The organism is Streptomyces sp. WMMB 714 (genome assembly GCF_900090125.1).
GTDB classification, from domain to species: domain Bacteria; phylum Actinomycetota; class Actinomycetes; order Streptomycetales; family Streptomycetaceae; genus Streptomyces; species Streptomyces daqingensis.
The window spans coordinates 115,344-171,958 of sequence record NZ_FMHJ01000003.1; the positions used below are offsets into that span (position 1 = coordinate 115,344).

The following is a 56,615-nucleotide window of genomic DNA, read 5'->3' on the forward strand; positions in this document are numbered from 1 at the left end:
GGCGCGGCGTCGCCGGCGGCCGTACCGGTGCCGGTGCGGGACGCGGGCGGCCCGGCGGGCAGCGCGCGGTGGTCCGCGTCGACGTCCTCGACGGCCGCCCACAGCAGGTTCAGCAGGGAGTCGCTCATGGCCGAGACCGTCCCGGCGTCGAAGAGCGCCGTGCTGTACTCCACGGCGACTTCGAGCTCTTCGAGGTCCGGCCGCTCCGCGACGACCATCGTGATGTCGAACTTGGCGGTGCCGGGCGGGAGTCCGGGGAAGAGGGGCGTCTCGTCCGCTTCGCCGTCCGGGCGCCCCGGGTTGAAGGTCGTCTCGCCGAAGGAGAAGTTCGGCGGCAGCGTCTGGTGGACGTACATGACGTCGAAGATGGGGTTCCTGCTGGGGTCGCGGTCCGGCGCGACCTCCCGCACGACCTTGTCGAACGGGATCTCCTGGTGCTCCATCCCGCCCAGTACCACGGCCCGGACGCGGCGCAGCAGTTCGCGGAAGCCGGCCTCACCGGACAGGTCGGTGCGCAGGGCGATGGTGTTGTTGAAGAAGCCCAGCAGGCCCCACAGTTCGGGCCGGCTGCGGCCGATGGTCGGCGTGCCGACGACGATGTCCTGCTGCCCCGACCAGCGGGAGAGCAGCACGTTGAGCCCGGTGAGGATCACCATGAAGAGCGTGGCCGTCTCCTCGCTGCCCACGGCGCGGAGCCGGGCGACGAGTTCGGCCGGAACGGTGAAGCCGTACGTCGCCCCCGCGTAGTCCATGCGGGCCGGACGCGGACGGTCGGTGGGCAGCTCCAGCGCCGGCGGATCGGCCAGCTGCTCGCGCCAGTAGTCGAGTTCGCCGTCGAGCAGCGAGCCCTCCATCAGGTCGCGCTGCCACCGGGCGTAGTCGCTGTACTGGACGGGCAGGGGTTCGGGGCGGTGCACGCGTCCCTCGCAGCGGGCCTCGTAGAACTGGAGGAGTTCGCCCATGAGGATCTGCGGCGCCCAGCCGTCGTTCACGCCGTGGTGCATCGTCCAGCAGAACAGGTGGTCGCCGGGGCCGATGCGTACGACGGTGACGCGCACCAGAGGATCTTCGGCGACGTCGAAGACCCAGTGGGTCTCGGCCTGGACGGCCGCGCGTGCAGCCTGCTCGGGGTCCGGCTCGTCCGAGACGTCCAGCACCCGGAAGAAGTCGCCCAGTTCGGGACGGACGACGAGCTGCGGACGGCCGTCGACCTCCGCGAAGTTCGACCGCAGGGCCTGGTGCCGCTGCGCCAGGTCCTCCCAGGCCAGCCGCAGCGCCTCCAGATCGGGTTCGCCGCGCAGCCGCGAGGCGCCGGGAAGGTTGTACAGGGTGGTGCTCGGGTCGAGCTGGTGGTGGAACCACATGCGCTCCTGCCCGTAGGAGAGCGTCGGCTCCTGGTTCGGGCGGATGGGCGGCAGCCTGTGCGCGTCCCCGGCCGGTGGACGCGGCCGCCCGCCCTCGGAGGTCCCCGGCGAGCCGTCCTGCCCGTCCCCGGCGTCCTGGTGCGCCGGGCCGGAGTGCGCCGCGGGCTCCCCCGGGGAGGCAGGGGCGGGCATGCGCTCGGTGATGGCGGCGGCGAGGTCCGAGACCAGCGGGTGCGCGTAGACGTCGATCAGCTTGATCGAGGCGCCGAACTCCGTGAGCACCCGCTCGATGAGCTGCAGCGCGATGACGGAGTTGCCGCCGATGGAGAAGTAGTCGGCGTCGGCGGCCACTTCGTCGGCGTAGAGCAGTTCGGCCAGCGTGCCGCGCAGCCAGGGCAGCACGGCCTCCGGACCGCCGTCCCGCTCGTCCCGGGGCGCTTCGGCGGGCGCGACGGGGGTGGCGGGCGTTGCGGGCGCGACGGGGGTGGCGGACATGGAGGACGTGGACGGCGTTGCGGGCGTTGCGGCGGAGGCCGGAGCGGCCGTCGTCCGGCCGGGCCCGGGCTCCGGGCGGGCGGGCGTCTCACGTGGCTGTTCGGGCTCCGGGCGTCGCCCGGCGGCCGGAGTGCGGGCCGGCGGGCCGGAGTTCGGCGCGGGCGCGGCCTCACCCCCGGAGGGCGGCGCCGCGGGGGCAGGGGCGGAGGCGGGGGCAGGGGCTGCCGGCGGTGCGGCGGGCGGCTGTTCCGTGGCCGGTGCGGGTGCGGGCGCCTGTGCGGGTGCGGGTGGGGCGGCCGGGGGCGCGGCGGCGGTCTGCGCCGCCGGGGGCGCGTCGAAGCGGATGATGTCGTCCAGCGGACGCGCCCAGCACCGCACCCCGTTGAACGGGTGCCCGGGCAGCGGCAGCCTGCGGGGAGCGCGGCCCTCGCCGCCCCTGAGCGCCGGCCAGCCCAGGTCCAGCTGCGCCTCGTAGAGCCGGCCGAGCGTCTCCAGGGCGCTGCCATGGGAGTCCCCGAGAGTGAGCACCTGCGCGCCGGGACGGCCGGCGAGCTGCCCGGACAGCAGGTCGCTGATCTCTCCGCGCGCCGCCAGCTCGACGAACACCACGGGCCCTGCGGCCAGTTGCTCCTCGACGGCGGCGTGCAGCCGGTCGGCGCGCACGGGGCCGCCGAAGACGTCCTGGCTCGCTCCCCCTGCCTGACCCGCGTCCTTGGCCCGCTCCAGCGCGCGGGTGTCCCCGGCGGAGAGCTTGCCCTGCAGATGGCGTACGGCGTAACGGGAGACGCCGGAGCTCATCAGGCCGCCGACGGGCACTCCCGCCCTCTTCAGCCAGGCGTGCGCGGCGAGTTGGGCACGTACGCGGGACAACAGGCCGTCCGGCAGCGGCAGCCGGGCGGGCAGCTCGGCGCCCTCGCCCGCCGGTGCGCCCTCGGCGTCGCCCGAGAGCAGCAGGACGACGCGGGGCGCCGCGGGGGAGGAGCCTCCGCCGGAGAATCCTCCGCCGGTTCCCGGCCGCTGCGCTCCGAGCCTCTTCCAGGTGGCGTGGGCGGCGAGCTTCAGCGCCAGCTCGGAGGACGTGCGCGCCACCAGGCCCATGCGGTACCGGTGGTGGTCCCTGCCCTCGTTGAGCGTCATCGCGACGTCCGCCAACTCCATGGCCCCGTCCCTCAGTTCGAGGGAGAGACGTTCGCAGAGCGCGACGAGGTCGCTCTCGCTGCGCGCGGAGAGGCCGACGAGCAGCGGCCGCTGCCGCCTCCCCCCGGCGGACTCCGCCTCCCCCGTACCCTCCGGCGCGGCGGGAGCGGGCGGCTGCTCGACGACGCAGTGCGCGTTGATGCCGCCCAGGCTGAAGGAGCTGACACCGGCACGGCGCAGTGAGGACTGCCAGGGGCGGGCGGAGGTGACCACGTCGAGCCGCGCCGCCTCCAGGTCGACGTCCTCGCCGGGGCGGGTGAAGTGCAGGGTCGGGTAGAGCTCCGCGTCCCGCACGCTGAGGATCGTCTTGACGAGCCCCGCGACCCCGGCGGCGTGGTCGAGGTGGCCGAGGTTGGTCTTCACCGAGCCGATGGGCAGGAGGTCTCCGCCGCCGCCGCGGGCGAGTGCCAGCCCTTCCACTTCCACCGCGTCGCCGAGCTTCGTGCCGGAGCCGTGCGCCTCGATGTATCCGGCCGTGGCGATGTCCGCACCGGCGCGCCGCCACGCCTTGCGGACCACCTCGGCCTGCGACTTGGCGCTGGGGGTGGCGATCGTCGCCGAGTGCCGGCCGTTGTGCACGACCGCGCTGCCGCGGATGACGGCGTGGATGTGGGCGCCCTCGGCGAGGGCCCTCTCCAGCGTGGTGAGCAGCAGGACGGCTCCGCCCTCGCCGCCGGCCGCGCCGTCCGCCGCCTCGTCGAAGGCACGGCACTTTGCCGTCGGGGAGGCGATGCCGGGGAAAGCGCCGACGGTCGCCGCGGGCGGGACGACGTGCTTCAGGCTCACCCCGCCGGCGACGGCGAAGTCGGCGTCCCCGTCGCGCAGTTCACGTGACGCCTGGTGGACGGCGACGAGGGACCCGTTGCAGCCGGTGTCGACCCCGTAGCAGGGGCCGGTGAGCCCGAACAGGTGCGAGACGCGGGCGGGGAGCCCGCACGGGATGTTCCCGATCATGCTGAGCGTGCCGTACTCGCGGACCAGCGGCTGGTAGCCGTTGCTGGGCGAGCTGAAGACCACCGCTGTGCGGGAGTCCCGCATCGCGGAGGCGGCGTAGCCCGCGTTCTCCAGTGCCTCGCGGGTGAGTTGAAGGGCCAGCCGGTGCTGCGGGTCCGTCACCTCCGCCTCGCGCCGCGAGAGGCCGAAGAACTCGTGGTCGAACAGGTCGATCCGGTCCAGGTAACCCTGGTGCGGGTACTCCGCGTCCGGGTCGAGGCACGTGGCCTCCACGCGCTCGCGGGGTATCGGACGCACCGAGTCCCGTCCGGCGCGCAGGTTCTCGCGGAACTCGTCCAGGCTGTCGGCCTGCGGGAACCGGGTGGATATCCCGATCACCGCGATGCCCGCGGGCTCCCGTGACGCGTCCGCCCCGCCGAGGCCGGCCCCACCGATGCTGCTCATATCGCCTTCCCGTTCATGCGCTCCGCCCTCACCGGCTGCCGTCGCCTCACAACTCGTAGGCCGCGGGGATGTCTTCGCCCGGTCCGTCGTCCTCGCCGTCCGGGCGGTGCCCCAGCCGGCCGGTGATCGCTTCCGCCTGCGCGTGGACGGTCGTCAGGTCGAACAGCTCTCCCACGCGCAGCACCCCGGGCCAGGCGGCGTCGAGTTGCTTGTGCAGATCGATGACCCGCAGCGAACTGCCGCCCACCGCGAAGAAGTTGTCGTCCAGGCCGGACTCGCCGTGGCCGAGTACCGCGGCCCAGATCTCCGCGACGCGGCCCACCGTGCCGGCACCGCCCGGCCCGCCCGCACCGCTCTCATCTGCGGCACCGCCGCCGTCCCCCGTGCCGCTCGTGCCCGTCTCTCCGGCGAAGGACGGCAGCAGCTCCCGCAGCGCCGCCCGGTCGGCCTTGCCGCTGGAGTTGAGCGGCATGCTCTCCAGCGTGCGGAAGTGGACAGGGACGGCCTGCTCCACCAGGAACTCCCAGCAGTGCGCCCGCAGATCGGACCAGGCGGGCATGTCGCCGCCGGGCGAGACGGGGGTGAGGAAGGCGGCCAGCCGGGGCTCGCCGGACGCGGTCCCGCAGACCACGACGGCCTGGCCGACGGCCGGGTGGCGCTCCAACGCGGCCTCCACCTCGCCCAGTTCGATGCGCGCGCCGCGGATCTTGACCTGCTGGTCGCTCCTGCCGTGGTAGTGCAGCGACCCGGACTCCCCCACGTGCGCGATGTCGCCGGTCCTGTACATGCGTGCACCGGGCGGTCCGAAGGGGTCCGCGACGAACCTCTCCGCCGTCCTGCCGGGCTGCCCCGCGTAGCCGAGCGCCACGAACGGGCCCCCGATGTACAGCTCGCCCCGCACGCCGGGCGCCACTTCGCGGAGCCGGCCGTCCAGCACCCGCGCCTCGACGCCGCGCCAGGGCCGTCCGATCGGGATGCGGGACCACGACGGGTCCAGTCCGTGCTCGACGGTGCAGGAGATCGTCGTCTCCGTGGGACCGTACTCGTTGACCAGCACCGCCCGGGGAAGGCGTTCCGTGTGGTCCCGTACGAGGTCGGGAGTGCACGCCTCGCCCGCGACGACGACCAGCCGCAGGGACTCCGGCAGCAGCCTGCTCTCCTTCAGGAGGGCGCGGTAGTAGGACGGCACGACGATGAGGTGCGTCGCGCCGTACTCCCCTGCCAGACGGGCCAGTTCGTGGACCTGCTTGAGCTGCTTCTCGTCGGGGAGCACGAGCGTGTGGCCGTTGCAGAACGCCCAGAACATGCCGCCGAGCATCCCGTCGAAGGACGCCCGCATGGCCATCACGCAGACGGAGTGGTCCTCGCCGTAGACCTCCGCCCTCGGCTCGATGGAGGCGGCGAGCGAACCCCGGCTGACCATCACGCCCTTGGGGGTGCCGGTCGAACCGGAGGTGCAGACGATGTAGGCCGGGGTCTCGGGGGGCGGTTCGGCGTGCCCGCCTTCCCGCCCCGCCTCCTCCGCCGTTGCGGCGGCTGTGCCGGCTGTGCCGGCGCCGCCGGATGCGAGGAGCCCGCGTACGTCCAGCCCCGCGACGTCGAGGCGTTCCGGGACGTCGGGCAGCCCCTCCAGCGCGGAGTCCGGGCCCGAGACCACCACCACCGCGCAGTCGGTGTCCGCCAGCAGGGCGCGGAGCCGGCTCGGCGGCTGGTCCGGTTCGACCACCGCCCACGCCGCGCCGATGCGCAGCGCGGCGAGCATCGCCGTGACGGCGAGCGCGTTCTGTTCGAGCCTGATGCACACCACGCGGCCCGCGCTCGCGCCGCGTTCACGCAGCCTCCGTGCGAACACGGCGGACGCCGCGTCGAGTTCGGCGTACGTCAGCTCCGTACCGCCGACGGCCAGGGCCGTCGCCCCCGGGGTCCGGGCGGCCTGCCTCCGGAACAGCTCTTGGACGGACGGCCGTTCCGCCGTACGGTCCTGCCCCGCGGCCGTCTCCGCCGCCTTGCCCGCAGTCTCGTGCGCCACGCTGCTCCCGGCCTCCTCAGTCCGTTCCGGTGACGACGCGGACGTGGCCCTGCTTCGCGGGGGCCGGCCTGTCCGGATCGAAGGCGAGCACGAGCGGGTCCTCGGTGCCGGGCACCGGGGTGTAGCCGGCGAACCGGAGCGTGACCAGCATGTTCCTGTTGGCCTCGGTGGGCACGAAGTGCGCCACGGGCCGCCGTCCGCCCGCGACGGCCTCCCGCACGAGGTGGTCGAGGAGAACGGTGCCCACGCCGCGGGAGGCGACCCGGCACGACATCAGCATCAGCCGCAGCACGGACTCGTCCGGCGTGAGCTCGGTGACGGCCAGTCCGATGATCCCGTAGTCCCCGAACCTGTCACGCAGCGCGGCCACCTGCACCCTGTGGCCGGGCGAGGCCGTCAGCTCGCGCAGCTCCGCGGCGTCGTAGGTGAGTCCGGAGGTGTTCAGCTGATGTGTGCGGACGGTCAGTTCGCTGGCCCTGACGAGGTCGTCCCCGGTCGCGTCGCGGACCGTCATGACGAGGCCGAGCGATGCGAGGAAGCCCTGCCTGTCGTCCCCGAACTCCTCTTCCGCGACCTGCCGCTTGCGCTCGGTGCGGTAGAGGTGCCTGCGCCGTCCCGCCTCCTCGGTGACGAACTCCGGCTGGAACTCGGGGAGATCGGGCAGCCCGCCCGCCTGGCCGGCCGCGTAGCAGCGGACCATGGGCAGTACGGACGCGACCTCCGCCCGCTCGACGGGGTCGTTGTCGATGAACGCGACGGTGTCGGCACCGATGTTGAGCCCCTCGGCGATCCTGCGCACCGCCGCGGACTTGGAGCCCCAGCCGACCTGGACGTCGCAGAACCACTCCTCCAGGCCCCGCTCGTCGAGGTGGCGCGAGGTGACCGCGTACTCGCCCCGGCTGGCGGCGGCGTGCAGGATCCCCCTTTCGTCCAGCGCCCGCAGCGTCTTGAGGACCGCGGGGAACGGCTCGGGATCGTCGTTCTCCAGCACGACCCCGTCCCACACCGTGTCGTCCAGGTCCCACACCAGGCACTTGACCACGGGTGCGGGCGCCGGAACCTGCCCCGTCCCAGGGCTCTTCCCGCCGCCGGCCCCCTCCGGGACGGCCTCCCGCCCGCCCGTCACGACGCCTCCGCCTGACGGGCGCCCGTCCCGGGAAGCGGTGTCCCGGAGCGGCGCAACAGCTGCTCCGCGATGTGCTGTTCGGCCACTTGCTGAGCTCCTTCGATGATCTCCATGACCTTCGCGTCCCGGAAGTGACGCCCGGCCCGGCTGTCCGGCTCGCATCCGGCCGAGCCGAGGACCTGCACCGCGTCCCTGCTCGCGGAGGCGGCCGCCGCGGCCGCCGCGTACTTGGCGACGATGGTCTCCGTCACCGCTCCCGGCGCCGCTTCGGCACGGAACCGCGCGGCGCGCAGGGCCAGTTCGCGCGCACCGGCCGTCTCGACCGCGGCCCGTGCGAGGAGGGAGCGGACGGCCTGATGGCCGGCGAGGACCGCTTCGCCCTGCACGCGGGCGGCGGCGTGCGCGGCGGCGTCCGCCACGCACGCCTCCGCCATGCCGACGCAGCCCCACGCCACGGTGAAGCGCCCGTGGTCCAGCGCGGCGGCGGCGACGTGCGAGAGTCCCAGCCCGGCAGGCGCGACGAGGTTGCCGCGCGGCACGCGCACCGCGTCCATGCCGACGTGTGCGATCTGCGCGGCCCGCATGCCGAGTTGGCCGCCGACCGGCTCCCGGCTCACCCCGTCGCGATCCGTCTCGACGAGCACGGCGGACGGCCTGCCCCGGTCCTTGCCGAGCACCAGGAGCACCTGGGCGTCCTGCCCGAAGGTGATCCACTTCTTGCGGCCCGTGACGGTGACGTGCTCACCATCCCCCGCGTCCTCGATGCGTGTGCCCACCTCGGCGAGGGCGCTGCCCGCGGCGTCCTCCGTGGCCGCGAAGCCCGCGATCAGCTCGCCGCTCGCCAACTGCGGCAGCCAGCGGGCGCGTTGCTCTCGCGTGCCCCACCGGTTCAACGCGGCGGCGACCATGCTCTGCACGGTGACCAGGCCGCGCAGCGCGCTGCAGACACCGCCCAAGTGCGCGCAGATCTCGCCGAGTTCGACGGGTGACGCGTCCAGGCCGCCGTAGCGCCCGGGCAGGTCCGGTGCCAGCAGCCCGGCGGCGGCCACCTCCTTGCGGGCCGCGGCGGGCAGCGCCCCTTCGCGGTCCCACCGCGCGGCGTGCGGGGCCACGTCCGCCGCGAGCCTCGCCGCGGCGGCCACCGTCGACGCCGCGACCGCCGGGCCGGCGGCTCCGGCGGCTTCCGCGCTCCCTCTGCCGCCTTCGCTCCCGCCCGGCGCGCCAGCTCCCCCGTTCACTGGGTCTCGGTGAACTCTGGCGACCCCGTCTTGCGCAGCACGAAGCGGGTGATGCGGTTCGCCGTGCGGAAGCTGTCGAGGTCGAGGTCCTCGACCTCGACGGTGAGGGAGAAGCGGCTCTCGACGAACGTCACCAGCTCCAGCGCGAAGAGCGAGTCCGCGAGGCCGAGTGCGAAGTAGTCGTCGTCGGGCTGTACGGGCTTGCGGAGCGCGGCGGTGAGGAACTCCGTGACCTGCCGCGTGATCTCCTCGCGGGCCGCGCCTCCGGCCGCCCCGTCCCCGGCCCCGCTCTGGGCCGCTTCCCTGATGTCGCCGTCGCTCACGATGCCGTCTCCTGAGGTCCTATCTCGGCCAGCAGCACGCTCCACGCAGCCACCGGGCTCACATTGATCAGCACGGCGTGGTCGCCCTCCACGAGCTCCTTGCGCTCGATCGCCGTGTACAGGTTGAGGAAGACGTCGTTGGGGCCCAGGTGCCCGTACTGCCGCAGGTTGTCCCTGCACACGGACATCAGCTCGATCCCGAGCGACTCCTCGCTGAACGTGAAGCCCGCCATGGACAGGTTCTGGCTGACGTAGCCCCGCACGTCCCCGGGCTTGAGGCCGTGACTCTCCAGCAGCCCGCCGATCAGCCCCGAGACCCGGCTGCGGGTCTCCATCGCGAGCCGGAAGGAGTAGGCCGACAGGTCCTTGCACTCCTCGCGCCACTGCCCGGTGGGCAGGTCGCGGTACTTCACGTGGAAGAGGTCCCAGTAGTCCCCGTTGGTCTCCTGCGCCATGCCGAGCAGCCGGACCGGACCGGTGCGGGAGAGCAGGAGCGCCTGCCCGCCGTCCCCGTTGACGGTGACGGGGTGCCGGTAGCGTCCGGCGGCCGCGGGCTTGCTGCCGTGCACGACGAGGACGTCCCCGAAGGCGGGGTCGGCGCACATCAGCCCCCGGGCGGCAAGCAGCGCCGGCGTGATCGAGACGCATCCGAGGCCGCCCACGGTGAAGGTGACCGCCCGGTCCGCCCCCAGGCTGTGCTGGAGCTTCGTCGCCTCGGAGCTGAGCAGCGTCTCGGGGGCACGGGACTCCACGACGATCAGCGCGCCCAGGTCACGGGCGTCGACCCCCTCCTTGCCCAGCGCTTCGCGTGCGGCGCGCTCGGCGAGGTCCGAGGAGCTCAGGCCGTCGTCCGCGCGTACGGACTCGACGCCCAGCGCGAGGCACGTGCCCCGCTCCGCCTCGTCCATCGAGGCGAATTCGGGCAGGTCCGGCACGGCGACGGACTGTCCGGGCATGTGCCAGGCGGCGCTCCTCACCGCGACGGGAAATGCGCCGTTCTCCTCGACTCGAGGCGTCACGAACCCTCCCCCATTTCTGGTGTGCGCCGGATGCTACAGCGCGCTCACGGCAGGGGAGAAGGGAATCGGAATTGGCGTTCCGGAACACCGCCGAAGCGCCGTGCAAACATGACAGTTATCACGAGTCCGCCGTTATATATGAACCGGAAGCGGTGACGGCGGCGGATCGTTTGAACCCTTTTGCCGGACTGGTCGCGACGGGGCGGAATCCACCCGCGGAGAGCCGATCGGAACAGTTCATTCTGCTTTCCCGCGGTAACACCGGAATCCACCCCCGGACCCGGGGGCGCACCCACGGACTCCCTTCCCGCTACCGGCGGGTCACAAGCAGAACGGCGAGTGGCCCCGGAAACGTCCCTGGTGGAACGCTTCCGGGGCCACTCGCCGCAGGCGGCGGAGGCCGCGCGGTCCGGCGCGCAGCCCGGCCGGAGGTCCGGCCGCTAGCGCGACTCCTCGACGAGGCTCGCGGGCCGCATGTCCGTCCAGTGCTCCTCGATGTGGTCGAGGCATGCCTGACGTGAGTCCTCTCCGAAGGCGATGGTCCAGCCCTCCGGAACCTCCGCGAACGACGGCCACAGGGAATTCTGCTTCTCGTCGTTCACGAGCACGTAAAAGGAGCCGTCCTCGTCGTCGAATGGATTGCTCATGGGAACCCTTTCGCTCGCGCGTGAGCGGAAAGCCTCTCCCCCGCCCTGAGCGGGCATACTCCCGTACCGCCATGACGCCCGCAAGTATTCGGAGAAGAATTGCGCCCGCTCCGGGCGAAGCGGCGCCCGGCCCCCGGAAATCGGGCGGAACGGGCGGCGCACCGCCCCTGCGGCCGGTGGCCCGCGGGCCTCCTGCCCCCACCCGCCGGGCCATCGGCGCGCTCGCAGGGCCCGGACGAGCGTGCACGACGGGCGGACCGCCGGGACGGGAGAGAAAATGGAGGCATCTGCACACCGGGGAATTGGCAGGAGCCAGTGACGAGACCGGACATCGATTACGCGGCCCTGTTCGCAGCGACGCCGAGTCCCTACCTCGTCCTGCGACCCGACCTGGTGATCGTGGACGTGAACCGGGCCTACCTGCGCGCCACGGGGCGCACCCGCGAGGACCTGCTCGGCCGCTACATCTTCGACGCGTTCCCGGCCAACCCCGCGGACCCGGAGTCCAACGGGGTCGAGAACCTGCACGCCTCCCTGCGCCGGGTCCTCGAGTCGGGCCGGGCCGACACCATGGCGCTCCAGAAGTACGACATCCCCGTGGTATCCCGGCCGGGCGCACCTTCGAGGAGCGCTGGTGGTCGCCCGTCAACACGCCCGTACGCGGCAGGGACGGCGACGTCGCGTGGATCATCCACCGCGTCGAGGACGTGACGGGGTTCGTCAAGGCCCGGCGGCCCCTGGCACCGCCGGAGGAGAGCCTCCATACGCAGAACGCGGAGGCCGAACTCTTCGTACGCGCCCAGGAACTGCAGGTGCTCAACGAGGAGCTGCGGCAGGCCAACGCGCGGGAGAGCCGCGTCGCCCTCACCCTCCAGGAGGCGATGCTCCACTCCCCCGACCTGCCCCGGCCCGGTGTCGCCGTCCGGTACCTGCCGGCCGTGGGCACGCTCAACGTGTGCGGCGACTGGTACGACGTGACGGACACCCCCAAGGGCGGCTTCACCGCGGCCGTCGGGGACGTCGTCGGCCACGGGCTGGAGGCCGCCGCCGTCATGGGCATGCTGCGCAGCGCGCTCAGCGCGGCCATGCGCGCCACCAACGGCCCGGCACAGGCGCTGCAGGTGCTGGGGCTGTACGCGAGCTCCGTCGCGGGGGCCATGTCCGCCACGGCGGTCAAGGTCAAGATCGACACGAACGAGCAGGTCATCACCTACAGCAGCGCCGGGCACCTCCCCCCGGTGCTGCTCCACCCCGCCGGCGACGCCGAGCTCCTCGACGAGGCCACGGACCCGCCCCTGGCGACGCGCTCCGAGCACAGGGCCCGGCCCGAGGCGCGGGTCGCGTACCGGCACGGGGACTGCCTCGTGCTCTACACGGACGGACTCATCGAACGCCGCGACGAGGACATCGACGACAGCATCGCCCGTCTGACCGCCGCCCTCGCCGCCTGCGCCGGGCTCGACGCGGAACGGCTGGCCGACAGCCTGCTCGCCCGGCTCGGCGTCAGCGAGGGAGCTGCCGACGACATCGCCCTGGTGGTCATCAGCCTCTGACGTGCGGCGGCCCGGCCAGCCGCACCGGGACGCACTGCACCCGCGCCCGCGCGCCAGGGCCCCGGCACCGCAGGCGCACGCCCTCGCCCCTCACCCCGGCGGCCGGTCCTTGACCGACGCCGGACCGCCCAGGGGGAGGCCGATCAGCGCCTCCGCCTCACCCGGCGCGTACGGGGACGCACCGTGCCACTCCACCACCATCACCGTCGCATCGTCGCTGAGCCTCCCGCGGTGGTACTCCAGGTGGTGCCGGGTCAGGCGGCGCAGCGTCTCCGGCACCGGCAGCCCGTCGGCGTGGTGGCGGATGAGGAAGTCGGTGAACCGGTCGAGGCCGAACTCCTGGCCCTCCGGGTTGCGTGCCTCCGTGATCCCGTCCGTGTAGAGCAGCAGGCGGTCCCCCGGCTCCAGCTGCTCGCGGCACAGCCCGGCGGCGCCCAGGTCCTGGCCCATCGGCGGCCCGGGCACGCACTCCAGGGGGACGGCGAACCGCCCTCCCCTGATCACGACCGGCGGGTAGTGGCCGCGGCTGAGCCAGGTGAGCTCGCCGGTGCCGATGTCGAGGTCGGCCAGGATGCCGGTGGCGTAGCTGCCGTAGTCGAACTGCTCGATGAGCGCCTTCTCCACCCCCTCGGCGGTCTCGAAGAGCGTGCTCCCCTGCCGCCGGGCGTTGCGGCAGGCGGCCACCGCGAGGTTCGCGGTCAGGCCGGCCGCCGTGTCGTGGCCCATGGCGTCGAAGATGCACAGGTGCGCGACCTCTTCCGAGACCGCGTAGTCGAAGGCGTCCCCGCTGACCTCGTACGCCGGCTCCATCAGCGCGCTGATCACGACCCTGTCGGTGGCGAACGTACGCGGCGGCATCAGGCGCCACTCCATCTCGGCGGAGACGTTCATCCGCCTGCGCCGCACGAGCCGGGCGTACGCGTCGCTGGCGGCGCGCTTCGTGACCAGCAGAAGGGCGACGAGTGAGGCCAGCTCCCGCATGTCCTGCATGGCGGCCTCGTCGTCCTCCGAGCTCGTGACCCGCATCAGCCCCACCCGTTCGGCGCCGTTCAGCACCGGCACCCACCACTGGTCCCGCTTCGCCGACGTCGGAAGGATCACGCCCAGCTGGAAGGCGCGTCCCGGCGCCGTGCCGTCGACCTGCAGCTCGGCCGGCAGGTCCCCGGTCACCCGGCCGCCGTCCGCGCCCCTGCCCGTCAGCAGGGAGAGCACGGCTTCCTGGAGGTCCGCGACGTAGATCAGGACCTGGGGCCAGCCGCGCTCCGCGGCGTGGCGGCCGACGAGGGACGGAAGCCCGGCGAGCGTGGCGAAGTGGCTGCCGGAGACGATGCCCCCGAGCATCCGGGCCCGGGCGGGCGGCATGGCCATGGCACACCCTCCTTCGACCGCGGGCATCGGACTCCGGATACCCGCACACCACCGGGGCAGTCCTGTGCGCTGCGGAAATGCCCCGGGTTCCGCGTCCTTCCCTCTCCTTCTCCCTTCCAGGGTGCGCCCCGCCGGACGGGCCCGCCGAGCACCGGCGGCGGCCCCGTGTGCACCCGGAGCCCGGCGGCCCATACGCTGCTGAGCGCGCCGCTGTCGTACCCGCGAAGGAGATCCACCGTGCTCGTGCTGCTGCCGCCGTCCGAGGGGAAGGCCGAGGGACGCGACGGGGACCCCCTGCGGCTCGGGTCGCTCTCCCTTCCCGGACTGGAGGACGCCCGGAGGCGCGTGCTCGACGAACTGGTCACGCTGTGCGGCGCGGACGAGGAGAAGGCACGTGAAGTCCTGGGCCTGAGCGAGGGGTTGCGCGGGGAGGTCGCCAAGAACGCCCGGCTGTACGGCGCGCCCGCCCGTCCGGCTGCCGAGATCTACACCGGTGTGCTCTACGACGCCCTGGGGCAGGCGACGCTGGGCCCCGCCGCCCGCCGGCGCGCGGAGAGCTCGCTGCTGATCTTCTCCGGACTGTGGGGAGCCGTGGGGCTCGACGACCGCATCCCCTCCTACCGTTGCTCCGGGAACGTGCGGCTCCCCGGGCTCGGGCCCCTGGGCGCCTACTGGCGCGGCCCCCTCTCGGCGGTGCTCCCCGAAGCCGCGGGCGACGGACTCGTGCTGGACCTGCGCTCCACGGCCTACGCGCAGATGTGGAAGCCCGCGGGCGGACCGGCCGAACGCACCGTCTCCGTACGGGTGCTGCAGTCGAAGATCGTGGACGGCGTCGAGAAGCGGTCCGTCGTCAGCCACTTCAACAAGGCGACGAAGGGCCGGATCGTCCGCGCCCTCCTGGAGGACGGCGCGGACCCGGGCACCCCGGAAGAGCTCGCGGAGGCGCTGCGCGGCCTGGGCTACGAGGTGGAGCGCTCCGCGGAGCCGCGGAAGGGGAGACCGCGCACTCTGGACGTCGTCGTCTCGGAGCTCTGACCACCCCTTTGCAGGGGGCGCAACGGGCGTTGCACGGAGAACACGGCCGAGGAGAGGATGCAGGCATGGTGTCCTCCGCGTCCTCCTCACCCGCCGGGTCCGCCGGGCCCCCGGGGCAGCTCCCGGTCCTCGACCTCGCCCCCGTCATCCCCGTCGTCGTCCTGGACGACGCGGCGGACGCGGTACCGCTCGCCCGCGCCCTGGTCGCCGGCGGGCTGCCCGTCATCGAGGTCACGCTCCGCACGGACGCCGCGCCCGAGGCGATCCGCGCCATCGCGGAGCAGGTGCCGGAGGCGGTCGTCGGCGCCGGGACGGTCCTCACGCCGGAGCACGCGGACCGCGCGGTGGCCGCGGGTGCGCGCTTCCTCGTCAGCCCGGGCTGGACGGACCGGCTGCTGGAGGCGATGCGCGGCCACGGAGTCCCCGTCCTGCCGGGCGTCTCCACGGCCTCCGAAGTGCTCGCGCTGCTGGAGCGCGGGGTGACGGAGATGAAGTTCTTCCCGGCCGAGGCGTCCGGCGGCACCGGCTACCTCAAGTCGCTCGCCTCTCCGCTTCCGGCGGCGCGTTTCTGCCCCACGGGCGGTATCGACGAGGCGAAGGCAGCCCGGTACCTCGCACTGCCCAACGTCGGCTGCGTGGGCGGCACGTGGATGCTGCCCGCCGAGGCGCTGGCGGCCAAGGACTGGTCCCGGGTGCAGCGCCTCGCCGAGGGGGCCGCCGGGCTGCGCCGCTGAGGCGCCCGCAAGCACCTCAGCGGCCTTCGGGGATCCGGCGCCGTCAGGCGGGTTCCGCCTCCGCCCCGGGCCGTGCCGCCGCGGCGGCCGGCTGCCGGGCCCGCGCCCGCTTGTGCAGTACGGCGATCGAGGCCAGCGCGACGAGCGCCAGCAGCATGATGTAGCCGGAGACCGCCATCGACGTGCCGCTGACCTCCAGCAGCAGCACCATCATGAACGGCGCCAGCCCGCCGCCGACCACGGCCGCGAACTGGTAGCCCAGCGAGGCACCGGTGTACCGCATCTCGGCCGTGAACAGCTCCGCGAAGAGAGCCGCCTGAGGCCCGTACATGATGCTGAGGAAGCAGCTGGTGACGAAGGTGCCGAGGCCCAGCAGCCACAGCGACCTGGTGTCGATGAGCAGGAACATCGGCACGGCCCACAGGAAGATCCCCAGCGCTCCGGCCGTGTAGACGGGCAGCCGGCCCAGACGGTCCGAGACCGCCGCCGAGGCCGGTATCAGCACGAGCTGGGTGAGGCTGACCAGCAGGGAGACCGTCAGCACGGAACCGCGCTCCATGTGCAGGTCGCGCGTCGTGTAGTCCAGGACGCCGGTGATGATGATGTAGAAGGTGGCCGTGTTGACGGCGAAGGAGCCCCCGGCGAGCAGCACGGTTCCCAAGTGCTCCCTGAGGACGGTGCGCAGAGGCGAACGGTCCGTGGCCTTCTCCCCGCCGGACTTCAGCGCCTCCTTCCGCTCCCTCTCCGCACGCTCACGCTCGGCGAGCGCCCGCTCGGCCTCGCGGAACTCCGGCGTCTCCTCGACGCGGGTGTGGATGTACCAGGCGAGGAGCAGCACGAGCACGCCCACTCCGAAGGGCAGTCGCCAGCCCCACGCGCCGAACGCGGCGTCGTCGGTGAGCGCCTCGGTGAGCAGGAACGCCACGTTGGCCGTCACCACCCCGATGGGCACACCGAGTTGGACGAGGCTGCCGTACAGGCCGCGCTTCCCCTCGGGCGCGTACTCGGTGGCCATGAGCATCGCACCGCCCCACTGCGCCCCGACGGCCACGCCCTGCAGGACGCGCAGCAGCACGAGCGCTATGGGAGCCGCGACGCCAATCTGGTCGTAGCCCGGCAGCAGCGCGATGGCGGTGGTGGCGACGCCCATGACGGTCAGCGCCATGACGAGCATGGGCTTCCTGCCCCGCTTGTCCCCGAGCTGACCGGCGATGATGCCGCCGATGGGGCGGGCCAGGAAGCCGACGGCGAACGTCGCGAAGGAGGAGAGGACTTCGGCCACGGGACTGCTGGAGGGGAAGAACTTGCCGCCGAGCACGAGCGCGGCAGCGATGCCGAAGATGAAGTAGTCGTACCACTCCACGGCCGAGGCCGCCGCTGCCGCGGCGGCCACCTTACGGCGGTTGTTCTGACGCGGGGGCTGCGGGGGTCCGGGCGGGGTCGCCGGGGAGCCGGATGAGGCCGTATCCATTGCTTCACACTCCGGTGGGTTGGATGCGGTGGGGAGGCGTCGGTGAGGGGGGGGCGGCCGCATTCCGGGTGAACGTACCGACCAGACGGTAGGTGGTCAACAGACCCTGCAGGGAAGAAGCGCGGCACCCCCGGAACCGGCCCTGGCGCACGCGTCGCCGCGCGGGGAACGCAGCACGCGGGCACGGAAAAAGCCGGGGGCGGCGGCACGGTGCTGCTCACTCCGTGCCGCCGCCCCCGGCGGCGCATGACTCGTGGTGGCCCTCAGCTCAGCGCAGATGCCCCGTGTCGTTCAGCAGACGCAGCGACGCGGTGCCGTCCGCGTAGTAGTCCACCGACGACAGGGACGCCGCCGACAGCTCCATGCGGAAGAGCGACTCCGGCGGAGCGCCCAGCGCGAGCCTCGCCAGGATCTTCACCGGCGTGACGTGCGTGACGACCAGCACCTTCCGGCCCGCGTACCGGGCCAGCAGCTTGTCGCGAGCCACCGCCACGCGGCGCGTGACCTCGTCGAAGCTCTCCCCGCCCCCCGTCGGACGGACCCCGGTCGAACCCAGCCACGCCTCCAGGTCGTCGGGGTAGCGCTCACGCACCTCGGCGAAGCTGAGGCCCTCCCACGCGCCGAAGTCCGTCTCGCGGATGCCCTCTTCGATGCGGACGTCCAGCCCGGTGCGCTTCGCGACGGCCGCCGCCGTCTCGCGGCAGCGGCGCAGTGGGGAGCTGACAACGGCCTGCAGGGTGCCCCGTTCGGCGAGCGCCCCCGCGACCGCGGCGGCCTGGCGCCGCCCCGCCCCGGAGAGTTCGGGGTCCGTACCGCCGCTGCCGGAGAAACGCTTGCTCGGCGTCAGCGGGGTCTCGCCGTGGCGCAGCAGGACGAGCGTCGTCGGCGGCCCGAGGTCCGGGCCCCAGCCGCTGGACGGCGCGGACTCGGCGGCGCCCTCCTCCGCGGGCGCCGACGCCCCGGCCGAGGGGACACCGGCGGCGGGGGCGTCGTCAGGGACGGCGGAACCGGCGGCGTCGAGTTCGGCGGTGGACTCGCCGGCCGACCACCGCTCGCCCCGCTTCCCCGCGTCCATCGCCTCGTTGGCGAGCCGGTCGGCGTGCTTGTTCTTCGCCCGCGGGATCCACTCGTAGCGGATCACGGACCCGGGCGGGAAGACCGCCTTCGCCTCCGCCGCCAGCGGCTGCATGTCAGGGTGCTTGATCTTCCAGCGGCCCGACATCTGCTCGACGACCAGCTTGGAGTCCATCCGCACCAGCACCTCGGCGGCCGGGGCCAGTTCGTGCGCCGCCCGCAGCCCCGCGATCAACCCGCGGTACTCCGCGACGTTGTTGGTCGCGACGCCGATGTACTCCGCTGTCTCGCGCAGGACTTGACCGCTGCCCGCGTCCCGCACGACCGCGCCGTACCCCGCGGGGCCCGGGTTGCCGCGCGAGCCGCCGTCCGCCTCGACGACGAGCGTGAGCCCGGCCCCGGCGCTCCGTCCCGCCGTCACAGGCCGGACTCGGGCGTACGGACGAGCACGCGGCGGCAGTTCTCGCACCGCAGGACCTCGTCCTCCGCTGCGCCGCGCACGTCGTTGAGCTCCGTGATGTTCAGCTCCAGCCGGCAGCCCTCGCACCGGCGCTGGAAGAGACGGGCGGCGCCGACGCCCCCCTGCTGCTCGCGGATCTTCTCGTACAGCTTCAGCAGGTCCCCGGGAACGGTCCCGGCGACCACGTCGCGCTCCTTGCGCACCGTCGCGGACTCGGCGTCGATGCCCTCCACCGCCGCGTCGCGCCGGGAGACGGCGTCCTCCACCTTCGCCTGCACCGCTTCCACGCGCTGCGCGAGTTCCGCGGCGCGCTCCTGCGCGGCCTCATGGCGCTCCATCACCTCGAGGACGATGTCCTCAAGGTCCCCCTGCCGCTTGGCCAGGGACGCGATCTCGCTCTGCAGGCTCTCCAGGTCCTTGGGGTTGGTGACGGAGCCCGAGTCCAGCCGCTTCTGGTCGCGGGCGGCGCGCTGGCGCACCTGGTCGACGTCGCCTTCGGCCTTCGCCTGCTCGCGCGCGGTGTCGCTCTCCTCGGTACGGGAGGCGACGAGCAGGTCGCGGAGCTGGGCGAGGTCGGCCTCCAGGGTCTGGATCTCCTCGTGCTCGGGCATGCTCTTGCGCTTGTGCGCGAGCTGCGCGAGGCGCGTGTCCAGCGCCTGGACATCGAGCAGCCGGATCTGGTCGGCGGGCGCGGCTTTCAGTTGGGGGCTCCCGGGGTGAGTTCGTCGGAGTCGCCCCGGCCAGCGCCAGGGCGGGCAGGGGCGGCTGCGGATTCGGTGGGCGCGGCGCCGGAGGCCGCGTGGGCGGTCCAGGGGTCGGTCACGGCGTGGGAGACGTGCGTGCGCAGGCCCCAGCCGTACCGGTCGGAGATCTCGTCGAGCTGGGCGGCGGCCTGCTCGCACCAGGGCCACTCCGTGGCGAAGTGGGCGGCGTCCAGCAGCGCGAGGGGCGAGTGCTCCCGCGCCTCGGAGGCGGGGTGGTGGCGCAGGTCGGCCGTCAGGTAGGCGTCGACACCGGCCGCCCGCACCTCCGCGAAGAGGCCGTCGCCCGATCCGCCGCACACGGCGATCGTGCGGACCGTGCGGTCCGGTTCGCCGGCGGAGCGGATGCCCTGCGCCGTGACGGGCAGCCGCTCGGCGGCCCAGACGGTCAGCTCCGACAGCCGCATGGGGCGCGGCAGTTCGCAGACGCGGCCGAGCCCGCGGCGGCCCGCGCCGTCCGACGGGTCGGGCACGAGCGGGCCCAGCACCCGCAGGTCCAGGGCCCCGGCGAGCGCGTCGGAGACGCCCGGGTCCGCGGTGTCGGCGTTGGTGTGGGCGACGTGCAGCGCGACGCCGTTGCGGATGAGCGTGTGGACGACGCGGCCCTTGAAGGTGTCCGCCGCGACCGTGGTCGTCCCCCGCAGGTACAGCGGGTGGTGCGTGACGAGGAGTTGGGCACCCAGCTCCACGGCTTCGTCGGCGACCTCCTGCACGGGGTCGACCGCGAAGAGGACCCGCTCCACCCGCGCACCGGGAGCACCCACGTCGCCGCAGACCGTGCCGACCGCGTCCCACTGCTCGGCCCGCTCGCGCGGCCACAGGGCGTCGAGCGCGGCGATGACTTCGGAGAGTTCGGGCACGGGGAAAGGCTACCTTCCAGGCAGGACCGGTATCCGGCCACCGTACGACGGCCCCCGGGACGGGCCCGCGAGGCGGACGCCGGGGCCTCCACGGCTCCCCTTCCCCGGGACGCGCCGCTCGCTACGCCCCACTTCGTACCCCCTTGTCCACCGTGCCGCTTGCACACGCCGGTTGCCTCGCGCAGGCAATTCGCACATCGGCCACTCATCCGCGTGAAGCGTGCGAACTCGCATTGTTCGGACGGGGATACGGCACCTAGCTTCCTCACTGGAGGTGATCGACCCATGACTGCCTGTGCCTCGGAGGGCATCGCGGCGGACAGCCGGACGGCAAGGCACTCCACTTTCACGATCGCGGCCGACGGCGCCTACGCGGCACGGCTCAACGCGTCGGCGGAGGGCGGCTGGTATCCCGAGCGCTGGACCCTGGACGGCCCGGAGCCCTACGCGGTGCCGCTCCCCGGCGACCGCCCGGAGGAGGCCGGCAGCCAGGTGCTGCCCCTGTCCGACGGAAGGGTCCTGATCGCCCGGCGGGAGGCGGGGCGCTACTCGCTGGCGCTGCTCTATCCGACCGGTCCCGCCACGGGTGAACTCCGCCTGGGGGCCGTCGAATCCGAACGCCTCGCGCTGCTGCCCCCCGCGCCCTGCGGGAGGCGTGCGTACGCGCTGACCCCGGGCGAGCGCACCACCGGCGTCTGGCTCGTGGCCGGGGGCGGCGAGGGAGGTCCGAGGCTCCTCGCCGAGGTGCCCGGGCGCTGCTCGGGCGGAGCCTGGCTGGACCGCGAGGGGAGGCTCCTCGCGGTGGACCGCACGGACACCACGGGCACGGGGCGCACGAAGACCGTCGCGGTCGACTTCGCCCGGCACGGCGAGGTCACCCCGCTGCTGCAGATCACGGACGACAGCGACGACCGCCTGCTGCTCGCCGACATCGACAGCGGGCTGCTGATCGTACGGTCGAACGCCCCCGGGGAGGCGCGGCTGGGCTGGGGAGTGCTCGGCAGCCACCGCCCCGTGCGGTTCCCCGAATCGCTGCACCCCGAGGACGCACTGCTCACCCCGTTCGCCGTCCAGCCGGGGCAGATGCTGCTCCCGGAGAGCTGCGCCGTGGCGCTGCACGGGCAGACGACCGGGGCGCGGGCCGGCGGTGCCTGGCTCGGCGTATGGCGCCCCATGCAGAAGGAGCTGCGCAGGTTCCGTGCGCCCGGCGGCTGGCTGCCGGGAAAGGGCGTGTGGACGCGCGAGGGCGAACTTCGGCTTCCCTGCGCCACGGCGCACGTGCCGTGCGGGCTCGCGCGGCTGAGGATGCGCGGCCGCAATCCGGCAGACGACGCGAGGCCCACCGTCGCGGGCACCGGGACCGGCACCGGGACGGGGCCGGGCGGGACTTCCGAGCCGGGTGCGGAGCCGGGCGCCGAGCCGTCCACAGCTCTCCAAGGCCGGGGCGGTGCCCTCCAAGGCGGGGGCGGGGAGCGGGAGTCGACCTCGCGGCCGGGCCTCGGCGAAGAGCCTCCGGCCGACGCCGGCACGGGCCCCGGAACCGGCGGGCGCGCCGGAGCCGAAGCGGAAGCCGGGACCGGCGCGGGCGCCGCCTCCGAGGCTCAGCCCGTGGCCGCCCCGGACGGTGCCGTCCAGCCGGTCTCGCCCCCGGCCTCGACGCCGGTACCGCCCCCCGCTGTCCAGCGGTACGAGGGCGGCGCCGAGCCGCAGCCGGACGCGCGACGGACCCCGGGGCAGGGGCAGCCCTCCGGCACCGGACTGCATGCGGGCCCTCCCGCCCCCGAGGAGAGCGGCGCGGAGAGCGCGGAACGTGCCGTCGGCCCGGCAACGGGCCCGCCCCCGCCGCGGCTCCCCCTGGAGAGCGCGCCGTTCCGCCAGGGTCCGCCGGTCCGGCAGGAGACACCGGAGACGGCGGCACCCAACCCTCCGGGCTCCACCGGCGTTCCGTGCCCGCCCGCGGTGGAGTATGCCCCCGCGTCCGAGGGCCGTTCGCCCGCTCCGGGTGCGCCGTCCGGGCAGCCGGACCGGCAGCGCAGGCCCCTCGGCCACCCCCGCAGGCCCGTACCGCTGCAGGACGCGCCGCTGCCGACGTCACTGCCCCTGCCGGGGGAGTCGGTCCCTACGCATACGGCGTGAGCGGCAGGTCCCGGCCGGGACCGGTGCACGACGAGCGTGGCAGGCGGGACGCCCCCGTACCGAACCCCCGAAGCGAGCGTGCGGCCGCAGAAGCGTTCCGTCGCCGGGAGACGTCTCAGGAGTGCTCGACCACCGCGTCCGTCAGCACGGGAGCCTCGTTCCGCTCGACGGCGGTGACGGCCAACTGCACGCTGCCGGCGCCTCGTCCGGCGCCGCCCTCGCTCTGCGTCCACATGCTCACGCGCAGCGTCTCCCCCGGGTAGACGACCCCGGAGAAGCGAGTGCTGTAGCTCTTCACGCGCGACACGTCGCCGTCGAGCACCGTGTCGACGACGGCCTTGAGCACCATCCCGTACGAGCAGAGCCCGTGCAGGATGGGGCGCTCGAAGCCCGCGAGCCGGGCGAACTCCGGATCGGCGTGGAGCGGATTCCAGTCCCCCGACAGGCGGTAGAGCAGGGCCTGTTCCTCGCGGATGCCGCGGCGCACTTCCCGGTCGGGGCTGCGTTCGGGCACCTCGGTACGCGGAGACGGTCCGCGCTCGCCCCCGAACCCGCCCTCCCCGCGGACGAACAGCTGGGACTCCGACGTCCACAACGGGCCGTCCCCGTCCGCGGTTTCGGAACGCAGCACGATGACCGCGGCCTTGCCCTTGTCGTACACGGCGGCCACCGACGACGTCTGCTCCGCGCTGCCCTCGACGGGTATCGGCCGGTGCGTCCGCACCGTCTGGGCGCCGTGCAGCACCGACGTCGCGTCCACGTCGATGCCCGGTGCCGACAGCCCTGCCATGACTCCGAGGCCGCCGCCGGCCACGGTGGCGAAACTGGGCAGCACGTGCAGGCGGCTCTCCAGGGTGTAGCGCAGCTCGCCCGGCTCGGTCGCCGGTACGCCCGCGCCGAGCCCCAGATGGTAGAGCTGAACGTCCTTGTGTCCCCAGCTGATCCGGGTGCTGCTCGGCTCTGCGGACACGGCCCGTTCGACGTCGATGGGCATCGCTTCTCGGCTCCTTCGGCATGTCCGCACCCGCCGTCCTCGCGGACCGGCTGTACGGCTCTGTTCCAGTGCGGATCGCTCCGGGCACCCGCACGACCCCGCCGGAAGCGTACGGCTGCGGCCCCGGCCGGAATCCGGCCCGCCCCCCGGAAGGGACGGGCCGTGCTCGGAGCTGCCGCGCGCGCGGGCGGCGAGATCGGCACCAGCATTCCGCATTCGGCGCGCATCCGGAACAACGGCTCGGGCGGCCGGGACGGCCGCACCGCCGGGATCACGGCAGGCGCCCCCAACCGCACGTCTCCCGCTCGGAACCGGTGAACGGCCCTCTCCGAATCGGCGAACCGGCCCGCGGCCCACGCCACTTCCGCACTCCGGCGGCGTCCGGCCCGGCCCCCGTGACCAGCTGGCCACCCGCCGCCCTCAGCCCCCAGCCCTCAGCCCTCAGCCCTTGTCGGCGTGCCCGGCCGCGGGCTGCTCCTCGTCCTTCCGCTGCCGCCCGCGGTCCCCCGGACCGCCCTGCCCCGCACCGGGCTCCCCCCGCTCCTCGGGCTCGCGCTCCGGCCGGGGCATCGCGAAGAGCACCAGCAGCGCGCAGAGCACGAGGATGCCGGTGGCGGTACGGAAGGCGAGGCCGTACCCGGACGCCAGCGCCTCCGGGGTTCCGGCTCCCTGGATGCGGGCGGTCGCGACCGTCGACAGCGCGGCGAGACCGAGCGAACCGCCCATCGTGCGCGAGGTGTTGGCCAGCCCGGACACCAGCCCGGCGTCCCCGGGGGGCGCCTGGGACATGGCCGCGGAGGCCAGCGGCGTCGTCGCCATGCCCGCGCCGAGGGCCATCGTCACACCGGGCCCGGTGACCGTCCCGAGGAAGCCGCCGCCGGCGTGCATGCCGCTCTGCCACAGGGTTCCGGCCCCCGCGAGCAGCACCCCGGCGAGTGCCACGTTCCGCGCGCCGATCCGCGTCATCAGGTACGGGGCGGTCTTGGCGCCGACGACGATGCTGAGCGACTGCGGCACGAACCCGAGCCCGGCCTGCAGGGGCGAGTAGTGCAGCACGTTCTGCATGTACAGGGACATGAAGTACCACATGCAGAACATCGCTCCGCCGCAGACGAACATCGCCGCGTTCGCCGCCGATACGGCACGCCGCCGGAAGAGCCGCAGCGGCATGAGCGGCGCCGCGGTACGCGCCTCCACCGCGAGGAACGCCCCGAGGAGGACCAGCCCGGCGGCCAGCGGAACGAGGGCGTCCGCCGAGGACCAGCCCGCGGACTCCGTCCGCACGATGCCCCAGGCCAGCGCGCCGAGTCCCGCGGTGGCGAGGACGGCGCCCGGCACGTCGAGCCGCCGCGGAGCCGAGGGGTCCCGGGCCTCCGTCAGCCACAGGGAGGCGGCGACCAGCACGAGGGCACCGGCGGGCACGTTGATCAGCAGCACCCAGCGCCACGACAGGACGTCCGTGAGCACGCCGCCCACGAAACCGCCGGCCGCTCCGCCTCCGGCACCGACGGCGCCCCAGGTGGCGATGGCGCGGGTGCGGGCGCGGCCCTGCGGAAAGGAGGTGGAGAGGATCGTCAGCGTCGCCGGGGCGAGCACCGCCGCGCCCGTGCCCTGCAGCCCGCGCGCGGCCAGGAGCTGCCACGGCTCCTGTGCGAGACCGCCCAGGAGGCTGGCGACGGTGAACAGCGCGAGCCCCAGCAGGAAGACGCGCTTCCGGCCGAAGATGTCCGCGGCCCGTCCGCCCAGCAGCATGAAGCCGGCGAAGGTGAGCGTGTAACCGTTGACCACCCATTGCAGACCGGCCGCGTCCATACCGAGACCGGTGCGCATGGACGGCAGGGCGACGTTGACCACCGAGACGTCCAGGACCACGAGGAACTGGCCGACGCACGCCGCGAGCACGACGATCCACATGCGGGCGGGCCGTGTCTCCGTACCGCCGCCGCTCGGGGCGCTGCCGTCGTCGGGGTCGCCGGAGCGGTCGCCCGGCCGGGGTTGGGCGGAGGAGGACATGGTGGCCATGCTCGCACCCGGCCGTCGCACCGCCCAGCGGGTATGCGGCGTACGGGAGAGTGCCCGGTCAGCGGCCCGGCCGGACGCCCGCACCGGCCCCGGTGCCGCCCTCCCTCCGGGGAGGGGAGCCGCTGACGGCCTGGTCATCGGAGCCGGCGGTGGAAGAGCCGGCGGTGCCGTCAGCGGGCTCCCACAGCGGATGCTCGCGCCGGGCCCAGGCGCGGTCCGCCCTGCCCGTGCGCATCGCCCTGCGGGCCTCAGGGCGCGCGGCGGCCATCGCGACGTGCGCCGCCAGGACGACGCCGACGGCCAGCGCGAGCCAGTCGTGCACGAACGTGGCGCTCGTACGCCAGACCAGCGGCGCCAGCCCGGTGAACCACATCAGAAGGCCGGTACCGGTCATCACCAGCACGGCTCCGGCGATCCAGGCGGCGAACACCTTCTGCCCGGCGTTGAACTTGCCCGCCTCCCACTGCTCCCAGCGGCCCGGATGCGGACGCCGGGCGCGCAGCGCGGCGCGGAGCCACCGCCTGTCGTGCGGTCCGAAGCGGTTGAGGCGGCGCAGGTCGGCACGGAGCGGGCGGGAGGCCAGCCCCAGCAGAAGCGGCACGGGCAGCGCCAGCCCCGACCACTCGTGGACGGTCACCACCAGGGCACGGCGGCCCACGAGTTCGGCCAGCCCCGGCACGTACAGGCACAGCGCCGAGCCGACGCACAGCGCCATGAGCACCGCCGTGGCGTGGTGGCACCAGCGCACGGCGCGCGTGAAGCGCAGCACGGTGCCGGACGGCCGGGGGCGGCCCGGGCCGGCGGAGGGCGGGCCCGCGGCGTCCGGCTCCGCGCGGACCGGGCCCGGGTGTTCAGGCTGCTGTCGGAGCATCGTCACGTCCGTTCGACTTCCCCACCCAGGCGTCGACGTCGTAGCCGCGCTTCTCCCAGTAACCGGGCCGCACGTCGCGAGTGACGGTGATGCCGGAGAGCCACTTCGCCGACTTGTAGAAGTACATGGGCGCGACGTACAGCCGCACCGGCCCGCCGTGCGCGTGGCTGAGCGGCTTGTCCCGCATGCGCAGCGCGACGAGGACGTCGTCGCGCATGGCCTGCTTCAGGGTGAGGCTCTCGCTGTACACGCCGTCGAAGCAGGTGAAGCGGACGGCTCCCGCTCCGGGGCGTACGCCGGCCGCTTCGAGGAGCCGCGAGAGGCGCACCCCCTCGAAGGGCGTCCGCGGCACGCGCCAGCCCGTCACGCACTGCACGTCGCGCACCATGCGCTGCTGCGGGAGGTCGCGCAGTTCGGCGAGGCTGTACCGGCCGGGCCGTTCGACGAGGCCGCCGACCGTGAGGGCGTAGTCGCCGCTGCCCTTGCGGGGGACGGACGAGGCCACCGAGTAGTAGCGGAAGCCGCCGCCGTTGGGCAGCAGCCCGCTCACCCCCGTCGGGTCCTTGCCGGAGACGGCGCCCAGGACGCTCTCCATGCCGCGTTGCAGCTGAGGGGCGGCCACGAGCCCGGCCGCGCCGAGGCCGAGCATGCCGAACACCACCCTCCGGCCAACGGGGGAACCCTGGCCGTCGGCTGGGGAGTTGTGCGGGGTCGGTGTGTCCACGTGAGTGATTCGAGCATCGCGCGGGCAGGACGCGCCAGCTTTGTTGCGCATGCGTCAGAGTTCCGTCATCTTCCTGGCAAGGGATCCTTCCGTCTGCAAGTGAGCGGTCAACGGCGGCGGACAGGCCGGAGTGCGGCGTAGATCGTCTGGGCGACGAGCGCCACGACGTCCATCGGCGACAGCAGCGATGACGGCGTGCGTCATCAGGTCCGTCCGTCCGCCGGGCATGGCTGCACCGGAGGCAACCACATGAACGCGCAGACCGGGCAGAACCCCGGCATCTCTGCCGCGGTCGTCGTTCAAGGCGGGCGTGTGCTGATGGTGCGCCGCCGCGTCGAGGAGGGCGTTCTCTCGTGGCAGTTCCCGGCGGGCGGGACAGAGGCTGGCGAGTCGCCGGAGGAGGCGGCGGTGCGGGAGACCGCGGAGGAGACCGGGTTGACGGTCGAGTCGGTGAAGGTGCTCGGTGACCGGGTGCACCCGCAGACGGGCCGGCGGATGCACTACACGGCCTGTTCAGTCGTCTCGGGTGAAGCGCACGTCGCGGACGCCGACGAGCTCGACATGGTGTGTTGGGTGGAGCATCGGGAGATCCCCGACTTCGTACCGTACGGGCTGTTCGGCCCGGTGCAGGACTATCTCGACGAGGTGCTGCCTCGGGCGGTCGTGCCCGAGTAGGCCCGTAACCGTCACATGCCGAGGTCCCGCCGTACCGCACCCGGCGGGGCCTCTCGCATGTCCGGCGCTACGTCGTCGTGCCACGCCGGCGGCTGCTCACCAGCTGCCGCCTTCCTCGACGGAGACGACTGAGGCCTTTGGTGTGACCCCGGGGGCGGTACTGAAGATGCTTGGGGTGTAGCTGACTTGGTCTCCGTCGATGGTGGCGGTGTCGATGACCGGTGCCGTCTCAGGTCCGGTGATCTTGTAGGTGAGGTCGAACGTCCTGGTGTCGTCGAGCGGCAAGGCCCCGTTGTAGGCGACGTCCGGCTCGACGGTGTAGTTGCAGCCCGCGGACCCGAAGCACGCCTTCGACTTGACCTTCAGCGTGACCTTGAAGTCCTTCGCCTTCGGTTCACTGATGACCGGCTCGGGTTCCGGCGTGTACTCCAGGTCTTCCTCGTCCCAGTCGGCCGGGGTGTCGTTGAGGGTGGAGTCGTCGGTGTCGTTGTAGCCGGGCGTCGCCTCGGCCTTGGGCGGCTCGTGGCCTCCGGCTGCTCCGCAGCCGGCGAGTGTGAGCGCGGCGACGGCGGCAAGTGCGGCTGCGGTTCGGGTGCGCATGGGTTTCCCCCTCGGGACGTGGTGGGGGGTGTCTGGATTGTGGCGTAAGTCCGACCTGTTCGGTAGTGGCGCGGAGCCGATTCGGGGCGGGCGAGGGCCAGTTGCGGAAGGCAGCGACGAGGCCGCGGAGAGGGTGGGGCAGCATGGGCGGCGACGTCGCGCCGCCGGAGGATCCAGATGACGCAGGCCAGAAGGGCGCCGGAGCCCGCAGCACCGGAAGCCGCCGCACCCGGGCCCGAAGCAGCGGAGCCCGCCGCACGGCCCGCTGCCGCCGCACTCGCCGCCTTCGAAGCCGCCAAGGGGTTCATGCCGGCCGACGAGGGCCTCGCCCTGTACGGCGCGGCGGTACGGGCGGCACGTCTGGGTCTGCCGCTGCTGGAGATCGGCACGTACTGCGGACGCTCCACCGTGCTGCTCGCGGACGCCGCCCGCGCGGCGGACGTCACCGTGGTCACCGTCGACCACCACCGGGGCAGCGAGGAGCAGCAGCCCGGGTGGGAGTACCACGACCCGGAGGTCGTCGACCCGCACAGCGGGCTGATGGACACGCTGCCCGTCTTCCGCCGGACGCTGTTCCAGGCGGGCCTCGAGGAGCACGTCGTGGCGGTGGTGGGCCGCTCCCCGCGCGTCGCGGCCGTGTGGGGCGGCGAGTTGGGGATGGTGTTCGTCGACGGCGGCCACACCGACGAGCACGCCACGGCCGACTACGAGGGCTGGGCACCGCACATCGCGCGGGACGGCCTGCTCGTCATCCACGACGTCTTCCCCGACCCCGCCGACGGGGGCAGGGCGCCGTACCGGATCTACCGCCGTGCGCTGGCCTCCGGTGCCTTCGAGGAGGTCTCGGTGACGGGCTCGCTGCGCGTTCTGCGGCGTACCGGCCCGGGAATCTGACGGAGCCCGTAGCATCCCTGACGTGCATGAGGGAAGTCCGCCACCGAACGAGCAGCCGCCGGAGCCCCGTCGGGCTCCCCGGCCAGGAGCCGCGCGGGGCCGGGCGAGGCATGCCGCCACGGTCGTGGCCGTGCTGCTGCCGGCCTCCTTCGCGGCGTGGCTGATCATGCAGGCCGCAGACGCCGGCGCGGGTTCGGGAGAGGGTGAGGCGGCGCCCACGCTGCTGCCGCCGCCCGCGTCGTCGGAGAAGGACTCGCAGGCTTCGGACGGGCGTCCGTCCGGCGACGGCGGTGAGGCGGCGCGCCCGTCCCGGCCGGAGCGGAAGCCCCTCGCGGGCAGGACCGTCGTGATCGACCCCGGCCACAACCCGCGCAACCGCGACCACGCGGCGGAGATCAACCGCACCGTCGGCATCGGCACCTCCCGCAAGGCGTGCGACACCACCGGCACCGCGACCGAATCCGGTTACGCGGAGGCCGAGTTCACCCTCGATCTCGCCCGCCGGGTCCGCAACGGCCTGGAGGAGCGGGGCGCCACGGTGAAGCTGACGCACGACGGCGACCGCGCGTGGGGCCCGTGCGTCGACGCCCGCGCGAAGGCGGGCAACGAGGCGGACGCCGACGCGGCCGTCTCGCTGCACGCCGACGGCGCGCCCGCGCGTGAGCGGGGCTTCCACGTGATCCTTCCCGCGTCCGTCGACGAAGGGGCCGCCGACACCAGCGCCATCGCCGGGCCCTCGCGCGTCCTGGGACGTGAACTGGTCGCCGCCTTCCGCAAGTCCACCGACGAGGAGCCCGCCCGCTACATCGGCGACGGCAAGGGCATCGACACCCGCGGCGACCTGGGCGGCCTCAACCTCAGCCGGGTCCCGAAGGTCTTCCTGGAGTGCGGGAACATGCGCAACGCCGAGGACGCGAAGAACCTCACCGACGGCGAGTGGCGTGACCGTGCGGCACGCGGAGTCGCCGAGGGCGTCGCGGAGTTCCTCGAGGGAAGGCCCAAGTCCTGAAGGCACGCGCGCCGGACCTCTCCGGGCGGCCGGGCGGCCCGGCGCCGCAACCGCCGCCCCGGTGCGTACGTCCGCGCCGCGCGGGGAGGCGGGGGGCCTCGCGGAACCCGCCTCGCGACGGGTCCCGTACGGAACCTTCCGAGCGGTCCCGTACGGAGCCGTTCGCGCGTCCCCGTCCGGAAGGCGACCCGCCCTGCCGGGCGCCCGGCCCGTCCGTACGATGGGGTGCTACCCGGCCCGGAACAAGACCTCTTGAAACCTACTAAGGACCCCACGTGAACATCCGCTCGCTCACACGAGGCGATGGCGCGGTGATCGGGGCAGCGGTGCTGCTGCTGATCGCTTCCTTCCTTCCGTTCTTCGATCTCGATCGTGACTGCCCCATCGACTCCTGCAGCGTCTCCGCCTGGTCCCGGGCCACACTGCCGATGCTGCCGAGCGTGCACCTGCTCGGGCTCATCGCCGCGGCGCTGTTCGTCGCGGCCCGGCTGCTGCCGGAGGGCCGCAAGCTCCTCGGGATCGCGCTGGACCAGTGGGGCCTGGTACTGAGCCTGGTGGTGGCGTGGGCCGGCGTGTGGTCGCTGGTGTCGGTGATGCTGCCCGTGCTGGACCAGCCGGACGGGGCGGCGGACCCCAACGAGAACTGGGCGCTGGGCGTCGGCGCGTACCTGACGCTGCTCTTCTCGCTGCTCCTCGCCGCGGCGGCGGTCGCCGGCTCGCTGGTCCCGGCGATGAAGGCCCAGCTGCTCCCGGCACCCAAGCCCAAGCCCACCCCGTACGGCGGGCAGCCGGGCGGCTACGGGTATCCGGGTCAGCCCGGCCAGCAGGGTCCGTACGGCGGGCAGCCGCAGGGCGGTTACGGCTACCCGGGCGGGCCCCAGCCGGGTCAGCCCCAGCCGGGCGGCCCGCAGCCGGGGCAGCCCGGGCAGCCGCAGCAGGGTGGTGGTCCGGCGGCAGGCGGAGGAGCCCCGGACCCGAACTTCCAGCCGTTCTGGTTCGCCGTGCCCGTCACGCGTCCGCTCTTCGGCGAGGACGGCGGGCAGCAGCCCGTGGCCGAACTCGCCCCGGGTACGTGGTACTTGGCAGTCGACCAGCGCGGCCAGGCGCTCGTCGCGCAGACGCAGGACGGCCGCAGGGGCGTCCTGCAGGACACCTCGGGCATCCAGCGCGGCTGAGCCGCGCGGCGGCGTCCCGGTCCACGGACGGCGAGGGCCCTCTCCCCGGAGTTCCGGGGAGAGGGCCCTCGCCGCTGTCGTGTCAGCAGCAGTCCGGCGGCAGCCCGGCGGGGAGGCGTTCACCGCCGAAGACCTGGACGGTGGGCTCGTCCCCGCCCAACGCGGCGACGGCCAGCAGCAGCGAGCCGGCCGTCCACGTCGTCAGCTCCTCCGGCCAGAGGGCGTCGTCCTCGAAGACGTAGCCCGTCCAGTAGAGACCGTCCTCGGCGCGCAGGTGCTGCACCCACTTCAGTATCTGCAGCGCCCGGTCCGACTCCCCCATCGCCCAGAGGGCCAGGGCCAGTTCGGCGCTCTCGCCGCCCGTGACCCAGGGGTTGGGCAGCACGCACCGCACGCCCAGGCCGGGCACGACGAACCGGTCCCACCCCTCGTCGATGCGGGCCCTGGCCTCGTCGCCCCGCAGCACCCCGCCGAGGACGGGGTAGTACCAGTCCATCGAGTAGCGGGACTTGTCGAGGAACCGCTCCGGGTGGCAGCGCACGGCATGCCCGAGCAGCCCCAGGGCCAGCTCCCAGTCGGGCTGGCTCTCCTCGCGGTGCTCGGCGAGCGCGAGCGCGCAGCGCAGCGCCTGGTGCACGGAGGCGGAGCCGGTGAGGAGGGCGTCGGTGACGGGCGTGCCGTCGGGCTCCCTCTTCCACCCGATCTGACCGCCGGGCTGCTGGAGCCGCAGCACGAACTCCATCGCGGACGCGACGGCGGGCCACATGCGCTCCAGGAAGGCCTCGTCCCCGGTGGAGAGGTAGTGGTGCCAGACGCCGACGGCGATGTACGCGCAGAAGTTGGTCTCGCGTGCCCGGTCGGTGGGCCGGGAGGCGTCCCCGTCGGCGTAGGCGGCGTACCAGGAGCCGTCGGGGAGCTGGTGTTCCGCGAGCCAGCGGTAGGCGGCGTCGGCGCGTTCGTGTTCGCCGGCCGTGTCGAGGGCCATGGCCGCCTCGACGTGGTCCCAGGGGTCGAGGTGGCCGCCGCGGAACCACGGGATCGCCCCGTCCGCGCGCTGGACCGCCAGCAGCCCTCCGACGGTCTGACCGGCCTGCGCGGCGGTCAGCACGCCGTCCAGTACGAGTCGTTCGGTGCGCTCCGGGCTCGTCACGCCTTCCCCTGCTCCGTGGCGGCGGACACTCCGGCGGGGGCGGCGGCTGCCGCGTCCGGTACGTCGGCGGGCAGGTGCGGCTTCGTCGCGTACGCCACGAAGCTCTTGCCGATGAGCGGGTCGAGCGCCCGCTCCGCCAGCCGCGTGGCCAGCGGCTTCTTCATGATGTCCCAGACGAGCAGCTTGTGGTAGGCGCGCACCGGCAGCGCCGCCTCGTCGCCGTCGCGCTCCACTCCGAAGGCGCACTTGAGCCACCAGTACGGCGAGTGCAGCCCGTGCGCGTGGTGCGTTCCGTACGGGCGCAGCCCCGACTCCCGCATCTTCCGCAGCAGTTCGTCGGCGCGGTAGATGCGGATGTGACCGCCCTCGACCTCGTGGTACGCGTCGCTGAGGGCCCAGCAGACCTTCTCCGGCCCGTAGCGCGGCACGGTCACCGCGATCCGGCCGCCCGGTCGCAGCACGCGGACCATCTCGGCCAGCACGCCCTTGTCGTCGGGGATGTGCTCCATGACCTCGGAGATGATCACGACGTCGAAGCTGTCGTCCGGGAACGGCAGCGCCAGCGCGTCCCCCTCCATGGCGGTGGCGCTCGCGCCCGCGGGTGCCTCCCCCGCCTCCGCCATGGCGGCGAACCAGGAGGCGACCTCGCGAATCTCCTCCGCGTTGCGGTCGAGGGCGACGACGCGTGCTCCGCGCCGGTAGCACTCGAAGGCGTGCCGCCCGGCGCCGCAGCCGAGGTCGAGTACGCGGTCTCCGGGTGCGAGCGGGAAGCGGGAGAAGTCGACGGTCAGCACTGTGTCTGCCTCTGCTTTCGGCGAGTTGGCGGAGAGGACGGGGGCGGTCGCACGGCCGGCGGGCGGGCGGCCGCAGGCCGTGGGGGAGGGCTCAGCGCGGCACGCTCAGCACCGGCCCGTCCCGGTGCGCGGCGGCGCGGGGGCGTCCGGCGACGGCGGCGCGGTAGTGCGCCACCGTGCCCCGGGCGGCCTGCTCCCAGGTGAAGCGGCTCAGCACCCGTTCGCGCCCGGCGGTCCCCAGCCGGACGCGGAGCGCGGGGTCGCCCATCAGGCGGCCCAGCGCGGCGGCCAGTGCGCCCGCGTCGCCGGGCGGCACGGCCAGGCACGTGTCGCCGTCGTCGCCGGCGACCTCCGGCAGGGCGCCGCCCGTGGTGGCGACCAGGGGGGTGCCCGTCGCCATCGCCTCCACCGCGGGCAGCGAGAAACCCTCGTACAGCGAGGGCACGCAGGCGACTTGGGCCGTGCGGACCAGGCCGGCGAGCTCGGCGTCGCTGATGCCCTTGACGAACTCCACGGCGTGCTGGAGTCCGTAGCGCCGCATCGCGTCCGCCACGGGCCCCGCCGCGGGGCGCTTGCCGACGACGACGAGGTGGGCGTCCTCGACTTCCGTACGCAGCTTGGCGAGTGCCTCCACCAGATGCACGAGGCCCTTGAGGGGCACGTCCGCGCTGGAGGTGGTCACGATCCGTCCGGGCACCTCGGGGACCGCCGGGTCGGGCGAGAACAGCTCCGTGTCGGCGCCGATGTGGACGACGTGGACGCGGTCCGGGCGCACGCCGAGGTGGTCGGTGATCTCCTGCCCGGAGGTGCCGGAGACGGTGAGCACCGACGGCAGCCTTTGGGCCACGCGCCGCTGCATCCGCGTGAAGCCGTACCAGCGGCGCACGGACGCGCGGGCGCGGCGGCTCGTGGCGGCGTCCAGCTCCAACTGCCGGTCGACGGTGATGGGGTGGTGGATCGTCGTCACCAGCGGGGCGCCGAGGTCGCCCAACAGGCCGTAGCCGAGCGTCTGGTTGTCGTGGACGACGTCGAACTCGCCGCGCCGGGCGGCGAGATGGCGGCGGGCACGCAGCGAGAACGTCAGGGGCTCCGGGAAGCCGCCGGTCCACATCGTCGCCACCTCCAGCCAGTCCACCCAGTCCCGGTACTCGCCGCGGCCCGGCGTCCGGAAGGGGTCGGGCTGGCGGTACAGGTCGAGGCTGGGGAGCTCGGTGAGGGTGACGCCTTCGTCGAGCACGGGGTAGGGCTGGGCGCCGAGCACCTCGACGCTGTGTCCCAGCCGGGCCAGTTCCCGGGACAGGTGGCGCACGTAGACGCCCTGGCCGCCGCAGAACGGGTTGCCCTTGTAGCTCAACAGGGCGATGCGCAGAGGTCTTTCGCCGCCGCTCCCGTACAGGCCGGACACGGAGGCCGGCTCGGCGCCCGCCACCGCGGACGTTCCGGCGGGCGGTTCCGGCTCCGGGACCCGGGCGGCGGACCCGCCGGGGCCGGCCCCGGCAGTCGAACCGGTACGGGCGTCCCGTACGGCCTCTGCGGTCACTCACGGCCCCCTTCATGGCTGTGCTTCGCCGGAGCGTAGCCGCCGGATGCCCCGCACGTTGGCGGAAGGCCGGGCCGGCCGGGCCGCTCCGACCCTCGGGGCAAGAATTTACCGGCCAGTCACTTTCTCCGAGCACCGGGAGCGGGTGATTCGCGCCACCCGTCGCCCACGCCGATCCGCCGCGCCGCCGGAGCGGCGGACGTCGCGGAGCTCTCCGTGCAGGACGGACGGCCGCGGCGCCCGTCCATCCGTCCATCCGTCCCGGGACGGCGGAAGGCCCGCCACCGCCCCGTCCGGCGAACTCCCGCTCCCCGCACGCCTCCTGGGCCTGGGCGAACCGAGGGAGGGCCGCGGTCGGGGCCGGTACGTTCGCACCCATGCGGATCACCAAGTACACCCACGCATGTGTACGGCTCGAACACGACGGCCGCGTGCTCGTCATCGATCCGGGGACGTGGAGCGAGCCCGCGGCCCTGACCGGCGCCGACGCCGTACTGGTGACGCACGAGCACGCGGACCACGTCGACGTCCTCCGCCTGGCCGGGCTCGGTGTGCCGGTCTACGCCCCCAGCGAGGCGGATATCCCGGGCCTGGAGGTGGTCGGGGTGTCCTCCGGCGGGGAGTTCACCGCCGGAGGCTTCCGCGTACGGGCCGTCGGCGGTCGTCACGCCTCCGTCCACGGCGGCAGGCCGGACTGCGCGAACCTCGGCTACATCGTCGAGTCCGCCTGGCCGCACACGGTCTACCACCCCGGGGACTCGCTGCACGTGCCCGATGAGCCGGTCGAGACGCTCATGGTTCCCGCGCAGGGGTCGTGGATGAGGACGGCGGAGGCGATCGGCTTCGTCAACGCGGTAGGGCCCCGGCGGGCGTTCGCCGTACACGACGGGCAGCTCAACGACCGCGGTCTCAGCAGCGTCAACGGCTGGCTCGCCGAGGAGACCGACTCCGGCTACCGGTACCTCCGGCCGGGCGAATCCCTCTGAGCAGGCCCGTCGCGAGCCCTTGGGTTCCAGTGGTCGTTGCCACACGTGGTCGTGTTGATCAGGGAAACGCTCAGGCGGGCGGCTGCCCCGACGCCGGGGTGAAGCGGACGGGCGTACCGGGCACGGCCTGCGCCGCCGCGGCGAGCGCCTCCCGCAGCGCGACGCCGATCACCGGGTAGCCCCCGGTGACGGGGTGGTCGGCGAGGAAGACGACGGGACGCCCCTCGGGCGGCACCTGGAGGGCGCCTGCCACCATGCCCTCGCTGGGCAGCTCCGCCCGCTCGGCGCGTTCCAGGACCGGCCCTTCGAGCCGCAGTCCCACGCGGTTGCTGTCGGCGGAGACCCGGTACTCGCCGGTGAGCAGGGTGCGCAGCGCCTCCCGTGTGAACCAGTCCGCGCGGGGCCCCGGGACGACGGGCAGCAGCAGCTCCCGCGGCGGAGCGGACCACGGTGCGGCGTCCGCGTGGACGGCGCCCGCGCCGTCGTGCTCACCGCGGCCGCCGGACGCGGCGCTCCCGCCGAGGGCGAGGCGGTCGCCGTCCCGCAACGGGGCCGGGCCGAGCCCGGAGAGCAGGTCGGTGGAGCGGCTGCCCAGGACGGGCTCCGCGTCGACGCCTCCCGAGAAGGCCAGGTAGGAGCGCACCCCGAATCCGGCGGGCCCCACGTCCAGCACCGCGCCCGCCGGAAGCCGGAACGGCACACCCCAGGGCGCGGGCCGCCCGTCGACGCTCACCGCGCAGGAGGCACCCGTCACCACCGCGCGGACAGCGGCGCCGTCCCCTGCGACGGCACGCACGGCGCAGCCGTTCACCGTCGTCTCCAGGGTCGCGGCGCCGCCGGGGTTGCCGAGGAGCCTGTTGGCGAGCAGATGGGCCGGCTCGTCCAGCGCGCCGGACCGGGGCACGCCGAGGTGCGCGTGGCCGGGGCGGCCCAGGTCCTGGACGGTGGTGAGCACCCCGGCGCGGACGACGTGCAGCTCCACGGCGCTCACGCGTCGTCCCCCTGGTCGTTTCGCGGCCCCGCTCCGGAACCGTCCTCCGGGACGAAGCGGGCCCGCGTACCCGGTGCGAGCAGAGCGGCCGGCTCACGCCCGGTGTCCCACAGCACGGTGCGCACCGCGGTGCCGATGAGCTGCCAGCCGCCGGGCGAGGACCGCGGGTAGACACCCGTGTACGGCCCGGCGAGCCCCACGGCGCCCGCCGGGACCCGGGTGCGCGGGTCGGAGCGGCGCGGCACGTGGTACTTCTCCGGCAGCCCCGTCAGATAGCCGAACCCGGGGGCGAAGCCGCAGAAGGCCACCCGGAAGTCGGTGGCCGCGTGGATCCGGGCGACCTCCTCGGGCGCGACACCCCACATCGCGGCGACGTCGTCCAGATCGGGCCCGTCGTAGCGGACGGGGATCTCCACGGCGGGTCCGGCGCTGCGCACGAGAGGGGGGACGTCCCACTCGGCCAGCGACGCGGCGAGCCGCTGCGGCTCGGCCAGTCCGTCCAGCAGCACCGTGCGTGCCCCCGGCACGATCTCCGTGACCTCCGGCAGGCGGCCGGCGTCGCGACAGCGGAGCAGCTCGGCGTGGAACGCCTCTGCCACCTCGCCGTCGGGCAGTTCGACGAGCAGGGCGTCCCGGCCCACGGGGATCACGACCGGCCGGGGTGCGGCGCCCGCGGCCCCGTGCCCCGCGCGCGGGCCGGTGGCCCGGCTCCCCGCTCCCGTGTCCGTGCCCGTGCCCGTCATGCGAAGGCCCTCAGCGTGATGTCCGCGTCGCCCAGCTCGGCCCGGATCCGGCGGGCCAGCCGTGCGGCGCCGGGGGTGTCCCCGTGGAGGCACAGCGAGCGGGCGGGCAGCCGCAGAGGCGTGCCGTCGACGGCCGCGACCTCCTCACCGCGGGCGATGGCGAAGCAGCGCTCGACGATCCGCTCCGGGTCGTCGAGCAGCGCGCCGGGCTCGGTGCGGGGCACCAGCGTGCCGTCCGGGCGGTAACCGCGGTCGGCGAACGCCTCGTTGACGACCGGCAGTCCGGCGGCCGCCGCGGCGGAGTGCAGCTCGGAACCGGGGAGCCCCAGCACGGGCAGGGCCCCGCCCGCCAGGCGGATGCCCTCGACGACGGCCGCGGCCTGCCCGGCGTCCCGCACGCAGCGGTTGTAGAGCGCTCCGTGCGGCTTGACGTAGCGGACGGCGGAGCCCGCCGCGCGCGCGAAGATCTCCAGAGCGCCGATCTGGTAGGCGACCTCGGCCGCGAGATCGGCCGCGGGCACGTCCATGGAGCGGCGTCCGAAGCCGGCCAGGTCGCGGTAGGAGACCTGGGCCCCGATGCTCACGCCCGCGGCCGCGGCGCGCTCGCAGACGCGGCGCATGGTGACGGGGTCACCGGCGTGGAATCCGCAGGCGACGTTGGCGCTGGTGACCGAGGTGAGCAGGGCGTCGTCGTCGGTGAGCTGCCACCGCCCGAAGCCCTCTCCGAGGTCGGCGTTGAGGTCGATCATCCCTGTCAACCTACGGGATTGTTGAACAATACGGCAAGGGGGATGTTGTCTAGCCTGTACTTGTGGGATTCACTGGATCGGACCGGCCGCACGAAGGAAGAACACCATGACCGCCGACGCCGGCTCCGGCCTGGAGCTGACCGAACTCGCCGCCGACCGGGCGCTGCTGGGGCGCACCAGCACCGCCGAGCGCGTCGCCGGCATCCTGCGCGAGCGCATCGCACAGGGCTTCTTCCTCCCCGGCGTCCGGCTGTCCGAAGAGCGCATCGGCAGCGCCCTCGGCGTCTCCCGCAACACTCTGCGTGAGGCCTTCCGGCTGCTCACGCACGAGCGGCTGCTCGTCCACCGGCTCAACAAGGGCGCGTTCGTACGGGTCCTCTCCGCGGCGGACATCGCGGACATCTACCGGGTGCGGAAGCTCGTCGAATGCGCGGCCGTCCGGGGCCTGGGCGAGCCGCCCCACCCACTGAAGGACGTCGCCGTCGCGGTCGAGGCCGGCGAGCAGGCGGCGGCCCGCAGCCAGTGGAACGACTGCGGCACCGCCAACATCCACTTCCACCAGGCACTCGCCGGCCTCGCGGGCAGCGAGCGCACCGACGACCTGATGCGCGGCGTCCTGGCCGAACTGCGCCTGGCCTTCCACGTGATGGACGATCCCCGCCGCTTCTACGAGCCCTACCTCGCCCGCAACCGCGAGATCCTCACCTCGCTGGAGAACGGCGACGCGGCAGCGGCCGAGCGCATGCTCGGCTACTACCTGGAGGACTCCCGGCGGCAGGTGATCGAGGCCTACCCGGAGCAGTCGCCGCACGGCTCCGGCTCCGGACTTCGTTGAACGATCCGCCCAGGCCGGGCGGCTCCAGGTCGGGAAGCTCCGGGCTGCCAGGTCGGGAAGCCCAGGGCTGCCGCCCGTACGCGGCTGCCCGTACGCGCCGCGCGCCGTCGAGAACCGTCCGCGAGTGGGAACCGGGCCGCGAGGCCGCTCCTGGCGCGTACGGCCGAGCTGTGGGCCGGGCCCGAGGAGGGGCCGCGGGGCGCGTCCCGTGTGTGATCCCCGGACGGATGAGAACCCCGGAAGGTGCGCGGCCCCGATCCGCCGCCGGGTTCCGGCCCGGCAGCCGCCCACGGCGACGGCGCCTGCGGCACGCCGCGCCGGCAGCGCGAGCGAGCAGGGAGGTGGCCCGGCAGTGGACTCGGACCTCGAACGCCACTACGCGCATCTCGCCTCCGCCTACGACTCCACGTGGGCCGGCCGGCCCGAATACCTCGACTGGATGGAGCGGCAGATCGTCTCCCGCCTCCGGCTGCGGCGCGGGGAGCGCACGGCCGACATCGGCGCCGGCACGGGACTCTTCCTGCGCCGCCTGCTGGAGTACGCCGACGAGGAGACGCCGGTCGTCTGCGTCGACCCCTCGCAGCCCATGCTCGACCGGCTGCCGCACGATCCGCGCCTCCTGCCCGTACGGGCGACGGCCGAGGAGTTCGCGGAAGGGACCCGCGCGCCGGGCGGCCCCCTGGAGGAGCTCCCGTACCCGGCCTTCGACGCCGTCGTCGTCAAGGAGGCGGTGCACCACTTCTCGGACCTGCCGTCGACGCTGTCCGGCCTGGCGCGGCGGCTCGCGCCGGGCGGGCGGATCCTCATCGTGACGCTCCCGCCGAAGCTCGAATACCCGCTCTTCCGCGCGGCGCTGGACCGCTTCGCCGCCCACCAGCCCGAGCCGGAGCACATCGAGGCGGCGCTGCGCCGCGCCGGCCTCGAAGTCCGCACCACCTACGCGCAGTTCCCCGTCGCCGTCGAACGCGACCACTGGACTCGTCTGGTGGCGGGACGCTGGATGTCGGTGCTCTCCACCTTCTCCGACGCCGAACTCGCCGACGGGCTGGACGAGGTGGCCAGGAGCGCGGGCGAACGCCCCGACGGCGTGCTGCACTTCCCCGACCGCTTCGCCTTCGTCAAGGGACGAGCCGCCCCCGCGGCGGACGCGGAGGCCCCCGGCGGCGGGCTGAGGGGCCCGGAAGGCGGCCGGTTAGAGTGTCGGTGCAGACATCGCCGCCGATCGAGGGAAGCCGGTGCGAATCCGGCGCTGACCCGCAACCGTGAACGGCGCCCGCGAGCACGGAGGACCGTGCGGGCCCGTGAGCCGGAGCACCCGGTCGTCGGCAGGGCTCGCGGAGCCGCGGCATCCCGCCGGAAGGCGGGGCGGCGGCTCCCACCGTCGAGGTTTACGGAGCTGAGCCGGGTGTGCCGGACGACCGGGCGCAGGTGCACGCGCCCGGTGGGCGGGGCGGCCGAGCACGGCTGCGTACCGCTCACCGAAAGGCACCCCCATGTTCGTGCGTCGGAGCTTCGCAGTCATAGCAGCGGCGTCAGCGCTGTGCGCCGTCACGGCACCGGCGGCATCCGCCCGCGCCGCGGGATCCGCGCCGGCAGCGGACGGGTCCGCCGCCGCTCCCGCCGCGGCGCCGGCCGGCAAGCTGCCCGACGGCCTGTACGGGAAGTCCGACCCGAAGTACGACGGCGTGTGGCGCCAGTCCGTCGCCCTCCTCGCCCAGAAGGCCGCCGGCGCGAAGCCCGCCGCCGAGGCCGTGGAGTGGCTGGCACGGCAGCAGTGCGGCGACGGCTCGTTCACGGCCTACCGCGCGGACCCCGGCGCCGAGTGCGACGCGAAGAAGACTCCGGGCGACACCAACGCCACCGCGCTTGCCGTGCAGGCGCTCTCCGCCGTGGGCGGCCGGAGCGGGACGGTACGCGAATCGCTGGACTGGCTGGAGTCGGTGCAGAACAAGGACGGCGGCTGGGGCTACAACCCCGGCAGCCCGAGCGACGCCAACTCGGTGTCGGTCGTCATAGGCGCATACTCGGCGGCCGGCCGCGAGCCGGAGCGCATACGCAAGGACGGCGACTCCCCGTACGACGCGCTGCGGAAGCTCCAACTCGGCTGCGACGCCGACGAGTCCGACCGCGGCGCCTACGCCTACCAGCCGGGCAAGAAGGGCGAGCTCGAAGCGAACGCCGACGCCACGGCGGCCGCCACACTCGCGGGGTTCGGCTCCGGCCTGCTCGTCGGCGCCCGCGAAGGCGACGGCGGCGGGGCGGCGAAGGGCAAGGCGCCCGAGCAGCGTCCTCTCGAGCCGCTGAAGTGCGGCGAGGACGGCGACGGGAAGCTCCCCGGGGGACGGACCGAGGCGGCGGAGGCCGCCGCCGCGTACCTGGCCGCCGTGCTGAAGAAGGGCGGCGGCCATCTGCGCGCCGTGACACCGGGCGCCGAGGGAGGCCCCGACTACGGGAACACCGCCGACGCCGTGATCGCACTCGCCGCGGGCGGGCACCGGGCCGAGGCGGAGAAGTCGCTGGACTGGCTGGCCGGCGGACTCGGCAAGTGGGACAAGTCCCGCAACGACCCCGCGGCGATCGGCGGCGTGATGCTGGCCGTGCACGCCACGGGAGGGGACGCCGCGAAGCTCGGGAAGACCGCTCTGCTCGAACGCCTCAACGCCACGGGCCCGCGCCCCGCCCGCATGCCGGACGCGGACGGCGGCGGCGGGAACGGCGAGAAGGACAACGGCGACTTCGCGAAGTGGTCCCTCATCGGTGCCGGAATCGCAGCCGGCGCGGGCGTCGGCATCCTGCTGAGCGGGCGGCGGAAGCGTCAGGGGCTGTGAGGGCGCGGCGCCCGGGGCGCGGCGTGCGCCTCGTCCGACTCGGTCTCGTCCTGGCCGTGTTGACGCCGGCCGGTGCCGCACCGGCCGCCGCGGCGGTCGCGGCTCCCCAGCAGGACGGGGGCAGTTACCGGTACTGGTCGTTCTGGGAGCGCGGCGGCAGCGGCAGTTGGAAGTACGCCACGCAGGGGCCGTCCGTGCTCCGCCCCGAGGACGGCTCGGTGCTCGGCTTCCGTTTCGCGCTGAGCGAGAACTCGCAGGACGCCGCGAAGCCCCGCGGCAGCGCCGACTTCGCCGCGGCGTGCGCGGACACCGGCGAGCGGGAGGGCCGCAAACGCGTCGCCCTGCGCCTCGACTTCGGCACCGCCGCCGACGCGCCGGACGGCGAGAGCCCACCGGAGTCCCGTACCGCGTGCGCCAGCGTCGACGCGGACGCGAACGCCGCCGAGGCGCTCGCCGGCGTGGCCGAGCCGCTGCGCTACAACTCGGACGCGCTGCTGTGCGCCATCGACGGCTACCCGTCGCGCGGTTGCGGCGAGCAGGTCCGTGGAGAGGGCGGGTCCCGGAAGGACGGCCGCCCCGGCGGCGCCGGGGACGGAGGCAGCGGCGCGGACGGCGGCGGGACGGGAGCTCTCGGCCCCGTCGCGGGGATCGCGGCGGGTGCCGCCGCGATCGCGGTCCTCGCCGCGGCCGCGGTACGGCAGTCGCGCCGCCGCGGGTGACGCCGATGACCGGGCAGCGCACCGCCCGCGGCATCCGCCTCCTACGGCCGGACGCCCCGCGCCGCCTGCCGGGGCCCCGCACCGGCGCCCTGCCGCACCGGCTGCGCGCGCCCGTCGCCCGGCGCGGCGCGGCGCTGCACCCCGGCGCGTGGTGGCTGTGGGCGCTGGGCCTGGCCACCGCGGCGTCGCGCACCACCAACCCGCTGCTGCTGATGCTCCTGTGCGCGGTGGCCGGCTACGTCGTCGCCGCCCGCCGCACGAACGCCCCCTGGGCCCGCTCGTACGGTGCGTTCCTCAAGCTCGGGCTCGCGGTACTGGCCATCCGGCTCGTCTTCGCCTTCTTCCTCGGCTCCCCCATCCCCGGCAGCGTCGTGATCGTCACCCTGCCCGAAGTGCCCCTGCCCGGCTGGGCGCAGGGTGTGCGCGTCGGCGGCAGGGTCACCGCGGAGGGCCTCGTCTTCGCGCTCTGCGACGGCATGAGGCTGGCCACCCTGCTCGTCTGCGTGGGCGCCGCCAACGCTCTCGCCAACCCGGCACGGCTGCTGAAGTCCCTGCCCGGAGCGCTCTACGAGGCGGGAGTGGCCGCCGTCGTCGCCATGACGTTCGCGCCGAACCTCATCGCCGACGTGCAGCGGCTGCGGGCCGCCCGCCGGCTGCGCGGACGCACCGACAAGGGAGTACGGGCGCTGCTGCGGGTCGGACTGCCCGTACTCGAAGGCGCGTTGGAGCGTTCCGTCGCGCTGGCGGCCGCGATGGACTCGCGGGGTTACGGACGCTCCGCACCCGTCTCCCCCGCCCTGCGCCGCGCCACGGCGGCACTCACCCTCGGCGGCCTGCTGGGCGTCTGCACCGGCACGTTCGCACTGCTCACCGCCCAAGGAGCCGCCTACGGGCTGCCGTTGCTGCTGGCCGGGGCCGTCCTCGCGCTGGCCGGACTGCGGCTCGGCGGGCGGCGCAGCCTCCGTACGCGTTACCGGCCCGAGCGCTGGGGGCCCCGCGCGTGGCTCGTCGCCGGTTCGGGCGCGGCCGCCGGCGCCGTACTGGTGGCGGCGGGAGGCTTCTTCCCGGAGGCCCTGCAACCGCCCACCGTGCCCCTGGCGTTGCCGCCACTGCCGCTGTGGCCGGCGGCGGGCCTCCTGGTGGGGCTGCTGCCGGCGTTCGTGGCGCCGCTCCCGGCGCCGTCCCGGCCCGCTTCCCCCAACGAGTCCGCGCACGGCGGGAGTTCACCGCCCGGCAGGACCTCCGGCCGCCCGGAACCCGGCGCCCCTGCCGAGGCCCCCGAGGCGTCCGGCACGCCCGCCCCGTCCGCCGCCTCCCGACTCCGCCCGTCCGCACCCGAGGAGCCCGCCCTGTGATCCGCTTCGAGCAGGTCTCGGTCCGCTACGAGGACACCGCGGAGCCCGCGGTGGGCCCGGTCGACGCGGTGATCCCCGAAGGCGAACTCTGCCTGCTGGTCGGTGCGTCGGGCACCGGGAAGTCCACGCTGCTCGGCACGGTCTCCGGACTCGTACCGCACTTCACCGGCGGCACCCTCCACGGACGCGTCACCGTGGCGGGCCGCGACACCCGGACGCACAAGCCGCGCGAACTCGCCGACGTCGTCGGCACCGTCGGGCAGGACCCGCCGGCGCACTTCGTCACGGACACGGTCGAGGACGAACTCGCCTACGGGATGGAGTCGCTGGGCCTGCCTCCCGGCACGATGCGCCGCCGCGTGGAGGAGACACTCGACCTGCTGGGACTCAACGAGTTGCGCGACCGTCCCATCGCGACGCTCTCAGGGGGGCAGCAGCAGCGCGTGGCCATCGGCTCGGTGCTCACCCCGCACCCGCGCGTCCTCGTCCTCGACGAACCCACCTCCGCCCTCGACCCCGCTGCGGCCGAGGAGGTCCTCGCGGTCCTGCAGCGGCTCGTTCACGACCTCGGCACCACCGTGCTGATGGCCGAGCACCGGCTGGAGCGCGTCGTGCAGTACGCGGACCGGGTGCTCCTCCTGTCCGGGACGGACGGCCCGGCAAGCAACACGGCAAGCGGCACGACAGGCCGCGCGACATGCGGCACGGCCATGCTCGGCGCACCCGCCGAGATGATGGCCCTCTCCCCCGTCCATCCCCCGGTGGTCGCGCTCGGCCGGCTGGCCGGCTGGTCGCCGCTGCCGATGTCCGTGCGGGACGCCCGCCGCAGGGCCGAGCCGCTGCGGCGGGACCTGGCCCGGCTGCCGGAGCCCGGCCGGAACCCCGGCAAGGGGCCCGGCCCGCAGCACGGGCGTCCCAGCGGCCCGACCCGCGTCCCCGGCGCCTCGGACGGTACGCCGCCCGGCCGTCCGGACAGCGGCCTCCGCTCCCGCCTCCGCGCGGTGCTGCGCCCGTCCCCTGCCCGCACGGACACCGCGCGTGCCTCCGGCGCGCCCCACGCGGACGCAGGCGCGGCACCGGAGCCGCTCGCCCGCGTCAGCGGGCTGACGCTGGTCCGGGGCACCGTCACCGCGCTCCACGAGGTGGACCTCACGCTCCACCCGGGGGAGACCGTCGCCCTGATGGGCCGGAACGGGGCGGGCAAGTCCACGCTGCTCGGCACCCTCGTGGGCCTGCACTCCCCGACCACCGGGACGGTCACGGTCGCCGGGGCCGAACGGCTCGCTCCCGCCCGCACCCAGCCCCGCAACCTCCTCCGGCACGTCGGCCTCGTCCCGCAGGAGCCCCGCGACCTCCTGTACGCGGACACGGTCGCCGCCGAGTGCGCGGCCGCCGACGCGGACTCCGACGCCCCGGAGGGCACCTGCCGTGCACTGGTCGCCGAACTGCTCCCCGGCGCAGGCGACGACACCCATCCCCGCGACCTCTCGGAGGGACAGCGGCTCGTCCTGGCCCTCGCTGTCGTGCTCACGGCCCGCCCGCCGCTGATCCTCCTCGACGAGCCCACCCGGGGCCTCGACTACGCGGCCAAGTCCCGGCTCGTACGCATACTCCGCGCACTGGCGGACGGAGGGCACGCGGTCGTCCTCGCCACCCACGACGTGGAGCTGGCCGCCGAACTCGCCCACCGGGTCGTGATCCTCGCCCAGGGCGAGGCCGTCGCCGACGGCCCGACGGCCGAAGTGGTCACTTCCTCCCCCGCGTTCGCCCCGCAGGTGGCCAAGATCCTCGCGCCGCAACGCTGGTTGACCGTGCCCCAGGTACGGGCAGCACTCGACGCCGCACCGGCGGCGGACGGACCGGACGATGAGGCGTGTTCCGACGGCTCCGGGGCGGCACGATGAACCTCCGCAACCGCCGGGACGCGGCACAGCCGCAGCCGCCGCACACCCCCGGCCCACCCGGTCCCACGTCCCCGCGGTCGGCGACGGGAACTCCCCGCACTCCGCGGGCGGTTCGCCTCGGCCCCCGCTCGGTCGCCGCACTCGTCCTCACCAGCGCCGCCGGCGTCGTCGCCTTCGGCTGGCCGCTGCTCGCCGACTCGGCGTCGGGGCTGGCCCATTCACGCGACGCGCCCTGGCTGTTCGCTGCGCTGCTGCCGCTGCTGCTGGCCGTGGTCGTGGCGACGATCGCCGACACCGGCATGGACGCCAAGGCCGTCGCCATGCTCGGTGTCCTCGCGGCGGCGGGCGCGGCACTGCGCCCGCTCGGGGCCGGAACCGCGGGCCTGGAGCCGATGTTCTTCCTCATCGTCCTCTCCGGCCGCGTGCTCGGACCGGGCTTCGGCTTCGTACTGGGCGCCCTGTCGATGTTCGCGAGCGCCCTGCTCACGGGCGGCGCCGGGCCCTGGATGCCCTTCCAGATGCTGAGCATGGGCTGGGTGGCCATGGGCGCGGGGCTGCTACCCGGGGCCCAACGCCTCCGTGGACGCTGGGAGTTGCTGCTGCTCGCGGCGTACGGCGCCCCCGCCGCCCTGGCGTACGGACTGGTGATGAACCTCCAGGGCTGGCCCTACATCGCCGGCCTCGGCTCGGGCATCTCCTTCGTCCCGGGCGACCCGCTGCCGGAGAACCTCGCCCGGTTCGCCGCGTACGTGCTGGCCACGTCCCTCGGCTGGGACCTGCCCCGGGCGGCGCTGACCGTCGTCCTCGTCCTCGCCCTCGGCGGCCCCGTCCTCCGCGCCCTCCGCCGCGCCACACGCCGTGCCGCCTTCGAGGCACCGTCGGAGTTCCTGCCGCAGCCGGGCACGGGACCGGAACACGACGGGCCGGAGACCGCGCGGCGGGAAGAGCCGCGGGAGCGTCGTCGGACCAGCCCGCCAAGTTGATCCGGGCTCCCGTGAGTACCGCGCCCGCGCGGCCCGCGTAGTCGTAGCGGTCGTGGCATCGGACATGGGCGGCCGAGCCCCCGAATTGCCCTCAATCGCTCTTACGGAGCGCCGAACAGTGCTTCTTCCGGGCCTGCTCGGCATTGAAGCCCTCCACCACAGCGCCGGACGTGAGGCTCTCATCCCGCGCGTACGCGTCGGCAGTCTCCGCCGCTGCCCCACCCTCGCTCTTGAGCAGTTCCTTCAGCGCTATGTCCTCGGTCTCCTTGGCGACTGCCATGATCTTCCGGCTGTAGATGCGATGGGCCTGCTCAAGGCCGAGCCCGAAACTCCTTCCCCTCTCGTTCCACGCCCGGTCGGCGTCCTCACAGGCGTCGATCGCTGCGGCCTCCGGGTCGAGCTTCGCAGCCAGCTGGTCGAAGGACTTCACGTCGAAGAAGGCGAGCAGCGCCACGGCCGACGCTGCCGCCCCCAACCACACCGCTGCCTGCTGCCTGTTCTCTGACACGTCCGACCCCCCGGCGCCCAGTCGATGGAACATCCATCTTGCCGACATCCGGCCCACGGGGCAGCAAGTCGCCGTATCCGGCCTCCAATGCCTCAGGTGGGCCCGGCGCGCTCAGGCTCACCGCCTTGAGCGAGCACGCGTTCAACGACGGCCACCAGGGCATCCGTCGTGATGCCCTGACGCATCCGGGTCGGAGTCGTCGCGCACCCTTTCACTCAGTACGCCGTGCCGGCGAGGATCGGAGCGCGGCAAGCCACGTGGCGCGCACGGTCGTGCATCCGCAGTGGGGCCCGCGTACCGGGCGATCACTGCTTCCCTTTCCGCCGACAGACGGAGCAGGGAAACGGACACGGCGGAGGGTTCACCACGGCCAGGGCAGCTCCCGGCCGTGGGCCTCTCGGACGTGCCTGCGGAGCCACACGCGTGCGTCGGTCTCCTCGCTCCTGTGACACTCCCGGGCCGCTCCCTCCATCTGCTGTGTGATCCGGTCGCATACGGCACAGCCCCTCTGTCCCTCTTCGCTGTCCATGCCTCCATGCTCCGGCGGTCACGAGGCCGATGCGACGACGCGTCAGGTGTCCGACGGGCGTCACTCACAGGGCGTCATTGAGGCGACACCGGGCGTCGGTTCGGGGAGACTGGCGTCATGACGACAGCGACGGAAGCACCGAACGACACTCTCCGTGCCGTGCGCATCGGCATGCGCCTGAGCCAAGACGGTCTGGCCCGGGAACTTCGTCGCGCAGGGGACGCCGCCGGCGATCCGAACGACGCTTCCAAGCGGCTCGTGCAGCGTTGGGAAAGCGGCGTGAGCACGTGGCCTCGACCGGTCTATGCTCGCGCCTTGGAGCGGGTCACGGGGCTTCCGGTGGAGTCACTGGGTTTCGTCTTCCCAGTTCCCATGGCGCGAGTACAGAGCGACGGCGGAGGCGGGCACGACATGGAGCACGGAACGAACGGCGTAACGGCTGCCGTCGGTGCGCCCCGGGCAACGCCGGGCGCCGTCACGGAGAACTACTCAGGCGTCTGGCTGAGCCGGTACGAGTTCTTCTCGTCCGGCCGGGACGCGACTTTCAAGGGCACCCACTACGTCGTACTGCTCCAGCACGGCAACAAGCTCACCGGCCGCTCCCTGGATGGCGCCTCGTTGAACCCGGACTCTCCGCTGTCCCTGGACCTCACGATCGACCGGAACGTGGTCACGGGCACGTGGGTTGAGCAGACAGCCACCGACGGCTACTACGCGGGCGCCAGGTACCACGGCGCGGTTCAGCTTCTCGTGGAACCCACCGGGCGACGGATGGCCGGGAAGTGGGTCGGGTTCGGCAAGGACTTCGACGTGAACACGGGACCGTGGGAGCTGGTGTTCCAGGACTCGTCCACGACTTCGGAGACGCTGGAGCGATACAGCCGCCCGCCCGCGTGACCACAGAACCGTGTCCGCCCCCTTGGCCAGGGCCGGCCCGTGGCCGGAGAACCTCGCCCGGTTCGCCGCGTACATGCCGGCTGCGTCCCTCGGCTGGGACCTACCCCGGGCGGCGCCGACCGTCGTCCCTGTCCTCGGCGGCCGCGCCCTCGGCGGCCGCGTCCTCCGCGCCCTCCGACGCGCCACACGCCGCGCCGCCTCGGGGCAGGATGCGGCGCATGGGCCTCGTGAAGATCAAGGAATGTGTCGAGGCAGGCACATGAAGTGAACTGGGCTCCGCGGGCGTCCTGCTCAGGATGAGGGCCCCGCCAGGCGGGCGAGTCATTCGATCACTGCCGCCCCTTCCGCCGACGAACAGAGAGCACGGGAACGGGCACGGCGGCGGGCTCACCACATCGGCACGGGCAGCTCTCGCCCGTGCTCCAGCCGTACGTGGCGCCGGAGCAGCACTCTGGCGTCCGCCTCGCGACTCCTGTCGCACTCCTCGGCCGCCTGCTCCGCCTTCGCTCGCAGCATCACGCATGCCGCGCACTCCGTCGTGTTGCCCTCGTTCGCTGCCACCACTGACCACCGCTCATCGCTGATGTGCTGTCAGTAACAGGTTCGGCACGGTGAGTTGAGCCGGGTAGTGGCAGCCGTAGGGGCAAGTGCCCGCCCTCCACTCCGCAGATCGGTCTAGGGGCACCCATGGGGGCATCATGGACAGATGGGCATCGGGGACTTGATCCGAGAGCTACGCGAGGCGCAAGGATGGAGCCAGAGCCGCTTGGCTTCAGAGATCAACCGCGCGTTCGGCACCACTCTCACCCGGGAGTACGTGAGCCGTTGGGAGCGTTGTCGTGTGACGCCGAGCGCGTTCTACCTCCGCGCGCTGTCGGCTGTGTTGGACGTGCCCCTGCAAGTGCTTGAGGACGACGTGAAACGACGCACCTTCATAAGCGACGTGGCTGCGACAGCCGTTGCCCCCGTCGTCGCCTCCGACCTGCTCACCGAGGGATTCGCTGCCCGGCTCCGTGGCGGGCCGTCCGCGGACGCCTGGGAGTCCAAACTGGCGGCCTACGGCACGGACTACATGTCCATGGGCGCGGCCGACATTCAGCGCCGGGTCAGCGGTGAACTCGTCGCCGTGCAGCAGCAGCTCGACAACCCCCGGCTCTGGTCCGTGGCCTCCCGGCTCATGACGCTGTACGCCAAGACGTTCCCCGGCTCCGACGGGTCCAAGGCGGTGCACTGGTACCGAATGGCTGCGAAGTCCGCTGACGAGTCCGGCGACGACCAGGCACGTGTCTGGGTGCGCGGGCGTGCCGCCATCGCCCTGGGGTACGAGGGTGCCTCTCTCCGCGTGGCTGACACTCTCGCGGACCAGGCCATGGGGATCAGCGAGCGGCCCTCTCTGGGCCTTCTGAACGCCGTGATGGGCCGGGCGCACTCAGCCGCGATCCGAGGTGACCGGGCTACGGCTCTCGCCATGCTGGACAGGGGCCGACGCATCTTCGACCGGGCCGCCTCGGATGAACAGACCTCGGACTACGCCGTGCCGTGGTGGCGATTCAACGTCTTCGCCTCGCTGCTCCTGGCCCGTCTCGGGGACGAGCGGGGCGCAGTGGAGGCGCAGGACGCTGCCAGGCGGGAACTCCCCGCGTCGCTGCCTCGGTTCGCTACTCACCTGGAACTGCACCGGGGGCTCATGCTGGCCCGGTCTGGCGACAAGGCGGGGGGAGAGTCGTACGCCCAGCGAGCGATGGACGAACTGCCGCCGGAGAAGCACAGCCTCACGCTGCGGATGCTCATGGACGAGATCCGGACGTAGGACCCGACCAGGTGGTCACGAGGCGGTCATCCGTGTGGCGGCGCGGGCAGTTGACGCACGGACGTGGCCGCCCCCGGTCGCTCGTGACCGGCTCACCGTGACTCGTTGCGGCTGCGCACGGCCATGGCCACCAACGACAGAAGGGCCCCGGCCGCCGGATCGCTCCGGCGGTCACGGCTCTTCGGTGTGACCGGCCCTGCCTCACTCCTCCAGGCACGGACGGTCGGTCATGCGGTCACGGCGGGTCGGACAGCCTCCGACGCGGCACCGTCGGCACGTAGTGCCGGGCGGCACGCCGTAGTCGTGCGGCGCGAGTCGCCCTCACGCGGCTTCGTCCGCGCGATGTAGGAGACTGCACGCATCTGGTCGAGATCGCGGCGCCGTTCCGGCGTTCGCTTGGTAAGAGGTGTCATATGGCGAGCATCGTGAAGATCAACGTCCTGAACGTCCCCGCCGAGCAGCGGGAGGTCCTTGAGAAGCGCTTCGCGTCCCGCGCGGGCGCCGTCGAGGGCTCGGACGGCTTCGAGTGGTTCGAACTCCTCCGCCCGGTCGAAGGCACCGACAACTATCTGGTGTACACGCGCTGGCGTGACGAGGAGTCGTTCCAGGCGTGGATGGAGGGCCCGATGAAGCAGGCGCACCAGGGCGGCGAAGGCGGCTCCGAGCGCCCCAAGCCGGCAGCGGCGGGCTCCACGCTGTGGTCCTTCGAGGTCGTCCAGCAGGCCGCACCGAAACAGGGCTGACCCCGGGCCCGGGCAGCGTTCCGCCGGCGGGGCGGTCCGTCCCGCCGCAAGCGGCGAACGGCCCGCCCCAGCACGTCAGTTGGCGAAGTGCAGCCGGATCCCGCCGTCCGGCAGCCGCTCCACGTCGACCCGCGTCAGGTCTGCGACGTGCACCGTCGGCCCGTACGCCGCCGCCCTCGCCCCCACTCCCACGACCCGCATCCCCGCGGCCAGCGCCGCCGTGATGCCCGGGAGCGAATCCTCGAAGGCCACGCATTCCCCGGCGGCGAGCCCCAGTTCGGCGGCGCCCTTGAGGAAGCCCTCCGGGTCCGGCTTGCTCGCGCTCACCTGCTCCGCGGTGATGCGGACGTCCGGCATGCGCACACCGGCCGCGGCCATACGGGCCGTCGCCAGACCCGTGTCGGCGGACGTGACCAGGGCGTGCGGCACTTGCCGCACGGCGGTCATGAACTCCACCGCGCCGCCGACCGGGACGATCCCGTCCACTTCGCGCGTCTCCCGGGCCAGCAGGGCGCGGTTCTCCTCGTGGTTGACCTCCGCAGGGCGGTCGGGGAAGAGCTCGGCCATCGTCAGATGGCCCTGCCGCCCGTGGGCGGTACGGAGCACTTCGGCGGGGTCGAGGCCCTTCGAGACCGCCCAGTCGCTCCATACGCGTTCGACGACGGCGTCGGAGTCGACCAGGGTGCCGTCCATGTCGAGCAGCAGGCCGCGGGCCGTGAGGGACTGTCGGTGGTTCGGCATGCGGGGTGCGCTCCCTGGTCGGGTGACGTCCCGGGCGCGGCCGCGCCGCCCCTGTCCGGGGCCGGGAGCGTCGCCGGGCCGTCCGTGGTGCGGAAAGCCAAGGTGGCTCCGCCCGCCGGTCGAGGACGCCCATCCGTCAGGTCTGAGCTCGGGCGGAACCACTTTGTTTCATCACGATACAAAGAGCGGGGGCGGTGCGCCAGTGGGCAGCCCGCGCGGACTCAGCCCCCCGTCTGCGACTCCAGCACCTGGCGGGTGGACGGCCCGTACTCGCCGAAGCGGTCGCCCCGCACGTTGTTGCGCGCCTGGAACCGGGCGACAGCGCGGAACACGTCCTCGGAGTACACCCCGTCCTCCGGCTCGTCGTCGTCCAGCGCCCTGACCTGCTTGAGGCGGCGCTGCAACTCCTCGACCTCCTCGCCCCGGTCGCCCGGCCGCAGCGTCTCCCCGCCCGGCTGGGTGGACTCCTGCGGGGGACGAGGCGGACGGTCCGGCCGCCCCTGGCCCCCGTCGCCTTCGTCGCCGCCGCCGTCCGGGCTGCCGGGCTCCCCGGGGTCCGTGCTGGGGGCCGGCGGGACCGCGTCGCGGCCGGTGGGGTCCTCGTTGCCGCGGTCGGCGCGTGAGGGATCGTCGGCGGTACGGGACGGAGCGGCGCTGGGCTCGGCCTCCCGCGTCTCCTTCTTGCTGCGCGACGGCGAATCGGTCGGTCCGCCGCTCGGGATCTCCGGGAGGGCGCGGTCCTCCTCGCTGAGGCTCCGGTCGTCGCCGGCATCGTCGTCGGTGAACGCCTGCGTCGTCAGCAGGCCCGCGCCGAGCGCGGCGACCACACCGGCCGCCGCCATGGCCACGGCACCGCGGCGGCGCTTCGGGGCGTCGTCGTGGGCGGCCGCTCGCCGCCTTCCGCCCCGTCCCGGCGCGCGCCTGCGGCCCGGACCCGCCCGCAGCGAGACGGACGGCTCGTAGGCCGCGTCCGCCTCCGGGTGCGCACCGGGCGACGAGAGGTCTTCCGCATACTGGCCGTCGCGGTCATGCAGACCGTTCGGGTAGTTCGGGTAGTTCGAGGCGTCCAGGCCGTTCGGGCCGCTCCGGCCGTCCGGGCTCACGGCGGGCAACTCCGCCGTCTCCCCCGTACCGCACCGGGCGAACGGCTCCAGGTCGGGCATCGACTGGCCCGGGTCGCAGGGCTCCGGCAGATCCACATACGGGCGTATGTGCATCGGGTCGACGTGCTCGGCCGTGAACGGGCCCACGCAGCCGCAGGACGTCGCGCCGTCCGCCGCGAGTTCGGCCCCGCACCCCGGGCAGCATCTGTGCGCCGTCATCCCGGCCCCTCCCTGGGTCTCACAACCGCACTCCGTGCACGGCCGCTCCACCCGAATCGCCAGTGACTGTCCAGCCGTGCACCTTACGCGGGGCGAGGACGCCCGGGTCAACCGGAGTCCGGAATGACACCCCAAGGGTGACGATCGTCATTCCGTGCCGCATTCCGCCGCACCGCCCCAACTGACGCCGCGGCCAGGGCATTCGGGAAGTCCCTGAACAGCGAACCGGGCCCCGGGCGGGAAGTTGCCCTGCCGGGGGCCCGGGATCGCCACGGCCCAGGTGGCCGAAAACCGCCGTGCTGCCACCACTTCAGCGATCGCTCAACCGTGTCAGGCGTGCGGTCACTTCAGCCGATTCGGGGGCGGGACCGGTCAGCGCGCGCTCTTCGGCGCCTGCCAGGTGAGCGTCTCCGCCCCGCCGCGCTCGGGAGTGAAAGCGAGCGCGATCGGCGAATCGCCCTTGGGGACGAGGAAGACCGAGCACTCCGTCACCGACCCCTTGGGCTTCACGAACCCGTCGGGCTTCGCCTTCGGGCACGGCGCGAAGTCCCGTCCGCTGAAGTCGATCAGAGTGAGCCGCTGGGCGGGCCTCCCGCTGACCGCCCGCAGTTCGACCTGCTGGTTCAGCTGCGGAAGCAGCTTGTGGGCACCGTCGTTGCGGTACTCGAACGTCACGTAGTACGGGACCGACTTCTTCTGGTTCCCGCGCAGCTTGAAGCCGCTGAGATCCGCGAGGCTTCCGCTGCGGACGCTCTTGGGAGTCGCCCGCACCTTCACCGAACGGCCGTCGGCGTCCTCGACCTCCGTCTCCCCGGACTTCCCGAACGACAGGACCCCGCTGGGCGGTTCGCCCTCGCCCTTCCCGGCCTTCCAGATGACGGGGGCGCTCTGCCGGCCTTCGCCGTCCGTGCCCGTGTAGGAGACGACCACGGGCTCGCGGTCCTTCGGCATCATCACGATGGAGCAGGCGGTGGCCTTGCCGCCCGGCTTCAGCTCCTCCGGGCCGCTCTTGGCGCACGCCTCGGGCAGGCCCGACTTCCCGGACAGCGAGGACCCGAAGACGGTGATCCGCTTGCCCGCCTGCCCGTCCGCTCCCGCGAGCGCGAAGTCCCGCTCGGGGGACGGGCGTTCCAGCGTCTTCTCGCCCTTGTTCACGAAGGAGACGGTCAGGTAGTACGGCACCATCTTCTTCAGGTCGCCGTCGAGCCGGACGTCCTTGAGGTCCGCGGCGGACCCCCGCGCCAACTCGCTCGGAGCGGCCTCGAGCAGATGCGACTCCTTCTTCAGATCCGTCCACGTGATCTTCCGCTGCGCACCGTCCACCTTGATCGGACGGGCCTGAACCACATCCTTCTGCGGCGCCTCCTCCGCGGCGGGCTTCCCACCCGACTCGCCGCCGCTACAAGCCGTCGCGAACAGTGCGATCGCACACATGCCCGCTGCTATGCCCGCAGATCTCTTCATCGGATCAGTCCACCCCGTCGTCCTGTTGCAGTTCCAATTCCGCGTAATACCGCTGCGCCGCAGCTCACAGCCGCGGATCGCAGGAGCAACAGAGTAAGCGCACCACGGCACTTCCCGGGCACGGTACGAACGAGGCGCAGCGCCACCGGCACTGCCGGGAAGGACGGGAAAGACGGGAGGACGGGAAGGACGGAACGGGGCGGGAAGCACAGGGAAGGACGGAACGGGGCGGGGCGGGAGACGGGGACCGAGGCCGGGAGGACACACGGGGCCGGCCGGAACCGGGGGACGGGCGTGGGACGCCGTCCCCCGCCGCGGCAGCGAAACCGGTCCAGGGGCGGCACGACGTCGCACGGCGCACCGCCCCGGCCCTCGCCCCGGGTCAGGGCGTAGCCGCCTCGTACAGGCTGAACGCGGCCAGACCGGCCATGAGAAGCGCCGCGACCTTGGTGATCAGACGCAGCGGCACGAACCGCATCAGTGTCCGCCCCCCGAGGATGCCGAGAGCGGCCACCGCCCACAGGGCGAGCACCGCACCCAGGCCGACGGAGAGCGGATCGTCGTAGCGCGCCGCGAGGTTGGCGGTCATGATCTGCGTGAGATCGCCGAACTCGGCGACAAGGATGAGCATGAAGCCGCTGGAGGCGACCTTCCAGAAGGACTGATCGGCGGGCGTCCTCGCCTGCTCCTCTTCCTCGTCGTCCTTCTTCAGCCACAGCACCAGCGCCCCCGCGAGGAACAACACCCCCACGACGGCCTGCAGGACGCGCTGCGGCAGCAGCGTGAGGACGCTGCCCGCCGCGACGGCCAGCACGACGTGCACCACGAAGGCGGCGGCGACACCGGCGAACACGTACGAGGCGCGGTAACGGGTGCCCAGCATGAGCCCGGCGAGGGCGGTCTTGTCGGGCAGTTCGGCGAGAAAGACGACGCCGAAGACGAGAGCGGCGACGGAAAGGCTGATCACGGGAGCTCCTCGGAGCCGGTGCTGCCGTGCCGTCGCAGCGCACACCTCGGCACGACAGCGTCGATGGATTCAATACGAACGCTGCTTGCCGAAGGTCTCGCTGGTGCCGCGACCGCGAACAGACCGTTTCCCACAGCCTGACGCGGGTGCTGCACTCCGGGCGCCGGGGCGTGCCGCCCACCGGCGCGGCTGCCGTGAGGCTGCGGCCGCGCGGAGAGGGAACGCCCAGTATGTCGACGGTCCGGCGAAGAGCTACTCCCCTTCTGCCGTCGCCCAGGCTAGACGACGAGCTGCCCGACCGCGATCGCGCACCGTCGATCCGGAACTCCGGAGGCCTTCGACGGCACTGCGTCGGCTTGCTGGGACGTCGTGGCGCCATCGTGGCGCCGTCGCGACGGCATCGCAGCGGCGCCCGGCGGTGCGCACGCGGGAGGAGTCTTTCGGGGAGGGCATGCCCGGGAGGACGTGCACTGCCTAAGGCCCCCGGGGCGGGTGCAGAAGAGGGCGCACCGGCACAAGAGCGGCCGGCACGTAGGCAGCCGACTCGCAAGTAGCCCGCTCGTAAGCAACCGAGCCGACACAGAAGGGGCGCACCGCAACTTAGGGGGCGCGCCGAGCCGTTGCGAGCCTGCTCACGCAACAGCCAAAAGTGCCATAGGGCTTGATGTGACGTGGACACGTCGTCAGGCTGTTACCTGGCGCCTGCCTTCCGGACACCAGAGGTCGGCATCGTCGGACAACGAGGTGGACACCTCGAAATAGCCCCCCACACCGGAGGAGTTCGTATGCAAAAGGGCATACGCAC

Annotated in this window: 47 protein-coding genes, 3 pseudogenes and 1 riboswitch (2 of these 51 cut by a window edge); of the genes and pseudogenes, 21 read left to right on the top strand and 29 right to left on the bottom strand. The window is 73.7% G+C overall.

The window, feature by feature from the left end; genetic code table 11:
• The 7 genes from H181DRAFT_RS05885 to H181DRAFT_RS05915 all read right to left on the bottom strand — a co-directional run.
• Positions 1–4,454, bottom strand: partial view of a condensation domain-containing protein gene (locus tag H181DRAFT_RS05885; RefSeq protein ID WP_052708470.1) — the 5' portion only. It extends 1,486 nt beyond the left edge of the window; only the first 4,454 of its 5,940 coding nucleotides appear in the window; its start codon is at positions 4,452–4,454; its stop codon lies off the left edge, out of view.
• Positions 4,455–4,500: 46 nt separating this feature from the next.
• Positions 4,501–6,483, bottom strand: coding sequence for a non-ribosomal peptide synthetase (locus H181DRAFT_RS05890; RefSeq protein WP_052708471.1), 1,983 nt, complete (start codon positions 6,481–6,483; stop codon positions 4,501–4,503).
• Between the two features lie 16 nt (positions 6,484–6,499).
• The gene (locus tag H181DRAFT_RS05895) at positions 6,500–7,609 is read right to left on the bottom strand and encodes an HAD-IIIC family phosphatase (RefSeq protein ID WP_175439716.1); all 1,110 of its coding nucleotides are present in this window, start codon (positions 7,607–7,609) and stop codon (positions 6,500–6,502) included.
• Positions 7,606–8,847 carry an acyl-CoA dehydrogenase family protein gene (locus tag H181DRAFT_RS05900; RefSeq protein ID WP_254666724.1) on the bottom strand — a complete coding sequence of 414 codons (1,242 nt, stop codon included), beginning with the start codon at positions 8,845–8,847 and terminating at the stop codon, positions 7,606–7,608. Before H181DRAFT_RS05900 ends, H181DRAFT_RS05895 begins: the two co-directional genes overlap by 4 nt.
• The gene (locus tag H181DRAFT_RS05905; RefSeq protein WP_254666725.1) at positions 8,844–9,170 is read right to left on the bottom strand and encodes an acyl carrier protein; all 327 of its coding nucleotides are present in this window, start codon (positions 9,168–9,170) and stop codon (positions 8,844–8,846) included. The genes H181DRAFT_RS05900 and H181DRAFT_RS05905 overlap by 4 nt, the downstream gene beginning before the upstream one ends.
• On the bottom strand, positions 9,167–10,189 hold the full coding sequence (locus H181DRAFT_RS05910) for a 3-oxoacyl-ACP synthase (protein WP_368073254.1): 1,023 nt from the start codon (positions 10,187–10,189) through the stop codon (positions 9,167–9,169). The genes H181DRAFT_RS05905 and H181DRAFT_RS05910 overlap by 4 nt, the downstream gene beginning before the upstream one ends.
• 440 nt (positions 10,190–10,629) lie before the next feature.
• Positions 10,630–10,836, bottom strand: a complete 207-nt coding sequence (locus H181DRAFT_RS05915) for an MbtH family protein (protein WP_045863183.1) — start codon at positions 10,834–10,836, stop codon at positions 10,630–10,632.
• A gap of 315 nt (positions 10,837–11,151) precedes the next feature.
• Here H181DRAFT_RS05915 and H181DRAFT_RS05920 point away from each other — a divergent pair.
• Positions 11,152–12,389: pseudogene (locus H181DRAFT_RS05920) on the top strand (PP2C family protein-serine/threonine phosphatase).
• Between the two features lie 90 nt (positions 12,390–12,479).
• Here the strand turns inward: H181DRAFT_RS05920 and H181DRAFT_RS05925 are convergent.
• Entirely contained in the window at positions 12,480–13,757 is a 1,278-nt protein-coding gene (locus H181DRAFT_RS05925) for a PP2C family protein-serine/threonine phosphatase (protein ID WP_045863184.1), read from the bottom strand.
• Positions 13,758–13,994: 237 nt separating this feature from the next.
• On the opposite strand from H181DRAFT_RS05925, the gene yaaA reads away from it, so the two are divergent.
• Together yaaA and eda are read left to right on the top strand one after the other, a co-directional pair.
• Positions 13,995–14,792, top strand: coding sequence for a peroxide stress protein YaaA (gene yaaA, locus H181DRAFT_RS05930; RefSeq protein ID WP_045863185.1), 798 nt, complete (start codon positions 13,995–13,997; stop codon positions 14,790–14,792).
• Positions 14,793–14,857: 65 nt separating this feature from the next.
• Positions 14,858–15,526 (top strand): bifunctional 4-hydroxy-2-oxoglutarate aldolase/2-dehydro-3-deoxy-phosphogluconate aldolase, encoded by a 669-nt coding sequence (gene eda, locus H181DRAFT_RS05935; RefSeq protein WP_045863186.1) that lies wholly within the window; start codon positions 14,858–14,860, stop codon positions 15,524–15,526.
• 43 nt (positions 15,527–15,569) lie between these two features.
• Here the strand turns inward: eda and H181DRAFT_RS05940 are convergent, their stop codons facing one another.
• The 4 genes from H181DRAFT_RS05940 to H181DRAFT_RS05955 form a co-directional block, all read right to left on the bottom strand.
• Positions 15,570–16,997, bottom strand: a complete 1,428-nt coding sequence (locus H181DRAFT_RS05940) for an MFS transporter (protein ID WP_045863187.1) — start codon at positions 16,995–16,997, stop codon at positions 15,570–15,572.
• 268 nt (positions 16,998–17,265) lie between these two features.
• A complete protein-coding gene (locus H181DRAFT_RS05945) occupies positions 17,266–18,492 on the bottom strand; it encodes a bifunctional RNase H/acid phosphatase (RefSeq protein WP_045863188.1) in 1,227 nt (408 codons plus the stop codon).
• A complete protein-coding gene (locus tag H181DRAFT_RS29635) occupies positions 18,489–19,232 on the bottom strand; it encodes a zinc ribbon domain-containing protein (RefSeq protein ID WP_045863478.1) in 744 nt (247 codons plus the stop codon). Before H181DRAFT_RS29635 ends, H181DRAFT_RS05945 begins: the two co-directional genes overlap by 4 nt.
• On the bottom strand, positions 19,229–20,152 hold the full coding sequence (locus H181DRAFT_RS05955) for a Nif3-like dinuclear metal center hexameric protein (RefSeq protein WP_045863189.1): 924 nt from the start codon (positions 20,150–20,152) through the stop codon (positions 19,229–19,231). Before H181DRAFT_RS05955 ends, H181DRAFT_RS29635 begins: the two co-directional genes overlap by 4 nt.
• A gap of 285 nt (positions 20,153–20,437) precedes the next feature.
• On the opposite strand from H181DRAFT_RS05955, the gene H181DRAFT_RS29320 reads away from it, so the two are divergent.
• Complete coding sequence (locus tag H181DRAFT_RS29320) at positions 20,438–22,288, top strand: hypothetical protein (protein ID WP_052708472.1); 1,851 nt, start codon at positions 20,438–20,440, stop codon at positions 22,286–22,288.
• A gap of 115 nt (positions 22,289–22,403) precedes the next feature.
• On the opposite strand, the gene H181DRAFT_RS05965 is transcribed toward H181DRAFT_RS29320, so the two are convergent.
• The 4 genes from H181DRAFT_RS05965 to H181DRAFT_RS05980 all read right to left on the bottom strand — a co-directional run bounded on the left by H181DRAFT_RS05965 (position 22,404) and on the right by H181DRAFT_RS05980 (position 26,824).
• Positions 22,404–23,282, bottom strand: a complete 879-nt coding sequence (locus H181DRAFT_RS05965) for a MaoC/PaaZ C-terminal domain-containing protein (RefSeq protein WP_045863190.1) — start codon at positions 23,280–23,282, stop codon at positions 22,404–22,406.
• Positions 23,283–23,723: 441 nt separating this feature from the next.
• Positions 23,724–25,196, bottom strand: a complete 1,473-nt coding sequence (locus tag H181DRAFT_RS05970; protein ID WP_254666746.1) for an MFS transporter — start codon at positions 25,194–25,196, stop codon at positions 23,724–23,726.
• 166 nt (positions 25,197–25,362) lie between these two features.
• Positions 25,363–26,073, bottom strand: coding sequence for a cytochrome b/b6 domain-containing protein (locus H181DRAFT_RS05975; protein ID WP_302622629.1), 711 nt, complete (start codon positions 26,071–26,073; stop codon positions 25,363–25,365).
• A gap of 82 nt (positions 26,074–26,155) precedes the next feature.
• The gene (locus H181DRAFT_RS05980) at positions 26,156–26,824 is read right to left on the bottom strand and encodes a molybdopterin-dependent oxidoreductase (protein ID WP_254666748.1); all 669 of its coding nucleotides are present in this window, start codon (positions 26,822–26,824) and stop codon (positions 26,156–26,158) included.
• A 324-nt stretch (positions 26,825–27,148) separates the two neighbouring features.
• Here H181DRAFT_RS05980 and H181DRAFT_RS05985 point away from each other — a divergent pair, with 324 nt between their 5' ends.
• Positions 27,149–27,574 carry an NUDIX hydrolase gene (locus H181DRAFT_RS05985; RefSeq protein ID WP_045863192.1) on the top strand — a complete coding sequence of 142 codons (426 nt, stop codon included), beginning with the start codon at positions 27,149–27,151 and terminating at the stop codon, positions 27,572–27,574.
• 96 nt (positions 27,575–27,670) lie between these two features.
• On the opposite strand, the gene H181DRAFT_RS05990 is transcribed toward H181DRAFT_RS05985, so the two are convergent.
• Positions 27,671–28,174, bottom strand: coding sequence for a hypothetical protein (locus H181DRAFT_RS05990; RefSeq protein ID WP_052708473.1), 504 nt, complete (start codon positions 28,172–28,174; stop codon positions 27,671–27,673).
• A 306-nt stretch (positions 28,175–28,480) separates the two neighbouring features.
• On the opposite strand from H181DRAFT_RS05990, the gene H181DRAFT_RS05995 reads away from it, so the two are divergent.
• From H181DRAFT_RS05995 to H181DRAFT_RS06005, 3 genes are all read left to right on the top strand, one after another.
• The gene (locus H181DRAFT_RS05995) at positions 28,481–29,068 is read left to right on the top strand and encodes a class I SAM-dependent methyltransferase (protein ID WP_045863483.1); all 588 of its coding nucleotides are present in this window, start codon (positions 28,481–28,483) and stop codon (positions 29,066–29,068) included.
• A gap of 130 nt (positions 29,069–29,198) precedes the next feature.
• A complete protein-coding gene (locus H181DRAFT_RS06000; protein ID WP_254666726.1) occupies positions 29,199–30,077 on the top strand; it encodes an N-acetylmuramoyl-L-alanine amidase in 879 nt (292 codons plus the stop codon).
• Between the two features lie 275 nt (positions 30,078–30,352).
• Positions 30,353–31,252 (top strand): DUF5336 domain-containing protein, encoded by a 900-nt coding sequence (locus H181DRAFT_RS06005; protein ID WP_045863193.1) that lies wholly within the window; start codon positions 30,353–30,355, stop codon positions 31,250–31,252.
• Positions 31,253–31,334: 82 nt separating this feature from the next.
• Here H181DRAFT_RS06005 and H181DRAFT_RS06010 read toward each other — a convergent pair whose 3' ends face one another.
• The 3 genes from H181DRAFT_RS06010 to H181DRAFT_RS06020 form a co-directional block, all read right to left on the bottom strand.
• On the bottom strand, positions 31,335–32,402 hold the full coding sequence (locus H181DRAFT_RS06010) for a prenyltransferase/squalene oxidase repeat-containing protein (protein ID WP_045863194.1): 1,068 nt from the start codon (positions 32,400–32,402) through the stop codon (positions 31,335–31,337).
• Positions 32,399–33,196, bottom strand: a complete 798-nt coding sequence (locus tag H181DRAFT_RS06015; protein WP_045863195.1) for a class I SAM-dependent methyltransferase — start codon at positions 33,194–33,196, stop codon at positions 32,399–32,401. The genes H181DRAFT_RS06010 and H181DRAFT_RS06015 overlap by 4 nt, the downstream gene beginning before the upstream one ends.
• A gap of 91 nt (positions 33,197–33,287) precedes the next feature.
• Complete coding sequence (locus H181DRAFT_RS06020; RefSeq protein WP_045863485.1) at positions 33,288–34,625, bottom strand: glycosyltransferase family 4 protein; 1,338 nt, start codon at positions 34,623–34,625, stop codon at positions 33,288–33,290.
• Positions 34,626–35,113: 488 nt separating this feature from the next.
• Between H181DRAFT_RS06020 and H181DRAFT_RS06025 the strand changes: the two genes are divergently transcribed.
• Positions 35,114–35,722: an MBL fold metallo-hydrolase gene (locus H181DRAFT_RS06025; RefSeq protein ID WP_045863196.1), complete on the top strand. Its 609-nt coding sequence runs from the start codon at positions 35,114–35,116 to the stop codon at positions 35,720–35,722.
• Positions 35,723–35,792: 70 nt separating this feature from the next.
• On the opposite strand, the gene H181DRAFT_RS06030 is transcribed toward H181DRAFT_RS06025, so the two are convergent.
• Genes H181DRAFT_RS06030 through H181DRAFT_RS06040 form a run of 3 tightly spaced genes read right to left on the bottom strand, consistent with a single transcriptional unit; the run spans position 35,793 to position 38,205 of the window.
• Positions 35,793–36,713: a 5-oxoprolinase subunit C family protein gene (locus tag H181DRAFT_RS06030; RefSeq protein ID WP_045863197.1), complete on the bottom strand. Its 921-nt coding sequence runs from the start codon at positions 36,711–36,713 to the stop codon at positions 35,793–35,795.
• On the bottom strand, positions 36,710–37,456 hold the full coding sequence (locus tag H181DRAFT_RS06035; protein WP_078895531.1) for a 5-oxoprolinase subunit B family protein: 747 nt from the start codon (positions 37,454–37,456) through the stop codon (positions 36,710–36,712). Before H181DRAFT_RS06035 ends, H181DRAFT_RS06030 begins: the two co-directional genes overlap by 4 nt.
• The gene (locus H181DRAFT_RS06040; RefSeq protein ID WP_045863198.1) at positions 37,453–38,205 is read right to left on the bottom strand and encodes a LamB/YcsF family protein; all 753 of its coding nucleotides are present in this window, start codon (positions 38,203–38,205) and stop codon (positions 37,453–37,455) included. The genes H181DRAFT_RS06035 and H181DRAFT_RS06040 overlap by 4 nt, the downstream gene beginning before the upstream one ends.
• Before the next feature lie 106 nt (positions 38,206–38,311).
• On the opposite strand from H181DRAFT_RS06040, the gene H181DRAFT_RS06045 reads away from it, so the two are divergent.
• From H181DRAFT_RS06045 to H181DRAFT_RS06075, 7 genes and pseudogenes are all read left to right on the top strand, one after another.
• Positions 38,312–39,040: a GntR family transcriptional regulator gene (locus H181DRAFT_RS06045; protein ID WP_045863199.1), complete on the top strand. Its 729-nt coding sequence runs from the start codon at positions 38,312–38,314 to the stop codon at positions 39,038–39,040.
• A gap of 439 nt (positions 39,041–39,479) precedes the next feature.
• Positions 39,480–39,959 (top strand): annotated as a pseudogene (locus H181DRAFT_RS29775) (class I SAM-dependent methyltransferase); the annotation flags it as partial.
• 307 nt (positions 39,960–40,266) lie between these two features.
• Positions 40,267–40,356, top strand: a riboswitch (cobalamin riboswitch).
• 177 nt (positions 40,357–40,533) lie between these two features.
• Positions 40,534–41,868, top strand: coding sequence for a prenyltransferase/squalene oxidase repeat-containing protein (locus H181DRAFT_RS06055; protein ID WP_045863201.1), 1,335 nt, complete (start codon positions 40,534–40,536; stop codon positions 41,866–41,868).
• A 50-nt stretch (positions 41,869–41,918) separates the two neighbouring features.
• Positions 41,919–42,587 carry an SCO2322 family protein gene (locus H181DRAFT_RS06060; protein WP_045863487.1) on the top strand — a complete coding sequence of 223 codons (669 nt, stop codon included), beginning with the start codon at positions 41,919–41,921 and terminating at the stop codon, positions 42,585–42,587.
• Between the two features lie 5 nt (positions 42,588–42,592).
• Positions 42,593–43,942 carry an energy-coupling factor transporter transmembrane component T gene (locus H181DRAFT_RS06065; RefSeq protein ID WP_078895532.1) on the top strand — a complete coding sequence of 450 codons (1,350 nt, stop codon included), beginning with the start codon at positions 42,593–42,595 and terminating at the stop codon, positions 43,940–43,942.
• Positions 43,939–45,846 carry an ABC transporter ATP-binding protein gene (locus H181DRAFT_RS06070; RefSeq protein WP_045863202.1) on the top strand — a complete coding sequence of 636 codons (1,908 nt, stop codon included), beginning with the start codon at positions 43,939–43,941 and terminating at the stop codon, positions 45,844–45,846. The genes H181DRAFT_RS06065 and H181DRAFT_RS06070 overlap by 4 nt, the downstream gene beginning before the upstream one ends.
• Entirely contained in the window at positions 45,843–46,829 is a 987-nt protein-coding gene (locus tag H181DRAFT_RS06075) for an ECF transporter S component family protein (RefSeq protein ID WP_078895571.1), read from the top strand. The genes H181DRAFT_RS06070 and H181DRAFT_RS06075 overlap by 4 nt, the downstream gene beginning before the upstream one ends.
• 91 nt (positions 46,830–46,920) lie before the next feature.
• Here the strand turns inward: H181DRAFT_RS06075 and H181DRAFT_RS06080 are convergent, their stop codons facing one another.
• Positions 46,921–47,337: a hypothetical protein gene (locus H181DRAFT_RS06080; protein WP_045863490.1), complete on the bottom strand. Its 417-nt coding sequence runs from the start codon at positions 47,335–47,337 to the stop codon at positions 46,921–46,923.
• Between the two features lie 646 nt (positions 47,338–47,983).
• Here H181DRAFT_RS06080 and H181DRAFT_RS06085 point away from each other — a divergent pair.
• Entirely contained in the window at positions 47,984–48,763 is a 780-nt protein-coding gene (locus H181DRAFT_RS06085; protein ID WP_045863203.1) for a helix-turn-helix domain-containing protein, read from the top strand.
• A 37-nt stretch (positions 48,764–48,800) separates the two neighbouring features.
• A pseudogene (locus tag H181DRAFT_RS29780) lies at positions 48,801–49,031 on the top strand (ECF transporter S component); the annotation flags it as partial.
• 119 nt (positions 49,032–49,150) lie between these two features.
• Here the strand turns inward: H181DRAFT_RS29780 and H181DRAFT_RS29325 are convergent.
• Positions 49,151–49,324, bottom strand: a complete 174-nt coding sequence (locus H181DRAFT_RS29325; protein WP_158715417.1) for a hypothetical protein — start codon at positions 49,322–49,324, stop codon at positions 49,151–49,153.
• Between the two features lie 145 nt (positions 49,325–49,469).
• Here H181DRAFT_RS29325 and H181DRAFT_RS06090 point away from each other — a divergent pair, with 145 nt between their 5' ends.
• On the top strand, positions 49,470–50,573 hold the full coding sequence (locus H181DRAFT_RS06090) for a helix-turn-helix domain-containing protein (protein ID WP_074467734.1): 1,104 nt from the start codon (positions 49,470–49,472) through the stop codon (positions 50,571–50,573).
• 413 nt (positions 50,574–50,986) lie between these two features.
• Positions 50,987–51,316, top strand: coding sequence for an antibiotic biosynthesis monooxygenase family protein (locus H181DRAFT_RS06095; RefSeq protein WP_045863204.1), 330 nt, complete (start codon positions 50,987–50,989; stop codon positions 51,314–51,316).
• 75 nt (positions 51,317–51,391) lie between these two features.
• Here H181DRAFT_RS06095 and H181DRAFT_RS06100 read toward each other — a convergent pair whose 3' ends face one another.
• The 4 genes from H181DRAFT_RS06100 to H181DRAFT_RS06115 form a co-directional block, all read right to left on the bottom strand.
• Positions 51,392–52,057 (bottom strand): HAD-IA family hydrolase, encoded by a 666-nt coding sequence (locus H181DRAFT_RS06100; protein WP_045863205.1) that lies wholly within the window; start codon positions 52,055–52,057, stop codon positions 51,392–51,394.
• A gap of 221 nt (positions 52,058–52,278) precedes the next feature.
• Positions 52,279–53,379, bottom strand: coding sequence for a peptidoglycan-binding domain-containing protein (locus tag H181DRAFT_RS30125; RefSeq protein WP_045863206.1), 1,101 nt, complete (start codon positions 53,377–53,379; stop codon positions 52,279–52,281).
• 372 nt (positions 53,380–53,751) lie between these two features.
• Positions 53,752–54,843 (bottom strand): hypothetical protein, encoded by a 1,092-nt coding sequence (locus H181DRAFT_RS06110; protein ID WP_139131673.1) that lies wholly within the window; start codon positions 54,841–54,843, stop codon positions 53,752–53,754.
• Positions 54,844–55,225: 382 nt separating this feature from the next.
• Positions 55,226–55,810, bottom strand: a complete 585-nt coding sequence (locus tag H181DRAFT_RS06115) for a TMEM165/GDT1 family protein (protein WP_045863208.1) — start codon at positions 55,808–55,810, stop codon at positions 55,226–55,228.
• Positions 55,811–56,595: 785 nt separating this feature from the next.
• Here H181DRAFT_RS06115 and H181DRAFT_RS06120 point away from each other — a divergent pair.
• Positions 56,596–56,615, top strand: partial view of an HNH endonuclease family protein gene (locus tag H181DRAFT_RS06120; RefSeq protein ID WP_045863209.1) — the 5' end (the start) only. Its footprint extends 646 nt past the window's final position; 20 of the gene's 666 nt are visible here — the first part of the coding sequence; its start codon is at positions 56,596–56,598; the stop codon falls past the right edge of the window.

Excerpts from the sequence above, each read along its gene's own strand:
- H181DRAFT_RS06025 (WP_045863196.1), top strand. The coding sequence starts at position 35,114 with ATGCGGATCACCAAGTACACCCACGCATGTGTACGGCTCGAACACGAC.
- H181DRAFT_RS06075 (WP_078895571.1), top strand. The coding sequence starts at position 45,843 with ATGAACCTCCGCAACCGCCGGGACGCGGCACAGCCGCAGCCGCCGCAC.
- H181DRAFT_RS05985 (WP_045863192.1), top strand. The coding sequence starts at position 27,149 with ATGAACGCGCAGACCGGGCAGAACCCCGGCATCTCTGCCGCGGTCGTC.
- H181DRAFT_RS05990 (WP_052708473.1), bottom strand. The coding sequence starts at position 28,174 with ATGCGCACCCGAACCGCAGCCGCACTTGCCGCCGTCGCCGCGCTCACA.
- H181DRAFT_RS06040 (WP_045863198.1), bottom strand. The coding sequence starts at position 38,205 with ATGATCGACCTCAACGCCGACCTCGGAGAGGGCTTCGGGCGGTGGCAG.
- H181DRAFT_RS29320 (WP_052708472.1), top strand. The coding sequence starts at position 20,438 with ATGACTGCCTGTGCCTCGGAGGGCATCGCGGCGGACAGCCGGACGGCA.
- eda (WP_045863186.1), top strand. The coding sequence starts at position 14,858 with ATGGTGTCCTCCGCGTCCTCCTCACCCGCCGGGTCCGCCGGGCCCCCG.
- H181DRAFT_RS05995 (WP_045863483.1), top strand. The coding sequence starts at position 28,481 with ATGCCGGCCGACGAGGGCCTCGCCCTGTACGGCGCGGCGGTACGGGCG.
- H181DRAFT_RS05970 (WP_254666746.1), bottom strand. The coding sequence starts at position 25,196 with ATGTGGATCGTCGTGCTCGCGGCGTGCGTCGGCCAGTTCCTCGTGGTC.
- H181DRAFT_RS06065 (WP_078895532.1), top strand. The coding sequence starts at position 42,593 with ATGACCGGGCAGCGCACCGCCCGCGGCATCCGCCTCCTACGGCCGGAC.
- H181DRAFT_RS06095 (WP_045863204.1), top strand. The coding sequence starts at position 50,987 with ATGGCGAGCATCGTGAAGATCAACGTCCTGAACGTCCCCGCCGAGCAG.
- H181DRAFT_RS06090 (WP_074467734.1), top strand. The coding sequence starts at position 49,470 with ATGGGCATCGGGGACTTGATCCGAGAGCTACGCGAGGCGCAAGGATGG.
- H181DRAFT_RS05915 (WP_045863183.1), bottom strand. The coding sequence starts at position 10,836 with ATGAGCAATCCATTCGACGACGAGGACGGCTCCTTTTACGTGCTCGTG.
- H181DRAFT_RS06055 (WP_045863201.1), top strand. The coding sequence starts at position 40,534 with ATGTTCGTGCGTCGGAGCTTCGCAGTCATAGCAGCGGCGTCAGCGCTG.
- H181DRAFT_RS05940 (WP_045863187.1), bottom strand. The coding sequence starts at position 16,997 with ATGGATACGGCCTCATCCGGCTCCCCGGCGACCCCGCCCGGACCCCCG.
- H181DRAFT_RS06085 (WP_045863203.1), top strand. The coding sequence starts at position 47,984 with ATGACGACAGCGACGGAAGCACCGAACGACACTCTCCGTGCCGTGCGC.
- H181DRAFT_RS05965 (WP_045863190.1), bottom strand. The coding sequence starts at position 23,282 with ATGCCCATCGACGTCGAACGGGCCGTGTCCGCAGAGCCGAGCAGCACC.
- H181DRAFT_RS05925 (WP_045863184.1), bottom strand. The coding sequence starts at position 13,757 with ATGGCCATGCCGCCCGCCCGGGCCCGGATGCTCGGGGGCATCGTCTCC.
- H181DRAFT_RS30125 (WP_045863206.1), bottom strand. The coding sequence starts at position 53,379 with ATGACGGCGCACAGATGCTGCCCGGGGTGCGGGGCCGAACTCGCGGCG.
- H181DRAFT_RS06100 (WP_045863205.1), bottom strand. The coding sequence starts at position 52,057 with ATGCCGAACCACCGACAGTCCCTCACGGCCCGCGGCCTGCTGCTCGAC.
- H181DRAFT_RS06035 (WP_078895531.1), bottom strand. The coding sequence starts at position 37,456 with ATGACGGGCACGGGCACGGACACGGGAGCGGGGAGCCGGGCCACCGGC.
- H181DRAFT_RS06110 (WP_139131673.1), bottom strand. The coding sequence starts at position 54,843 with ATGAAGAGATCTGCGGGCATAGCAGCGGGCATGTGTGCGATCGCACTG.
- H181DRAFT_RS06045 (WP_045863199.1), top strand. The coding sequence starts at position 38,312 with ATGACCGCCGACGCCGGCTCCGGCCTGGAGCTGACCGAACTCGCCGCC.
- H181DRAFT_RS05980 (WP_254666748.1), bottom strand. The coding sequence starts at position 26,824 with ATGCTCGGCCTCGGCGCGGCCGGGCTCGTGGCCGCCCCTCAGCTGCAA.